The sequence below is a fragment of the Gorillibacterium sp. sgz306347 genome, from assembly GCF_059735245.1.
On record NZ_JCAPET010000033.1, the window covers coordinates 1 to 51,037 of the forward strand.

Consider the following 51,037-nt stretch of genomic DNA (forward strand, 5'->3'; position numbering starts at 1 on the left):
AGCAATTATGGAGGGCTGTCCTTGTTTACGTTCATCTTAGCTAGAATCACTCATGGGCTTGCACCCATCGCCGAACGCGTTCGGGACGATGGTAATCCCAAACATGCAGGTTCGACCGGTTCAAAAAACGGCTGTCAGCAGGCGAGAGGCATGCTGACAGCCGTTTTGCAATCCTTTTATGAAAAACTGAATCGGATATTTACTCTTCCCAGACCTTAACTTCTTCCATCACGTCGTTCGGGCGGATGGTGTCGACATGCTCCATGCCGCTCACGACTTTGCCGAACACCGTATGCACGCCGTTCAGGTGCGGCTGCGGCTCGTACACGATAAAGAACTGGCAGCTGCCTGTGTCCTTGCCTGCGTGCGCCATGGACAGAACGCCGCGCTCGTGCTTGGTCACGTTGGTGGCCGTTTCGCATTTGATGGTGTAGCCGGCGCCGCCGGTGCCGTTGCCGCGCGGGCAACCGCCCTGGGCGACAAAGCCGGGGATGACGCGGTGGAAGGTCAAGCCGTTGTAAAAGCCCTCGTTGGCCAGTTTCTCGAAGTTGGCCACCGTGTTCGGAGCTTCTTCCGGCAGGAACTCGATGAGGATTTCCCCGCCTTTGGCGAGTTTAATGCTGCCTTTTTTCATGCGTTGTTTCCTCCAAATGGATATAGTCGGCAAACGGAACCGCTTTGCATGGAGACGGTCCGCTTGTCCGTTCCCCGCTCATTGTACTATACCGGCGGCGCTTCCACAATCGGGCCCGCCGCCGGAAGGGACTGCAAAATGGCGGATGCCGGGACGGCGGAAGCAGGCGAGTGCCTCTCTGCATCCCGGCGACGGCAGGACAAACGGATTACCGCTGTCCTGCCTTTTTCTTTTCCAGCCGTTCCGGGATCACATCCTGGCCGGTCAGGTCTTCGTACGTTTCCCGGCGGACCACAAGCTCCGCTTCCCCGTCCTTCACAAAAACGACGGCCGGGCGGCGGTACCGGTTGTAGTTGCTGGCCATGGTGTAGTTGTAGGCGCCCGTGCAGGACACCGCGAGCAGGTCGCCCGCCTTGGCCTGCGGCAGCCGGATATCCCAAATCAGGATATCGCTTTCGCAGCATTTGCCGGCGATGGAAACCAGTTCGTCCTCCGCTTCGTTCGCCCGGTTGGCCAGAAGCGCTTCGTAGCGGGCCTGGTACAAGGCAGGACGCGGGTTTTCGTAGAGGCCGCCGTCCACAGAAACGTATTTGCGGACGCCGGGAATATCCTTCGTCGAGCCGACGGTGTAAAGCGTCGTGCCGGCGTCTCCGACGATGCTGCGGCCCGGTTCGATCCAAACCTCAGGCACCGGATAGCCGTTCTCCGTAAAAACGGACAGGATATCCTTGGTGATGCTCTGGACGTAATCGGCCGGCCCAAGCGGTTTGTCCTCTTCCGTGTAGCGGACGCCGAAGCCGCCGCCCAGATTCAGCACGCGGAATTCAAGCCCCGTCTCTTTGCGGACGGCCAGCGCGAAGTCCATCAGCTTCTGGACGGCCAATCCAAACCCTTCGACCTCGAAAATCTGCGAGCCGATGTGGGAATGAATGCCGAGCACGCGAAGCGTCCGGAAACCGGCCGCCGTGCGGACCGCTTCCATCGCCGCTCCGCTCTCCAGGTCGAAGCCGAATTTGGAATCCACCGTGCCCGTCGTCATATAATCATGCGTATGCGCCTCAACGCCGGGCGAAATCCGCAGCAAAATGTCAACAATCTTGCTCTTCTCCGCCGCCACTTCGTTCAGCAGCTCCAGCTCGTGGAAGTTATCGGCCACTATGCAGCCGATGCCGGCGTCAAGCGCCATTTCAAGCTCCTGGCGGGTTTTGTTGTTGCCGTGAAAATGAATGCGCTCCACCGGGAAACCGGCCTTGAGCGCGGTATAAAGCTCTCCGTCGGAAGCGACGTCAAGCGATAAGCCTTCTTCCTCGATAAGTCGGCACATGGCCAAATTGAGAAACGCTTTGCTGGCGAACGCCACTTGATGGCGGAGCCCCGAAGAGCGGAAAGCTTCCACAAATTCGCGGCAGCGCCTGCGGATCAGCTCTTCGTCCATGACGTAGAGCGGAGTGCCAAACCGGGCGGCCAGGTCGCTCGCGTCGACGCCGCCGATCTGCAGGTGGCCGCGGCTGTCGATACGGCTGGTTCCATGCAAGTACATGATGCGCTTCTCTCCTAAAAAATTTGTATCTTTAACTTAACACAACCCCGGGGGGGTTGACAATCCAACCTTTCCGGCTTCGGACAACCAAGAAAAGGGTGAGGGCAAAGAACCGTCAGCTCCGCTTGACGAGCGAGTGGCTTTCCTGCTCATTGAGGTCTTTGATCGTGTGCACCTGCTCGTTTAATGAAAGCATCTGCCTGTCCAGACGGTCGATCAGCGTCGCCGCCTCCTTCAGCTGCTCCGTAATTGACGCGGGAATGCCTTCCTGGAATTTATAGTAGATTTTGTGTTCCAGGCTCGCCCAGAAATCCATTGCGCTCGTCCGGATCTGGATTTCGACCGGCACTTCCTCCACCCGGTCGCTCAGGAAGACGGGGATGATCAGCTTCATATGCACGCTACGGTAGCCGTTCGGTTTCGGATGCTGGATGTAATCCTTGACCGCCAATACTTTGATATCGCTTTGCTTGCTGAGCAGATCCGCAATCCGGTAAATGTCCGTCGTAAACGAACAAATGATGCGGATGCCGGCGATGTCATGGATATGGTCGCGGGCGTTCTGGACGGTGACATCCAGGTTTTTGCGCCTCAGCTTGGCGATGATGCTCTCGGGGTTCTTGATGCGCGATTTCATATGCTCAATCGGATTGTAGTGATGGATAAATTGAAACTCCTCGTTTAGGATTTCCAGCTTGGTATTCACTTCATCCAGCGCAAACTTATAGACCAGCATGACGTTTTTCCATTCGTTCAGCACTTGGCCATTCACTTTTTCAGGGTTCAGGTTGATTAAGTCCATTTCATGATCTCTCCCGGCTGCAATGCGGCCCAACCGCCGGCCCGCATCGGAATAAACAACAGATAACCATGTATAGTACGGCCGTTCCCCTTGTTTCGTTTCAAAAAAGAAGCCGGAATCGGACAATTGTCCGATTCCGGCCACCTTTCCGCAGGAGGCGCTCATTTCGGAAGAAACGGCGTCCCGGCGGCTATTGGGCGATCTGATCCCGTATCGACTGCAGGATTTTCTTCTCCAGCCGGGAAACCTGCACCTGCGAAATGCCGAGTCTGCCGGCCACCTCCGACTGGGTTTGGTCGCGGAAGTACCGCAGATAGACAATCAGGCGTTCCCGCTCGCCGAGCGATTCGATCGCTTCGCCCAGGGCGATTTTGTCAAACCATTTTTCCTGGCTGTCGTCCGCGATCTGGTCCATCAGCGTAATGGGATCGCCGTCGTTTTCAAATACCGTCTCGTGAATCGACGAAGGCGGCTTGTTCGCTTCCTGCGCGAAGACAACCTCCTCGGCGGTAATCCCGAGCTCCTCCGCCACTTCGCCGACGGTCGGCAGACGGCCGAGCCGCTTGGACAGCTCGTCCTTGGTCTTCCGTACCTTATTGGCAAGCTCCTTCAGCGAGCGGCTGACCTTAAGGGTTCCATCGTCTCTCAAGAAGCGCTGGATCTCTCCGATGATCATCGGAACCGCATAGGTCGAAAATTTCACGTCAAACGACAAATCAAACTTGTCCACGGATTTCAGCAAGCCGATGCAGCCGATCTGGAACAAATCCTCGGCTTCGTAGCCGCGGTTCAGAAAGCGCTGCACCACCGACCAGACGAGCCGGATATTGCAATTGACCAGCGTGTCGCGGGCAATGGTATCGCCTGATTGACTCAAAGCGATCAGGCGTTTGACTTCGCTGTCGTCGAGGTAGTTTTGGGAGGCGTGCTTCAAATCCCCGTTCATACGACCGACTCCTAATTATACAGCGCTTTTTTCGATTCGATTCGCTTTGCCATCCGCACCCGGGTACCACGGCCCACCTCGGTTTCGACCTCTACCCGGTCCATAAAGTTCTCCATGATGGTAAATCCCATGCCGGAGCGCTCCAGCTCGGGCTTGGACGTAAACAGCGGCTGCCGGGCCTGCTCCGGATCCGGGATGCCGGTTCCTTGATCCTCGACGGTCAATAGCAGCGTATCGTCTTCGATCCGGGCGGTAATGGTCACCATATGATTCGGATCGCCTTCATAGCCGTGAATGATGGCGTTCGTGACCGCTTCCGAAACCACCGTTTTGATATCCGTCAATTCGTTCATATCCGGATCGAGCTGGGACGCGAAGGCGGCGACCGCCACCCGCGCGAACGCTTCGTTCTCGGACCGGCTGGAAAAGGACAGCTTCATTTCGTTGGCTCCGCTCATGATACAACCTCCAGACTGGACACGGCCTGGCGTTCCGTATCCCGGATCGCCACGATTTTGTGCATGCCGGACATCTCCAGCAGGCGGTTGACGGACGGATCCACGTCGCAAACGATCATCCGGCCGCCCTTTTCCGTAATGTGCTTGTACCGGCCAAGGATGACCCCCAGACCGGAGCTGTCCATAAAGGTCAAATCCTTCAGGGACAGGATCACGTTCACGCCAAGCTCTCTTTGAAGCTCCTCTTCCATTTTCCGTTTGACGGTCTCCGATGAGTGGTGATCCAGTTCGCCGGCCAGACGGACAATGAGGGTTTTCCGGCCGTTTCGCTCGATTTCGATGCGCAGACTCAAATGCAGTCACTCCTTCCTTCCAATGACCATTGAATTCTACGCCCCCCGGGCAACTCCTGCACCGCCGACAAAACTAGAAGGGAAGCCGCAAAAGTAGAAGCGGCGCGTCATTTTCCGACAGGCCGTTGTGCGATTATCCGACCGAAACCAGCTTCTCGAAGGTGCGCTTGAACAGGGTCCACCAGCCTGCCTTGGCAATGGTTTCGGGACTGGCGATTTCCATCTCGCTCACCTTTCGGTTGTTGCGGTAAATTTCCAGCGTCCCAACCTTTTGACCAGCCTCGACCGGAGCTTTCACCTTTTTGTCCAGCTTTAGCTCATATCGGATTTCCCCTTTGGCCTCGCCCTTTTTCAAAAGCAGGCTGTAAGGCCGGGCCGCCTGAAGCGGCAGCTCCTTGATGCGGCCCTTGTCAATCCTCAGCGTGCCGATCGGGTCGCCCTTTTTCAAGATCGGGAAGCTGGCGTATTGCGAAAAGGCGTAATCGAACAGCCGGGACACTTCGGCATTGCGCGTTTTGGTGTCCGGCTCGCCCAGAACGACGGCGACCACCCGCATGCCGTTCTTTTTGGCCGTGGCGGACAGACAGAAGCGGGCCTCCGAGGTAAACCCGGTTTTCAGCCCGTCCGCGCCGGGATAGAACCGCACCAGCTTGTTGGTGTTGACAAGCCAGAACGGCTTTTCCGAATCCTTGCGCAGGTAATCCTGATAAACCCCGGTATATTTCGTGATGGTCTCGTGCTTCAGAAGCTCCCGGGACATGATCGCGATGTCATACGCCGTGGAGTAATGATTTTCGGCGGGAAGCCCGTTGCAGTTGGCAAAATGGGTATTGGCCATGCCGAGCTCGCGCGCTTTTGCGTTCATCTGCTCGACGAATGCCTCCTCCGAGCCGGCCAGCTTTTCGGCCATCGCCACGGATGCATCGTTACCCGACGCCATCGCGATGCCTTTGAGCATATCGCTGACGCTCATTTCCTCGCCGGGCTCCAGAAAAATTTGCGAGCCTCCCATGGAGGCGGCATACTCGCTGGTGCGGACTTTTTCCTGGAGAGAGATTTTCCCCTGCTCCAGCGCTTCCATAATCAGCAGCATCGTCATGATTTTGGTGATGCTTGCCGGCGGCAGCTTTTCATCCTTGTTCTTTTGATAGAGCACGGTACCGGTGTCGCTGTCCAGCACCACCGCGGACTTTGAACCGGGCGCGTAATCGGCCGAAGGCGCCGTTTTTTCGTCGGCATACGCAGCGGAAGCGGAAAGCCCGAAGATCAGACTGAAGCAGAGCAGCAGGGCGATTCTTTTTTTCATCAGCACTCGCAACCTCCCATAGTGGCAATAACCGGCAATCTTCTCTCCATTGTGCCCCTTCCGGCTGTTTTTATTCCTTTCTGAAACGCGGAGCCCGGTTTTTTCGTAAGAGGGGATATCGGTTGTTTTACATCCAAAGGGAGGAATTGAAATGAGTGCAGAAGCGCCGGTAAAAGGAAGAAAGCACCCGGCCCCGAAAATCGTCGGCTGGACGCTGCTGGCTTTGGTGGTGGCGGTTGTTTTGTTCAACTGCTTTACGGTCGTGGAATACGGCCATGTGGGCGTACGCAAGACGCTGGGGAAAATGAGTGAGGAAGTGCTGCCGGAAGGGCTGCAGTTTAAGATACCGTTCGTGCAGACGATCATCCCGGTCAACGTGCAGGTTCAGAAATCCGAAGCGGACGCGGCGGCCTCTTCGCGCGACATGCAGGTGACCAGAACCCACATCGTCGTGAACTACAAAGTGGACCCTACAGGCGCCTACAAGCTGATGAACAACGTCGGTCCTTCGTATGCGAACGTCGTCATTTCGCCGGCGATCCAGGAGGTGCTGAAAGCCGTCACAGCCCAATTCAGCGCCGAGGAGCTGATCACCAAGCGGACCACGGTCGCCCAGGAGGTCAAGGACGGCCTGGCCGAACGGCTCGGCCATTACAACCTGCTGATCACGGACATCAGCATCGTCAACTTTGAATTCGACGACGCGTTTAACGCCTCGATCGAAGCCAAGCAGATCGCTTCGCAGCGGGCGATGCAGGCCGAGAACGACCTGAAGCGGATCGAGATCGAAGCCAAGCAGACCATCACCCAAGCGCAGGCGGAGGCCGAATCCCTCCGGCTGAAAAAGCAGGAGGTCACGCCCGAGCTCGTGCAGCTGAAGCAAATTGAAGTGCAGGAAAAAGCGCTGGAAAAATGGGACGGCCGCCTGCCGAGCGTAACCGGCGGAGCTACGCCGTTCATCGACCTCGGCGGCTTGACGAACAATGCTTCGTCCTCGGCTCCGGCCGCTTCGCAAGCGCCCGCCGCGTCTTCGCCGCCTGCGGCGACGAATTAAGCGGCATCTGCTCGAATTTGCAATATTGTAAAGGCCAGCCCGGACGGGCTGGCCTTTTCTTTACGGGCAGCTAGATGGCTGCTTTTTGGTTAACGGCAGTCTTTTCTCCATGTACCCTACAAGCGGTGCCAAAGGGTCCCCCACGCGGATGCCCAGTTCCCGGCCAATCTTGCGGGCGGCATCGACCATGGAAAGCTGGGCGACGGAGATTGTCTGATTCCCGCGCATGGCCGTCTTCGTCAATGTCCCGATAGAATCGGATACCGCCTGCCGATAGTCTTCCTTTTTCCCTTGCATAATCAGCGGAAAAGCATGTTCAATCACTTCCGCCTGAATTTGCGGCGCCGCCCCATGCTGACGAGCAAAGCGATCGAGCCGGTTCATGGTGTCTTCAACTGTATCCGGATTGGTGAAAAGCAGCAGCTGTGGCTGCTCCTGGGCGCATAAAGAAGCAAAGAAAGGTTCGTCGATTTTAATCACCGGAAGGGATGGCGCCGGGTGATCTTCGCGGAGCAGCGCAATATAACGGGTGCACGTTAGCAGAATGGCATCCACCCCGCTCGCGGCAATCCATTCCACCTGCTCTCTGACTTTCTGTAGCGCGTGTTCCGGACGGAACTGTTCATCCGATGCCACTCTCATGACCAAGGCGGGGTCTACAAAATGAACCCATTCGGCCTCATATTCCGAAAATGCTTCCTCAATATACGCAATGTTTGAGTAGTGGGCATGCAAGCAGCCGATTCGTGTTGGCATTATTCTCCCGCCTTTCGAAAGGAATGAAGTCCAGAATTTAACTTCTTTTTGTGGATGGGTCAACATTCGGGACGATAAGGAAACATGCTATCAATTGTCCCACCACCCTTGCTTCTACCTATAATAAGGTTCTTCGGGCGGTTTGCAACGGCAAAATGCAAGGCCACCCCTTCCGGGATGGCCATGTTTTTAGGGATTGCGACGAAGAGTGCCGGCTGTCAAAGCTTTTACGCCGGCGCACCTTACTGCTGGGGCTTCATATTGTTGTAAATGTTCGCTGCGTTTACTTTCCCCGTGCTTATATCCTCCGTCGTGTAGCCGGAGACGATGTTGCCCACTTCAAATTCTTTTTGCAGCAGCTCTTCCGACGGCTCGCCGGCCGTTGGGCCTTTGATGCCCATTTCGGTTTCCGGCGTTACGGTAACCCACAAATCGCCAACCTTGAAGCTTTTGCCGTCCTCGCTTACTTCCGTGATGACACCGTCAATATTGACGGCCATCTTCCCGGTAATCGGAGGAGCATCCGACACAATAGCGGAAGGCTGCGGCTGCTGCTGCGACGTCTTCGTTGGGGCCTCCTGATTCATTACATTCATTGCAAAAAGGCCAATCGACAATATCGCGCAAGCTGCAAGACCAACTGCCCATCCGGCTGCTTTTCTTTTTTTCGTCGTCTCCATTTGGACTCGCTCCTTTTGATGAATCGAATTTAGCTTATGAAGCGTTGCTTCTTTGAAATTCTCGCTTGTTTTCACCCGCGACATAGCGGATTTATAAACCGATTTCCTCATTCTCCGGGCCTCCCATCTTCTCTTTCAAGAGCAAGCGTCCCCGTGCAAGCCATGTTCCTACCGTTGCAGGCTTGGACTGCAAAATCTCCGCAATCTCCTGAATCGAATAGCCTTCATAGTAGTGGAGATGAATCGGAATGCGATACTTCTTGTCCAGGGCCAATACAGCCTGTAAAACCTCATTTTCTTCCTTCGGGAGGTAACTGAGGTCTTCCGGGACGGGGTTCCTGCTTTTAAACCAGCCGGCCTTCAGCATGTTTTTGCTTTTGTTGATCGTTGTTCGTATCAGCCACGCTTTTTCGTGTTCGTTGTTTTCAAATACGGGGCGCTTTTGCAAATAGGCGAGAAACACGTCCTGCGCCACTTCTTCCGCGTCCGCTACATTTTTCAAATAGGTGAAAGCAATTTTGATCAGGCTTTGCGAATAGAGATCCAGGGCCCGCCGTACAGATTCATTGAGCTCATATGAATTGTACAATCCAGCACCTCCTTCGCTATTAATACAAACCGGCACGCCGTTATTTTTCATGAAGGCCAAAATTTTTTGCATCATTAAAAAGAGTACCCCGTCGGGGCCGGCTTGGCTACAAAACAAAAAAGGCCTTCATCCCGCTTGTTCGGGATGAAGGCCTTCACGGTTTTATTCGCATACGGTTATGCCTGCCGAATGCTCCCCCAAGCGTTCAGGCCGCTGTTGCCGGTGCGTAGGGTTTGGAAAAGGACCGCCCTGGCGGTTTGACGCGCCCCGGCGGTCCCTGGATGTATCGATTAGCGTCCCATTTGGTGAATCGGATGACCCAGCGCGCCTTCGGCGGCTTCCATCACGATTTCGCCCAGCGTCGGGTGCGCGTGAATCGTCAGCGCGATGTCCTCCAGCGTTGCGCCCATTTCAAGCGCCAGGCCCATTTCCGCGATCAGGTTGGAGGCTTCAACCCCGACCACTTGCGCGCCCAGAACAACGCCGGTGTCTTTGTTGGCGATGACCTTCACGAAGCCTTCGCCTGCGTTCAGGGAAAGTGCACGTCCGTTGGCGGCAAACGGGAATTTGCCGACGGCGACATTGATGCCCTGCTCCTTGGCTTCGGTTTCGCTCAGTCCCACGCTGGCGATCTCCGGATCGGAGAAGACGACCAGCGGCATCGCACGGTAGTCGACTTCGCTCGGCAGACCGCCGATTGCTTCGGCCGCTACTTTGCCTTCATAGGAAGCTTTGTGCGCCAGCGCCGGTCCGGCGACGATGTCGCCGATCGCGTAAATGTGCGGCAGGTTCGTGCGGCCCTGCTTGTCGACCTTGATCAGGCCGCGCTCGCCCATTTCCACGCCGATCAGCTCCAGTCCGAAGTCTTCGTTGTCCGTGTTCGGACGGCGTCCGACCGTAACGAAGACGTAGTCGGCGGTTACTTTCTTCTCTTCGCCGTTTACGGTGAACGTAACGGTAACGTCCTTGTCCGTCACTTCGGATTTTTGCGCCATCGCGCCGGTGAAGATTTCCCCGCCGGCTTTAGTCAGCTTGCGGGCCACGAGCTGCGAGAATTCCTTCTCAAAGCCGGGCAGAATCGTATCCGTGCCTTCCAGTACGGTCACTTTCGTGCCGAATTTGGAGTACGCCTGGCCAAGCTCGATGCCGATGTAGCCGCCGCCGATGACGACGATGCTTTTCGGAATTTCCTTCAGAGCCAGCGCGCCCGTGGAGGAAACGATCCGTTCGCCGAACGGGAAGGTTTTCAGCTCGATCGGACGGGAGCCGGTGGCGATGATGCAGTCCTTGAAGCGGTAGCGCTGCTGTCCGTTGTCGTTGAAAACGCGGACTTCGTTTTCGTTGATGAACATCGCTTCGCCGTTATAGACCTGAACCTTATTGCCTTTCAGGAGGGAGCTGACGCCGCCGGTCAATTTTTTGACGACGGAAGCTTTCCATTCCTGCACTTTGCTCCAGTCGACTTTTACGTCGCCGGCGGTGATGCCGATGTCGGAGCCGTGCTGGATGGTTTCGTACTGGTGGCCGGCCGAGATCAGCGCCTTCGACGGAATGCAGCCGACGTTCAGACAAACGCCGCCGATGTCCGCCTTTTCCACGACAAGCACGCTTTTGCCGAGCTGGGCGGCGCGAATCGCCGCCACATACCCGCCAGGACCGGAACCAATCACCACTACGTCAATATCTACAGAAGCGTCACCTACTACCATGTCGCTTACACCTCCATCAGGAACAGATCAGGATCGGAAAGCAGGGTCTTGATGTAATTCAGGAAGTTCTGGGCCGTCGCGCCGTCGATCAGACGGTGGTCGAAGCTCAGGGACAATGCCATCACCGGAGCGGCGACGACTTCGCCGTTCTTGACGACCGGTTTTTCCGAAATTCGGCCCGTTCCAAGAATGGCCACTTCCGGGAAGTTGATGATCGGCGTAAAGAACATGCCGCCGGCGGAGCCGATGTTCGTAATCGAAATCGTGCTGCCCTTCATTTCGTTCGGGGCGAGCTTGCCGTCGCGGCCGCGCGTCGCCAGGTCCTTGATCGACTCGGCGATCTTGAACACGTTCTTGCGGTCGGCGTTGTGGATAACCGGTACGATCAAGCCGTTCGGCGTATCCGTAGCGATCCCGATGTTGAAATATTTTTTGTAGACGATTTCGCCCGCTTCCTCATCAAGCATGGAGTTCATGACCGGGAATTCGCGGCAGGCCGCAACCAGCGCCTTGACGATAAACGGCAGGTACGTCACCTTGATGCCTTTCTTCTCGGCCGCAGGCTTCATGCGGGTGCGGAATTCAACCAGCTTGGTAACGTCGACTTCGTCCATAAGCGTAACGTGCGGAGCCGTGTAAGCCGATTTGACCATCGCGTTGGAGATGGCTTTGCGGATGCCTTTGAACGGCACGCGCTCTTCGTCCAGCTCGGCTGCGGGAGCCGCTGCGGGCGCTTTGGCCGCAGGAGCCGCTATGGCGGCAGCCGGAGCGGCTGCAGGGGTGCTGGCTGCAGGAGCCGCTTGCGCAGCGGCAGGAGCTGCGGGAGCCGCGGTTTTGCCGGCGGCGAAGTTGAGCACGTCTTCCTTGGTGACGTGTCCGTTCTTGCCCGTTGCCGGTACGGCGCCGATTTGCACGCCTTTCTCGCGGGCCAGCTTGCGCACGCTCGGAGTGGCGAGAACCTCGGATGCGTCCTTGACCGTGCCGGCGGCTGCAGCTGCCGGATTGCCGCTCTTGTCCATCGGAGTATCCAGGTTCGCCTGCTTCACGTTCTCTACAACCGCTTGGCCGATGTTGCCCTTCACGTTCTCTTCGCTGGTCGGGTTTTGCGTGTCGCCTTGATCCGGCAGGTCGCCTTCCGCCGCGATGATGGCAACGGTCTCGCCGACATGGCAAACCTGTCCGTCCTTCACGAGCACTTCCAGCACCGTGCCGTTTACCGGGCAGGGCACTTCAACGACCGCTTTGTCGTTTTGCACTTCCATGATGATGTCTTCGTCGGTTACCTTGTCGCCGGCTTTGATATGCAGTTTGACAATTTCGCCTTCGTGCAGGCCTTCGCCGAGCTCGGGGAATTTGTACTCAAAACGGTTTGCGCCGCCAGCCGCAGGAGCAGCGGCGGGAGCCGGGGCAGCCGCAGGAGCAGGAGCTGCTGCCGGTGCCGGTGCCGGTTCGGCTTCGGCCTGCTCGGGCAGATCGCCCTCGGCTTCGATCACGGCGACGGTTTCGCCCACGTGGCAAACCTGTCCGTCCTTCACGAGCACTTCCAGCACCGTGCCGTTTACCGGGCAGGGCACTTCAACGACCGCTTTGTCGTTTTGGACTTCCATAATAATGTCTTCATCGGTAACTTTGTCGCCGACCTTGATGTGAAGCGAGACGATTTCGCCTTCATGGAGACCTTCGCCAAGCTCGGGAAATTTGTATTCAAATCTGGCCACTTGCGTTTCCTCCTCGGGTTAGAAGTTGGCAGCAAAAGGACAGGGGGGCGAGAATGCGGGCTTCCGGCGGCAAAGCTGTCGCTTCCCCGGCCGAAACCAGCTTTCTCATCCCCTTGTGCCTTTTTCTCAATAATCCAGAACTTTATTGAGCCCTTCGACGATCCGGGCGGGCGTCGGCAGCCAGGCGTCTTCGATCTGGGCAAACGGATATACCGTGTCCGGAGCGGCTACGCGCAGAACGGGCGCTTCCAGGTGCAGGATCGCTTTTTCGTTGATTTGCGTAATCAGCTCAGGCGCTGCACCGGCCATACGCTGGGCTTCCTGAACGACGATCGCGCGGTTTGTTTTCTTGATCGATTCTACAACCGTCTCGATGTCGAGCGGGCTGAGCGTGCGCAGGTCGATGACCTCGACTTCCACGCCGCGCGATTTCTGAATTTCTTCGGCCGCCTGCAGCGAACGGTGAACCATTTGGCCGTAGGTCAGAATCGTCGCGTGCTTCCCTTCGCGGACAATGTTCGCTTTGCCGATCGGCACCGTATATTCGCCTTCCGGTACTTCCGCGCGGAACGCGTGGTACAGGTTCAGGTGCTCCATGAAGAAGACCGGATCGTTGTCGCGGATCGCCGAGATCATGAGGCCTTTGGCGTCGTACGGATTGGAAGGAACCACCACTTTGATCCCCGGCGTTTGAATCGCCAGGCCTTCGAGCGAGTCGGTGTGCAGCTCGGCCGCTTTGACACCGCCGCCGAAAGGCGTACGGAACACGATCGGCGCGTTGTAGCGTCCGCCCGAGCGGAAGCGCAGACGGGCCGCCTGAACCAGCATCTGGTCGAGCGCTTCAAAAATAAAGCCGACGAATTGGATTTCCGCAACCGGGCGGAAGCCTTGTACGGCAAGACCGAAGGCGAGGCCTCCGATGGCGGACTCGGCAAGCGGCGTATCGAAGACGCGCTCTTCGCCGAATTCCTTCTGGAGCCCTTCCGTCGCCCGGAAAACGCCCCCGACGTGACCGACGTCCTCACCGAAGAGGAGCACGTTCTCGTCGCGTTTCAATTCGACGCGCAAGGCGTCGCGGATTGCTTCTTTCAAGTTCATCTGTGCCATAACAACCCATATCCTCCTTCAGATCCCTATGTTAGGCGAAGTCCGCTTTTTGCTCTTCCAGCTGCGGGGTCGGCTTCTCGAACATGCTGTCGATCAGGCCGCCAATCGTCATCTTTTCCGTTGCTTCCGCTTTCTTGATGTGCTCGGCGACGGCCGCTTTTGCTTCATCCTTCACGCGGGCCGTGTCTTCCTCGGTCCAAAGCTTCTTGGAGTCGAGGTACTTGCCGAAGCGGATGATCGGATCCTTCAGACCCCATTCGCCTTCTTCCTCTTTCGTCCGGTATTTCGTCGTGTCGTCCGAAAGGGAGTGCGGCTTGAAGCGGTAAGTCAGAATTTCGATCAGCGTCGGACCCTCTCCGTTGCGTCCGCGTTCAGCCGCGTCCTTGACAGCCTTGTACACCGCCAGAACGTCCATGCCGTCGACCTGTACGCCGCGGATGCCCGCGGCCAGCGCTTTGTGCGCGACCGACTGGGCGGCCGTCTGCTTGGAGAACGGAGTGGTGATCGCGTAGCCGTTGTTTTGGACCACGAAGATCGCCGGAAGCTTGAACACGCCCGCAAAGTTAAGCGCTTCATAGAAGTCGCCTTCGGAGGAACCGCCGTCGCCCGTGTACGTGATCGCGACGTTTTTCTTGCCGCGTTTCTTGAAGCCCATCGCGATGCCCGCTGCGTGAAGCACTTGGGCGCCGATGATAATTTGCGGCATCAAAACGTTGACGCCTTCCGGAATCTGGCCACCGTGCTGATGACCGCGGGAATATAGGAACGCCTGATAAAGCGGCAAACCGTGCCAGACAAGCTGCGGCATGTCCCGGTAGCCGGGGCAGATAAAGTCTTCTTTGTCGAGCGCGAATTCGCTGCCGACCATGGAGGCTTCCTGGCCGGAAACCGGCGCGTAAAAGCCGAGACGGCCTTGACGGCCCAGGTTGATGGCCCGTTCGTCCCATGTACGCGTGAACACCATCCGGCGCATAATTTCTTTCAGTTGATCGTCGGAAAGCTCCGGCATTTCCTGCTTATTGATAACCTTGCCTTCGGGGGAAATGATGGTTAGAGCCTTAACCTCTCCCGATGTTACTTCATAGTCTTTGCTCATGAATTCCCGCACCTCGCTTGGAAATTTTCTTAAGCTTCTGTTATACCGATATTATAATACTGTTTCAACAAGATTTCCACTAAAAAAGTTAAATTCATCACACTAGATTTAAATTCTGTATTGATACAAGGTTTTAAAATATATAATACAGATGCAACACTTTTCCTCATTATTACCCGATCGCGAATTTGCTGAACCCTCGAAACGGCTGTTATAATTGAAGAATTGTTGAACAACGGAGGCGACTGGCATGGAGCGAAACGACTACAATAAACGAACGATTGTCAAACGGCGGATCTTGTCTTCGCATCTCGGCAAGGAACGGGGACTGTGGGTTTACCTTCCGCCCGGCTACAACGAGCTGTCGACTTACCCGGTCGTTTACTGCCAGGACGGACTGGAATTCCTGAACTTCGGCCGGATTGCCACCCATACCAATTATCTTGTCCTGGAAGAAGACCTTGCTCCCCCGGTGATCGTTGGAATCGAGGTCGATCTGCCCGAGCGCAACCGGGAGTATTCCGCCGAAGGCGAACGCTACCCGGCGTATGCGCGTTTTGTGACGGAAGAGGTGCTTCCGGTCATTGAGCGGGAATTCCCCGTACTGGCGGACCCGGAAAACCGGATTCTGGCCGGCGACTCGCTTGGCGGTACGGTTTCCCTGCATTTGGCACTGGACTATCCGGACTTGTTCCGCAAAGTCCTTTCCCTGTCCGGAGCTTTTCTGGAGCCGACGCTCCGGCGGCTCGAAACCGAACCGGACTTGTCCCGGCTTGATCTTTATCAGCTGATCGGACTGCAGGAAAACGCTGTCAAAACCGCCTGGGGCGAGCTGGATTTTCTCGAGCTCAACCGGCGCGCGCACCGGCTCTTCCAGCAAAAAGGCGCATCCGTCCGCTACAAAGAGGCGGACGGAAAACACATCTGGGGCTTCTGGCAGAACGAGCTGCAGGAAGCGCTGAAGCATTTCCTCCTTCGCTGAGGCGAAGGAGCGCGGCCAGCCCTCCCGCATGAGGCCGCTTATCCGGCGCGGACCGTATCGGTCCGCGTTTTTCTATGTATCGATTGTACTCATCATGACTTGCGCCATGTGTAACTGCGGCGCCAACCGGTCCGGGACTGTATTACTCGCCCGATTGTGATTCTTTTCACCTGTCGTATCGGTTACGCAAGCTTGCTATCATCGCCTGTATCGCTTGCCGAGGGAGCATCCCTTCGTCAATAACCGCGAGCTCGGCCTTGCTCCGCAGGAAAGAGAGGGTTCCGTTCAGGAAGCCTTCCGCGCCGCCCGGCACTCCCAGCTCAAGCAGGCTGGCCGTCGATTCGGCTTCGACCACCGGATGGCTGTCGGACGGCTTTTCATGATCCGCCTTCGCGTCCGCTGCTGCGGCGGCATCGTCCAGACCGGCCGCACGTTCGTAAAACCCGCGGACAAACCGCGCCCGTTCCCGGCCGCTTCCTTCCGCTACGATAAACCCCTGCACTACATAAGCCTTCGTCTGCCGGCGCTGCGCGATTCCGCAAAACTTGCGTCCGCCGATGCTGAGGTCGTAATCTCCCGGACAATACGCTCCCGAAATCTCGCCGGCGTCGACAAGACCTCCGTTTGGCCCCAAAGCGCCCCGCACCAACTCCACCATATAGTGAAAATCGCGGCGAAACTCCAGCGAGCGCGACGGGTTGGGCAAAATCACCGAGACGTTGACTACACCGGGATCCAGCGGGACCGCCGCTCCTCCCGAATTGCGGACAATGACATCATACCCTTCGGCACGAAGATCATTCATCGCTTCCTCCGCGTGCGGCAGCCTGCGGTCGCGCATGCCCAGAATCAACGCCTTGGGGTGTCTCCACAGATGAACCACCGGCGTACGGCCTTCGCCCACCTCCCGGCACAGCACCTCATCCACCGCAAACGGTTCCATCACGTCGCCCCCGGCGTACGCGGCGGCCCGGTCCAGCAGTTCCATCTTATTCGGCCATTCCGTCCTGTCCATGTTCCAAGCCTCCAGTTTCCGTTACCGGGACGCCGATTGCCCGTCCCCCGTATATTTTACCTTTTCTAAAAAAGGAATGCCAATCGTGCGCTGTCTTCTCGAGTAATGTTGGCTGCACGATGTGTTTGGCAAACGGCACGGCACAAAAAACGCATCGAAGGCGGAAAGTCCCGCATTTCGATGCGTTTTTTCAGGTCTGTATGCCGGCGGGACGTTCTAGGCTCTGCAAGCTTGCACGCGCTCCCCTCCCGCCGGCCGTCTCATCCGGCGCCGGCTCAGGCTAGCCGTGCCGCTGGCGCAGCGGCTACGCCAGGCGCTCCACGCCGTCCTTCGTGACGACGGCGTACACAAGCGGCGGCCGCTCCACCGGCTCCGCGCTGAGGCGGAATGCCGCACGGATGCGCGCCGCGGCCGCATCAGCGTCGCCGGCCGCAGCGAGGTGCAGCTCGGCGAGCGTCTCGCCGGCCTGCACACGGTCGCCGACCTCGCGGCGCAGCACGAGGCCGACGGACAGGTCGATGCGCGACTCCTGGGTCGCCCGGCCCGCGCCGACGGTCATCGCTGCCAGGCCGATTTCCTCGGCCTCGATCGCGGCGACGTATCCGGCGGCTTCGGCGGCGACCGGCACGACCAGCGCCGCCGCCGGAAGCAGCTCCGGCCGGTCGGCCACTGCCGGATCGCCGCCCTGCGCCGCGATCATCTCGCGGAACTTGGCGAGGGCGCTGCCGTCCGCAAGCTTCGCCTCCAGCACGCGCCGTGCTTCCGCGAGATCCCCCGCCTTCCGGCCGAGCACCAGCATGTGCGCGCCGAGCGTCAGCGTCACCTCCATCAGCCGGGTGGAGCCGCGGCCGTGGAGCGCGTCCAGGGCTTCGCGCACTTCAAGCGCGTTGCCCACGGATGCGCCAAGCGGCTGCTCCATGCCGGTGATGACCGCAACGGTCTCGCGTCCGACCTCCGTCCCGATTGCCACCATCGCTTCGGCCAGCGCCAGCGAATCGTCGAGCGTCTTCATGAACGCGCCCCCGCCGGTCTTTACGTCCAGCACAATGGCGTCCGCACCCGCGGCAATTTTCTTGCTCATGACCGAGCTCGCGATGAGCGGAATGGAATTAACCGTCGCCGTCACGTCGCGAAGCGCGTAAAGCTTCTTGTCCGCCGGCGCAATGTTGCCGGATTGTCCGATAACGGCCGCGCCGACCCGGTTCACCTGCGCGATAAAATCCTCCCGCGCAAGCTCCGTCCGCAGCCCCGGGATGGCCTCCAGCTTGTCGATCGTGCCGCCGGTGTGCCCGAGCCCCCGGCCGGACATTTTGGCTACCGGCACTCCGGCGCTAGCCAGCAGGGGAGCCAGGATCAGCGTCGTGGTATCCCCGACGCCGCCGGTGGAATGCTTGTCCACCTTGACGCCGGGAATGCCGGAAAGATCGGCCTGCTCGCCCGAGCGGGCCATTTCCAGCGTCAGCGCTGCGGTTTCCGCCGCCGTCATGCCGCGGAAAAACACCGCCATCGCCCAGGCCGACATCTGATAGTCGGGAATCGTCCCATTCGTAAAACCCCGCACCACATGGGCGATTTCCTCTGCGGACAGCTCATGGCCGTCCCGTTTCTTCTGGATCAAATCGACTGTTCGCATCGTTCCCCGCCCTCTTTTCGCTTAAAGTTCTACTTCGCGCAGGAACGCGCGGACCAGCGACTGGAATTTCGGCTTCGCTTTCGCGGCGGTCGCCATGACCTGCTCATGCGTAAGGGGCTCCAGCTCTTCTCCGACCGCCATGTCCGTGATGCAGGTAATGCCCAATACCCGCATGCGGGAGTGGCTGGCCGCGATAACCTCCGATACGGTAGACATGCCGATGGCATCCCCGCCGATCCGGGCCAGCATAATCAGCTCCGCGGGCGTCATAAAGGACGGGCCCGCAATGCCGCAATAGACGCCTTCGCGCAGCGTCAGTCCTTCTCCGTCCTCGCCGCGTACGTCGGCCGACAGCTTATGGGCCAGCTCCCGGAAGCTGCGGGTATAAGCCTCGGACATGTCCGGAAAGCGAACGCCGAGCTCGGGATGGTTCGGGCCGATCAGCGGATTGGTGCCGGTGAGGTTCAAATGATCGGTAATGAGCATCAGGTCGCCCGGGCGGAAATTGCGGTTGAGCGCCCCCGCCGCGTTGGTGATCACCAGGGTTTCGATGCCAAGCCTTTTCATAACGTAGATCGGGAATACGACGCGGCGCATTTCGTAGCCTTCATAGAAATGGAAACGGCCCTGCATCACCAGCACTTCTTTGCCTTCCAGCGTACCGGCGACAAACCGACCGGCATGGCCGGGAACCGTCGATTCCGGAAAATGGGGAACCTCCCCGTATGCAATGGCCACCGCGTTTTCCACCTGGTCGGCAAGATCGCCGAGCCCCGAGCCCAGCACAAGGCCGACCCGAGGCTTGCGGCCCCCGAAACGCTTTTCGAGCGCGGCGGCGGCTTCTTCGATTTCCTGCAAATACGTTCTTTCCGACATTCCGTACGCCTCCTACAATTTCGGGATAATGGCCAGAATGAGGCCAAGGAACTGGTCTTTGACTTTGTCCGCCGCCGCCATGACTTCCTCGTGGGCGAGCGGCTGGTCAAGAATTCCCGCGGCCATGTTCGAAATACAGGAGAAGCCAAGCACCTCGATGCCGGCGTGGCGCGCCGCGATGACTTCGGGCACCGTGGACATGCCCACGGCGTCGGCGCCGAGCACGCGCAGCATGCGGATCTCGGCCGGCGTCTCATACGACGGGCCCAGCATGGCGGCGTATACGCCCTTGCGCAGCCGGACGCCCTGCTCGGCCGCAGCCTCCTCGGCGATGCCTTGCAGCCTGCGGCTGTAAGCTTCCGACATATCGGGGAACCGCACGCCCATCTCGTCCACATTCGGCCCGATGAGCGGATTCAGGAACATGAAGTTCAGGTGGTCCCGGATGACCATCAGGTCGCCCACTTCAAATTCTTCGTTTACGCCGCCGGCGGCATTCGTAACGAGCAGCGTTTTGACGCCGAGCTTTTTCATGACGCGGATCGGGAACGACACCTTGGTGGCCCCGTAGCCTTCGTAGGTATGGAAGCGGCCTTTCATCATCACGACCGGCTTGCCCTTCACGGTGCCGAGAATCAGCTCGCCCGCATGGCCCTCCACCGTGGAAACGGGGAAATGCGGAATGTCCCCGTACGGAATAACCGTCGGGTTTTCGATCAATTCGGCCAGAATGCCGAGCCCGGACCCCAGAATGAGGCCGATTTCCGGCTTCACCGGGGAACGGGAAACGATATAGTCGGCCGCTTTGGCCATTTGCTCCATCAATTCTTTCGTTTGCATGCTCAGGCTCACCCTTTCTTGATTTCATCCAAAAAGCTGACGCCGTGCTCCGGCAGGCCGACCCCGAAATTGGCGGCAATTGTCGCCCCGAGGTCGGAGAACGTCTCCCGTACGCCGACCGATTTCGCTTCGCCCGAAGCGAAGGACGGGCTCCAAAGCAGCACCGGAACGTATTCCCGCGTATGGTCGGTTCCCGCGTGAACGGGATCGTTGCCATGGTCCGCCGTCAGGATCAGCAGGTCGTCCGGCCCAAGCTTCGCCTGGATATCCGGGAGCGAACGGTCGAAGTCCATCAGCGCCTGCCCGTATCCGAGCGGATCACGGCGGTGGCCGTACAGCGAGTCGAAGTCCACGAGGTTGGTGAACACAAGCCCGGTAAAGTCTTTGCCGAGCGCGTCAATCGTTTTTTGCACGCCGTCTTCGTTGCTTTTGGTCGGCAAAGCTTCGGTCACGCCTTCGCCGGTATAGATGTCGTTGATCTTTCCGACGGCGATCACGTCAAGCCCCGCTTCCTGCAGCCGGTTCATGACGGTCGGAGCGGGCGGCTTGACCGCGTAGTCGTGGCGGTTCGGCGTACGCTTGAACGCGCCGGGTGTTCCGACATAAGGACGGGCGATAACCCGGCCGACCGAATATTCCTGCCTCAAGGTCAGCTCGCGGGCGATTTTGCAGGCGTTGTACAGCTCTTCCAGCGGAATGATCTCCTCATGCGCCGCAATCTGAAACACGCTGTCGGCCGACGTGTAGACGATCCAGGCGCCGGTTTTCATCTGCTCTTCCCCGAGCTCGTCCAGAATTTCCGTGCCGGACGCCGGCTTGTTGCCGATCACCTTGCGGCCGGTCGCCTTTTCGAATTCGGCCAAAAGCGAAGTCGGAAAGCCGTCCGGGTAGGTGTTGAACGGCACGTCGATCTTCAGCCCCATGATCTCCCAATGCCCGGTCATCGTGTCCTTGCCGACGGAGGCTTCGCCCATTTTGCCATAATAGGCTTGCGGCGTTTCAGCCGGTGCGACCTTCGGCAGCGGAGCGATGTTGCCCAGGCCGAGCTTTTGCAGATTCGGCAGCGCGAAGCCCTCCACCTTTTCCGCAATGTGGCCCAGCGTATGAGCACCCTGGTCCTGGAACCGCGCGGCGTCGGGAAGCTCCCCGATGCCTACGCTGTCGAGCACGATCAAACAAACTCTGCGAAATTTCATCGATTTCCTCTCCTTCAATAATGAGTCGTGCCGCGCGCAAAAGCTTCAAGAGCCGCAAAAAGCCCCTTGCGGGAGCTTTTCGCCGGCCGAAGCCGTTAAACCCAAAACCGTTACACGGGATTTCCCGTTTCCTTGGCCCTCGGATGGGTCCGGTCGTACACTTCCTTCATGTTGCTTTTCATCATGTGCGTATAAATCTGCGTCGTGGAGATGTCGGCGTGCCCCAGCATTTCCTGCACCGAGCGCAAATCCGCCCCGTTGTCCAGAAGATGCGTCGCAAACGAGTGGCGCAGCGTGTGCGGCGTAATCTCCTTTTCGATGCAGGCTTCCCGGGCGTACTTCTTGATGATTTTCCAGAAGCCCTGGCGGGTCAGCCGCGTGCCGAGATGATTGATGAAAAGGGCGTTTTCCCGTTCCCCCTGCTTTAACAGCGTCTGCCTCGTCCCGTTTAAATATTCCTCCAGCCAACGGGCGGCTGTTTTCCCCAGCGGTATGACCCGCTCCCGTGTCGTGCGCGCGGCGCAGTGAATGAACCCGAGGGAGGGATTGACGTCTTCCAGGTCGAGAGAAATCAGCTCCGTCACCCGGATGCCGGTGGCGTAAAGCATCTCCAGCATGACTTTATCCCGAATACCGGCGGGCGAATCGGTTTCCGGCGATTCCAGAAGCTTGGCCGCCTCGGAGACGGTCAGCACCTGCGGCAGCCGTTTGTCCAGCTTCGGCGCATCCAGGTGAAGCGTCGGGTTGACCGTCACCTGGTTTTCCCGCTGCAAATATTGATAAAAGGAACGGATGGACACAATGCTGCGGGATACCGTGGAGGAGGCGCGTCCCTTGTTTTTCATTTCGATCAGATACTTTTGAATATGTATTTTCTCGGAATCCGGAAGAGCCTCAACGCCGCTTTCGCGCAAATAATCCAGATACTGCGCGACATCGCGCTCGTAAGATTCCAGCGTGTTGCTCGCGAGCCCCTTTTCCGAAGACAGGTATTGAATGAAAGCCTGAAGCCAATGTTCCATACGGTCGCTGCCCCTTGTCCCATGCATGTCTGATTTTCGCACCCGCCCGGCCGTCATTCGCATGCGGACGGACAGGCATTCGTACAATGTCTTCCACACGGGCGTTCAATTTCCTGCCTCATCCCCGGGATTCGTACGGATTTGGCTGAAAAACTTTTTCATTCCCCGAGCCAATAATACAGCCTCAAACGCTCGGAGGGCCGCATTCGCTCGCCGCCGTCCCCGTGGCCGCCAAAGACGTGCAGGCCGCCGGAATGCCGCTCCGGGATACGGTCCGGCTCCATCCGCGCTTTTGCCCAGGCCAGCCCCTGATGCAGGCAAACCGTCAAAACGGCAAACAAAACCGCCCCTTGCAACATCCGTTTCAGCTTGCGCCATGAAATCACCATGCCCATCCCTCCGCGCTTTCATTAATCACGGATAAGATATGCCTGGCCGAAACCGAATATGAAACCCATAGAATTAATAACACCCTCCTTCCGCAACCGGTTGGCCGCTTCAGAGGGTGCCGCTGTTCGTTTGTACGGGGGTTTTTGCGAGGTTCTTGTCATTGCAATCCCGGCAGATGCCTTGAAAGTCCAGCCGGTGGTCGACGACCCGGAAGCCGTACTGCTCTTCCAGTCTTCGTTCCAGCGGGTCCAGCCAATCCTCCAGCACCTCGCTCACCGATCCGCATTGAATGCAGATCAAATGATGGTGATGATGGCGCGTACGGTCGTTGCGCAAGTCATAGCGGGCGACGCCGTCTCCAAAGTTCATCTTCTCCAGCACATGCAGCTCGCTCAAGAGTTCCAGGGTCCGGTAGACGGTTGCCAGTCCAATCTCGGGCGCTTTGTCCTTCACAAGCATAAAAACGTCCTCGGCGCTCAGATGGTCCTGTTCGTTCTCCAGAAGAACCCGGACGGTCGCTTCGCGCTGAGGAGTCAATTTGTAGCCCTGAGATTGAAGCTGGTGTTTGATTTTCTCGATGCGGGTTTCTTCCATAGTCCCCCTCCTTGCCCACTGCTATTTCATATTATAGGAGGAGAATCCCGGCAAAGTCAAACGGTTTCCGCCAGTCCCGCCAGGACGTCCGCCAGGGCGGGCGTCACATGCCGCATAAGCCCGGGCGACCAGAAAGCCTCCAGCAGGGACGCCGCGGCAGCCAGCAGAACAAGCGCCAAAGCGAAAAGACAATACCGCCCGAGCGGCCGGTAAAGCGATCCCGAATGGCCCAGAAACCGGTTTTTCACCAGATAAAGCGAAAAGGTCAGCGCCGATACACTGCCCGCCAGCGTAACCGGAATGAGGATGAGATTTTGCGGCAAAACGGCGGCCAGCGAAAACAGAGCGCCTTCCCAGGCATACCGGGAAATAAGATAGCCGACCGTAAACCCGACCAGCGTGCCTTTAAAAAAGGTCAGCAAAAGCACGACCGGAAGTCCGATGACGGACATGCCGAGAAGCCAGATCAGCAGCACCCATTTGACGTTCGTTCCGAAGAGCGGCCAAAAGGAAGCCTCGCCCGCCGCCGTTCGGCCGAGCTCCACCCGTTCAAAGAAGTTCCCCAGATGGCGGCTGATCTCTTCGCTCATGTCGACGGTCAGGGCGCTCACCAGAATAGAGCCGAAAATGACCCCGATCAGAAAAATGGCGGCCACGAAAATATAGAACGACAAATGTTTTTGCAGGTGCGACTGAACGGCTTCCTTCGGCTTCGGCATGCTCGCTCTCCCCATCTTTCGCATGTTGGACTGCTACCAGTCTATGCGGGGACAGGAGGGAACATGTCCCTTTGGGTGCAGCTCGCGATCCTGCGTCAGCCTTTGGATACGCGTCCGTACCGGCCGCCGCCTCCGGCGTCAAGCGGCAGGGCGCCTTCGCGGGCGAGAACAATTTTGCGGGCGACTTCTTCGCCGGCCACCTCCGCCAGCTCCTCGACGCCTACGCGGTGCAAAATGTTCATCTCCGTGCCGAAGCGGTCCAGCAGCTTCTCCAGCAGCTTTTTGCCAAGGCCCGGGATAAACTCCAGCGGCACCTGATAACGGTAAGGCGGCCGGCGGATGCCCGGATCGGGCCCGGTGCGGTTCGCGATCTCTTCGATCCGGTCCAGCACCCCGCGCACAATTTTGGTGCTGCCGCAATACAGGCAGCGCGTCGCGGAAGCATGCGCCTCGTCGACGACCGAATCGCAATTCGCGCAGTAGGTGCGGTGATACTTGCCGAGGCGGGGGTTCAGCCCGTAATTGTCGAGAATCGTCCGCCCGCCTTGACCCGACAGGGCCTTGACCAGCTCGGCGTAGCTCGGCTCCTCCAGCTTCATCCGGTTGTATTCGCGTCCGATCTTCCCGAGCGAATGGGCGTCGGAATTGGTCACAAACGGAAGCCCGTCAAGCTCGAGAAGCCGCCCGGCCATCTGCGTATCGGCGCTCAGTCCCAGCTCCACGGCAGCGACCTTGTCCGCGTCCAGCAGATTCTCCATCCGGTTGGTGCAGCTGCCGTAAAGACTTTTGTGCGGCGTAAAGATATGCGCCGGGATGACAATGCCGCCCCGGTCGACAACCTCTCTCTGCAGCTCCCGCGCCTCCACGTAAATCCGCTGCGTGCTGAGCGTCACGTTTTTCATCCGGGGACGCAGCCATTCAGTGAACGACTCCATGTCCGCAAGCGCCGGCAAATAGACAAGCAGATGCGCCGGCGCCATGCCGGGGTCGCGGACCTCGATTTCGCTGCCGAGCAGGACGACCGTGTCCCGGTAGCGGATTCCGCCGCCCCGCAGCTCCTCCATTTCGCCTTTGTCGAGCAGATGCCGAATGTCTTCCTGGACGGCCGGGGACGCGCAGTCGATAATGCCGACGGCGCCGATGCCTTTGCGCTCCGACGCCTCTCGGGCAATGTTGTAAAAGGTCAGGTCGCGGGCGCCGCTCATTTTGACGGGTGTCCCGTTTTCGGTTCGTCCGATGTGGATGTGCAGGTCGACAAAGAAGTCCTTCAAGTTACGCTTCGCCTCCGGAACGCCGAAGCTCCCAGGCCTGCACGGCGATGAGCGTTTTGGCGTCGGCGATGCGGCCGTCGGCGATCATCTGCCGGGCCTCCTCCGGAGCAAGCGCCAGAACCTCCAAAAACTCATCCTCGTCCGGGCTCGCATCGCCGGCGGTCAGCCCTTTGGCTTCGTAAAGGTGCAGCAGCTCGTCGCAGAAGCCGGGTGCGGAATAGAATGACGCCAGCTTGCTCCATTCGGCCGCCTCGTAGCCCGTCTCTTCCTTGAGCTCCCGCTTGGCCGCCTCCAGCGGGTCCTCGCCTTTTTCCAGCTTCCCCGCCGGGATTTCCACCAGGTTGCGGCTCATCGCTTTGCGGTACTGCTCCACGGCAAGCAGCTTGCCGTCCACTACGGCAAGCACGCAAACCGCGCCGGGATGCCGCACGATTTCCCGTTTCCCTTCTCCCCCGTCGGGCAGGCGGACGGTTTCGACATCGACGTCTATAATTTTGCCCCGGAATACTTGCTGGACGGATAAAGTCTCCTCCGCAAACCGTTCGGCGTTTGGTTCCTTGGCATTGTTCATCTGTTTGGCCCCTTTCGCGTCTATCGCGCATACGCTGTTCAACTCGCTCATATGATTCTATCACACCCCGGCCCCGTGTTCGATACGGCCCGAGGAATCCTGTGTCCGAGGAGCGTTAAAATGAAAGTTTATGTGAATGCGGAAGGCTTCCGCATGGTCGGCAAAGCCCGGGAGATCAAGGGGAAGCTGAACGAGCTGGTCAAAGAAACGGATAACGGCTCCGCACCGCTCGTATCCCTTCTGGTGCGAAAGCCGGACAAGCCGAAACGGAAAAAGACGGGCGGAGCACAGGATGTATAAGACGGATCAGTTAGAATATGTATACCCGAATAAACGGCGGCTGTGGTACAATGAGTTGATTTTATATCGCTCGAGGTGATCCGCCGTGAAACCGTTCGTTACCGCTTTGTTGACCGGCCTCGGCATGTTGGCCGGTATTTTTTTGTTCAGCCATCTGGGCTATTCGCTGGAAGACACGGTTTCCAAAGATCAGATCAAGATTATCGCCGAAGCCGGCGTGCTGCACGCCATTCCGGAGCAGTACCCGGAAACCTCCGTCAAGCAGGACGGCAATTCCGTCAATCCGGGCATTCTCCAGGTTCCGTACGGCAAAGTGGAGGAGTACACGCAGCTCCTGTCCGCCGACCGCGCGATTCAGGGCTTTTTGCCCGTGCAGGGACCGCCTTCCTTTTCCTTGTCCCGTTACTTGGACGCGATGGGCCAAACGCTTTCCGATTATTATCATGGGACAATCGGCTCTCTTTATTCCATGTCGCAAGGCGAGACGCCGCTTTCCGATTCGCTCAAAAGCATGGTCGGCCGGACGAGCCTCTACCTGTTTCCGGCCATCGCCGCCGCCATTCTCGCCGGTCTTGCCTTCGCCCTGCTCGCCTCGTTTCGGCCCTGGGCGGGAAAAGCGCTGGACGGCATTCACTCGGTTCTCATGGCGCTTCCCGATTTTATGGTGGTGGTGCTGCTTCAAATGCTGTGCATCTATCTTGCAAACCTTCTGGACCGTCCGGTCTACCTCATTGTGGAATATTCGGGCGAAGTGCCCTTTGTCATTCCTTTTGTGACGATCGCCATCATTCCCTGTGCGCTTATATACGGCACGCTTCGGGTGGCGATCCGCCGGGAATGGGCGGACGATTACGTGGTAACCGCCCGCGCCAAGGGCTTGTCCCGTTCCCGGATCATTATTCGCCATGTGCTGCGCAATATTATGGAAGATTTGTTCGCCGTGCTGCCGAAGGCCGTATCTCTTGCTGTTGGCGGAATGGTTGTGGCCGAGGTGCTCTGCCAAATCTTCGCGCTCGGCGGGATTACCCGGAATCCAAGCTATTTTATCGGAAACCCGACGGCGCTGGTAACGCTTAGCCTGACCATCGGCCTTCTGATGGTTGGCCTTCATCTGTTTTTTGCCGTCCTACGCCGTTTGCTTGGCCTCGGACATGCAAAAACGGAGGTGCAGGCATGAGCGGAACCCGCTGGCAGCCCAAAAAATACGTCCCCATGAGTGCTCAAACGGTCCAGAATGTACGGCCCGCACTGCCCCCGATGCCGGAAGAGCCCCTCGACTTCGGTTCAGCCGCGGGGAAGGCCACGGCAGACGGACAGGCATCAGCCTCTTCCTTGGCACGAAACACAAGAGCCTCCCGGTTTGGCCGCTTTTTCCCCGCCCTGACGGAAACGCCGGTTTCCTTTCGGATTGCCGCCGTCTTGCTTCTGCTGCTTGCTTTGACGGCGGTGTTCGGCACTTACCTGATGCCGCATCGGATCGGGTCCGCGCAGGAGTTCGTCTTTCAGGAAAAGGTGGTAAACGGTGAAACGGTCTATCTGACACCGCCGCTCAAGTCCAGCGCCGCGCATTGGTTCGGGACCGATCACCGGGGAATCGACGTAACCAGCCTGCTGCTGAACGGCATGAAATATACGCTGGGCTTTGCCGTGGCCGTCGTGCTGAGCCGGTTTGCCTTGGCCGTTCCCCTCGGCCTTGCGGGAGGCACCATCCGGCCGGTGGGCCGCTTTGTTTCGGTCCTGCAGCTGATCACCGCTTCGGTGCCGGCGTTGGTGCTGCTTTTCCCGGCGCTCGCTATCTTTTATAACCTGCTCGGAATGGATTTTCTCATTGCCGGCGACGAATGGAAGAGGCGGATGTTCTCGTGGCTGATGTTCGGCTGTCTTGTGCTGGTGGGCTTTGCGCCCACCGCCCGGCAGTTCTCCGAACGCACACGTTATTTTTCCGGCAAGGAATTCGTTTCCTCCGCGCATATGCTGGGCGCTTCCCGCTGGCGCATCGCCTGGCGGCACATTCTGCCGAACCTGCGCGGCGAGCTGTTATACGCGGCGCTTTCCGATCTGGTGCAGGTGCTCTTCCTGCTCGGGCAGCTTGCCGTGCTCGGCATTTTCCTGGGCGGGGGCAGCATTGTCGATCTGGAGGACGGCATGCCGAAGGTACGGACAAGCCCGAACGGCGAATGGTGCTCCATGATCGCGTACAGCTCGCGTTTCATTCAGTTCCACCCGCAAATTTTGCTCGGAACGGCGCTTTTCTTCACGCTCTCGATTTTGATCCTGAAATTTTTCCTGTCCGAGCTGCAGAAGCTTCGCAGCCCGCAAAGAGGACAATAACCGTCGGGTCCCGCCGGAGGCGGCCCGAGGAAAGGACAAGCCATGACCCGCAAAACTCAACTTTGGGAAATCAACCTGCTGCGCGCGTTCGCCATTTTGGCCGTCGTTACGATCCACGCGACGGGACTGCCCATCAACCGGGCGGAAAAGGAATCGTCGATGTACGCGGTTTATCTGTTCCTGAATACCATCTCCGCCTTCGCGGTTCCGCTGTTCCTGTTTATCAGCGGCCTTGTTCTGTTCTATTCTTACCTGGACAAGCCCTGCACGTGGAAAAACGTAGGCGGCTTTTACCGTAAACGGATGGGCAGCGTACTGCTCCCCTATCTGCTGATTTCGGTGTTTTATTTTTGGCTGAACAATCACCAGGTTCCCGAATACATGAACCTCGAACGGTTCGGCTACCAGCTTCTGACCGGCCGCGCCCATACGCATCTGTATTATATGTTTGTGATCATCCAGCTTTACGTCCTGTTCCCGCTGTTCTGGGCGCTTGGCCGGAAAATCGGCGGCTACCTGGCTCTGCTGGCTTTCGCGCTTCAAATCGGTTATTTCTACTTCAACCGCGAGGTCATCGTTGACCTGGACTGGCTGCCCAACATTTTTCATCGGGCCGGCAGCATGTCGATCACTTACTTCGGGTTCTTCGCCCTTGGGGGCATCATCGGCATGCAGTATCCGCGCTGGAAAAAGTGGCTGCGTCCCGCTCCGGGCGAGCCGAGGCACGCCGGAGTCTGGACGGCGCTGTTCGCTTTGTGGGTGTTCATCGGCGTCTTCTACGCCGTGCTGATCTATCGCGGCAACCTGAGCGGAACTCCCGCGCATACGGTCATTTTGTACTACTTGTGGCTGGCGTACCTGCTTACTTCCGCAGTATGTCTGCTGCGGCTGTCCGGGTTTCTGCTGGAAAAGCTGCCGCTTGCGCCTCTCCGGCTGCTGCTGAATCTCGGGGGCTGCTCCTTCGGAGTATACCTGCTGCATCCGTTCTTCATGTGGCTGTTCCGGGAAGTCTGGGACATGCCGAACGATTTCATCGGCTTTAACGGGTACAGCGTCGCGTATTTCGCTTCCGCTCTTCTCATCTCCTGGGCGCTGACGGCTGCATTGGCCCGGTTTGTAAAATGGTCCTGGGTGCTGATCGGCGCTCCGCCGAAACCGTATCCCGGACGCAAGGGCGCGAATCCGCCGGCTTCCCGTTCGGCTTCGATGTAACCAAACCGCTTTGCGATCTTTTCTCTTCATCCGTCACTAGCAAAGAACCCGACCGCAGCCGGACGCCGCGATCGGGTTCTTTTTGTTCCGCTGAAAACAGCGCCTTACTTGACCAGCGCCTCCTGGGTGATGGCAATTACGGCTTCCGCCAGCTTCGCCAGGTTTACCGCCCGGATCCGTTCCTTTGTCGTGTGAATGTGCTCGTAGCCGACCGACAGGTTGACCGTTGGCACGCCGTGGCCGTTAAAGACGTTGGCGTCGCTGCCGCCGCCCGTCTGGAACGTCTTCGGCTCCGCCACGCCGGCCTTGCGGAGCGCGCGCTTCGTCAGCTCCAGGATAGGAGCGTCGTCCTCGAAAAAGAACGAAGGATACAAATGGACGGGGCGGAAATCAACCGTTGCGCCCATTTCCGCCGCCGCCTGCTCGCTCGCTTCCCGCATCGAGGCGATCTGCTTCTCCAGCTTCTCCTTGAACAGGCTGCGCGCTTCCGCTTCCAGCTCCGCCACTTCGCAAACGATGTTCGTTTTCGTCTCCGCTCCGCCGGAGAAACGCCCGATATTCGCTGTCGTGTCCTTGTCGATCCGGCCCAGGCGCATCTTCGAGACGGCGCGGCTCGCGACGGTGATCGCGCTGATGCCGTCCTCGGGGTTGACCCCGGCGTGCGCCGTTTTGCCCCGGAAGGTGATGTACATCCGTACCTGTGACGGAGCGGCGATGGCGATGCCGCCAAACTCTCCGCTCGAATCAAGCGCAAAGCCGTAGTCGGCGTCCAGCTGCTTCGGGTTCATCGCCCGCGAGCCGACCAGGCCGGATTCCTCGCCGACCGTAAGGATCAGCTGAATTTGCGGGTGCTCCAGGTTTTCTTCCCGCAGGACGCGCATCGCCTCAAACAGAGCGGCAACGCCCGCTTTGTCGTCGGCTCCGAGAATGGTGGTGCCGTCGCTCGTTATGTACCCGTCTTCCCCGAGCTGCGGCTTGATCCCGTTGCCGGGCGTCACCGTGTCCATGTGGCAGGTAAAAAGCAGCTTCGGCGCAGAAGCGCCGCCTGCGGTCGCCGGAATCGTGCAGATCAGATTGCCGGCCCCGTGCCCGGTAACCTTGGCCGTATCGTCCTCCAGCACCTGCAGGCCGAAAGCCGCCAGCTTTTGCTTCAGGAGATCGGCAATGACCCGCTCGTGCTTGGTTTCGCTGTCCACCCGGATCAATTCGAGAAATTCGTTTACCACGCGTTCCTGCTGTACCATCTTTTATTCCTCCGATTCGCCGTGCCGCGGCGTGACATCTTTTTTGATAACCTTTACAATAAGAAAAAAGCATTCCTTCTCATCTTACTCGTTTCCACAAGCCATGAAAAGGGGAGTCGCGCTCTTGAAAAGAAAGTTCTGGTTTCGCTTCGTCGTGTGGCTGATGCTCGGCGCCATGCTGCTTTCGACCGTTCTGCTCGCGTTCGAGTCTATGCTGTACTAAACGTGCTGCGCCCATGCGTCCCGGACATCGGTACGGGACGGACTTATACCGGCGGGCGAACCTGCCTGAACAAACAAACCTTCGCAGGCCCGGCGGCCTCGCGAAGGTTTGTTGGTTTTGGGGGACTTAATACAGCGAAGTGTCCGGCCCGTAGCTTTCCAGGTTTTCCTTGACCCGCTGCAGGAAGCGTCCGCAAATGACGCCGTCCAGAATGCGGTGGTCGAGCGACAGGCACATGTTGGCCATGGAACGGACCGCGATCATGTCGTTGATGACGACCGGCTTTTTGACGATGGATTCAAACGTCAAAATCGCCGCCTGCGGGTAGTTGATGATCGGATACGACAGGATGGAACCGAAGGAACCGGTGTTGTTGACGGTAAAGGTTCCACCCTGCAGATCGTCCAGGCTGAGCTTGCCGGAGCGCGCCCGTTTGGTCAGATTGTCGATCTCCTGGGCCAGACCGGCGATGTTTTTCTGGTCGGCCCGTTTGATGACCGGCGTAATGACCATGTCTTCGGTGCCGACGGCCAGGGAGATGTTAATGTCCCGTTTGACGATGATTTTGTCCACCGCCCAAACCGAGTTCAGGATCGGATAATCCTTGATCGCATTGACGACAGCTTTCAGCACAAACGCGAGGTAGGTCAGGTTGACTCCTTCGCGGCGCATGAATTCGTCCTTGAGCTTGCTGCGCAGCAGCACCAGATTGGTTACATCGACCTCCACCATCGTCCACGCGTGCGGAATTTCCGAGATGCTCTGCCGCATCCGGGTCGCGATGGTGGCGCGGACCGGCGTGACGTCAAGCAGCGTTTCACCGCGGCCGTTGCCGGCGGCCGGGATGTCCGCCAGCGGCGTAGCCGGCTCGGCCGTCAGGTGCAGACCCGTGGAGCGCACGGGCACGTGCAGCGCCTGGGCCGGAACTGCCGGCGGAGCGGCGGCTGCAGCGGGAGCGGGCGCTTGCGCAGCCGGCAGGGCCGCAGGAGCCGGCGCCGGAGCGGCCGCAGCGGCTTGCGGCGCAGGCTGCGCCGGGACCGCCGCCGGGCCGCGCTCGGCGTAGGCGAGCACGTCCTTGCGCGTGACGCGGCCGCCGAGGCCCGTGCCGGGCACGTCCGCAAGCGCGATGCCGCGCTCGGCGGCCAGCTTCAGCACGGCCGGCGAATAGCGGCCGCTCATCGGGCCGCCGGCCGCTGCGGCCGCTTGCGCGCCTGCCCCGGCGATTCCGGCTTGCGGCGCCGCCGCAGCGGGAACGGCGGCCGCAGCCGCGCGGCCGTCCGCCGTTGCCGGCGCGGCGCTCTCCGCTCCCTGCTCGGCGATATAGCAGATCGGATCGCCCACGTTCGCCGTCTCCCCTTCCGGGACGACGATTTCCGTCAGCGTGCCTTCAAAAGGAGACGGCATCTCCACGTTCACCTTTTCGGTAATCAGCTCGCACAGCACCTCGTACTGGGCCACGTAGTCGCCGGGGGCTTTCAGCCACTTGCCGACGGTCGCGGATACAAGGCTTTCCGCCAAATGCGGAACGGGAACCGGCGTCCCCTGTCTGTTCATTTCGCTCATTGCATACCCTCGTTTCTTCCCCATTCTCTTTCTCTATTGCAGCGGACCTCTACCTTCCGTCCGCCGGGTTTTCGTCAGATCTGCGCCAGCTTGCGCATGGCGTCGGCGATTTTATCCGGGTTCAACAGGAACGCTTTTTCGTGGACCGGGTTCATGCTGACGGCGGGCACGTCCGGGCCGCACAGCCGCATGACCGGAGCATCCAGGTCGTAAAACAGCTCTTCCGTAATGATGGCGGACACCTCCGCCCCAACGCCGCCGGTTTTGTTGTCTTCGTGGACAATCAGCACTTTGCCTGTTTTCGCGGCCGCCTCCAGGATGGCGTCCTTGTCGAGCGGGGCGAGCGAACGCAGGTCAAGCAGATGCACGCTTACGCCTTCGGCCGCCAATGCTTCGGCCGCCTTCAGGCAATGATTGACCGCCATGCCGTAGGAGATGACCGTAATGTCTTCCCCCTCGCGCGCAACCCGGGCTTTGCCGATCGGCACGATATAGTCGTCCTCGGGCACCTCGCCGGTGACGGCCAGGTAGCATTTTTTGTGCTCAAAGAACAGGACCGGGTCCTCGTCGCGGATGGCCGCCTTCAGCAGCCCTTTGGCGTCGTAAGGGTTCGAAGGGGCGACCATCTTGAGCCCCGGCGTGCCGAAAAAGACCGACTCCGTGCACTGCGAATGATAAAGCGCGCTGCCGCCGGTAGCGCCATAAGGAGCGCGGATCACGACCGGGCAGTGCCAGTCGTTGTTGGAGCGGTAGCGGATTTTCGCCGCTTCGCTGATGATCTGATTGGTGGCGGGCAGAATGAAATCGGCAAACTGCATCTCCGCCACCGGCCGCATGCCGTACATTGCAGCGCCGATAGCAACACCCGCAATGGCCGATTCGGCCAGCGGCGTATCCATGCAGCGCTCTTCGCCAAACTGGTCGCGGAACCCTTTGGTGGCGTTAAAAACGCCTCCTTTGCCCACGTCCTCGCCCAGAACAAACACATTGTCGTCCCGCAGCATCTCTTCCTGCATCGCGGTGCGAATCGCTTCCAAATAGGTAATGACCGCCATCTTTATTCTCCCTCCGCCGTTTCCGCGTAGACGTGCCGGTACAAATCCTCCGCCGGCGCGTAAGGCGCTTCCTCGGCGTACCGGATCGCCGCCCGGACTTCTTTTTCCGTTTCGGCCAGCAGCTCTTTGTCCTGCTCCTCGCTCCACAGCCCGCAGCCGATCAGATAATCGCGATAGCGCGGAACGCCGTCCTGCCGGCGGTGCTCCTCGATTTCTTCCTTGCTGCGGTACAGCAGGTCGTTGTCCGACGTGGAGTGCGGAGAAAGGCGGTACATCATCGCTTCAATCAGGGTCGGGCCTTCGCCGCGCACCGCCCGTTCGCGGGCTTCTTTGACGACGCGGTAGACTTCCAAAGGATCGTTGCCGTCCACCCGGACGCCCGGGAAGCCGTACCCTTTCGCCCGTTCATACACATTGCCGGCGACCTGGCGGTGAACCGGAATGGAAATGGCGTACTGGTTGTTCTCGCACAGGAAAATAACGGGGAGCTTATGCACACCCGCAAAGTTGCACCCTTCGTGGAAATCTCCCTGGTTGCTGGAGCCTTCTCCAAAGGTGACGTAGGAAACGAAATCCTGCTTCTTCATCTTGGCCGCCAAGGCGAAGCCGACGGCGTGAGGCACCTGGGTCGTGACGGGACTGGACCCGGTTACAATGTGGTGCTCCCGGTGGCTGAAATGGCCGACCATCTGCCGCCCCCCGCTCGTCGGGTCTTCCGCCTTGTTCATAACGGACAGCATCAGTTCGTTTAAAGTCATGCCCACCGACAAAACAAACCCGTAATCCCGGTAATAGGGCAAAAAATAATCCTTGTGGTGCTCCAGTGCAAAAGCGGCCGCCACCTGACAGGCCTCCTGCCCGATTCCCGAAACGAAAAACGCGACTTTGCCGGTGCGCTGAAGCATGAGAACGATTTCGTCAAATTTTCTTGTTTTCACCATCGTCGCATACATGCGGATTGCCTGTTCATCGGATAAACCCAATCCTCTGTGCTTTGCCAATTGGCCGATCGACAACGGAGTCAGCCTCCTTGAGGGCCTTATCAGGCTGTTATACGCCTGCGGCGCTTCCCGATTTTTTTAATACCTGGTCCTAATACTTGACCATAGATATACTATACCACAACTCGCCTCCAGGATGAAAACAAAATCCCTTTTCTCCGCCTCCGGGCAAAAAAAACGCCGCGCCCTGCCGGACCGGCGGAAAATCGTCTCTTTTACTTTTTTTCGCCGGAAGCCGGCTTCTACAAATTCAAAGCCCGGCCGTCTACCGCCAGCATGGCTTCGGCAAGCGCCTCCGACAGAGTCGGGTGCGGGTGCACGGCGCTTCCCGTTTCCCAAGCGGTCGCGTTGAGGAACCGGGCCAGGGAAGCTTCTCCGATCAGCTCGGTCACGTGCGGACCGATCATATGGACGCCCAGCAAGTCCTCGCTGTCCCGGTCCGCGACAACTTTGACGAAGCCTCCCGTTTCGCCCTGTACCATCGCTTTGCCCAAGGCGCTGAAGGGGAACCGGCCGACCTTCACGTTTTTGCCTTGTTCCTTCGCCTGCTTTTCGGTAAGGCCCAGGCCTGCTGCCTGGAAACGGGTATACACGCACCGGGGAATGGCCAGCGCATCGAACGGGTGAGGCGCCAGGCCGGCGATCCGTTCCACGGCGGTAATGCCCTGATGGGCGGCGGCGTGGGCAAGCTGCATCCGCCCGTTCACGTCGCCGACCGCGTAAATATGCCCTTCCGCCGTTTGCAGGAAGCCGTCCGTTTTGACAAACCCTTTGTCCACCACAATGTCGGTATTCTCCAGTCCGATGCCTTCCGTGTTCCCGGCGCGGCCGACGGCGACAATCACGATATCGGCGCTATACGCTTCGGTTTTCTCTCCCGCCTCCGCCGTAAGCCGAACGTCTTCATCCCCGGCTTGTACGGTTTCCGGCAGCACCTTTGCGTTCGTGACGACCCGGATGCCCGCTTTGCGAAAATGCCGCTCCATCTCCCGGGAGATGTCTTCGTCTTCCTGCGGCAGAAGACGGTTGGCGTATTCGATCACCGTAACGTCTGCGCCAAAGTCGTTCAGCATGGATGCGAACTCGCAGCCGATCACGCCGCCTCCCACGATCAAGACCGACTTGGGAACCTCGCCAAGCTCCAGCGCGTCATCGCTCAGCAGAATCCTTTTTCCGTCCGGCTGCAGACCCGGAAGGGTGCGGGGGCGGGAGCCCGTCGCCAGAATCAGGTGACCCGGTATGATCGTTTCCGACTCCCCGCTTTCCGCTTCAAACGCGATGCTTCCCGCGCGCGGCGAAAAAATGGAGGGCCCGATCAGCCGGCCCGTACCGCTGTATACGTCAATTTTGTTTTTCTTCATCAAATACTGGACGCCTTTGTGAAGCTTCTCCACAATGCCCGCCTTTCGGCTTTGCGCCTTGGCCAGGTCAAACCGAAGCTCCGCCGCCGTGATGCCGAACGCTTCCCCGTCCCGAGCATCCGCATACAGCTCTGCGCTTCGCAGCAGAGCCTTCGTGGGGATGCAGCCCCGATGCAGACAGGTGCCTCCCAGTTTCCCGCGTTCCACCAAAGCGACGCTCATGCCGAGCTGCGCCGCCCGGATCGCCGCTGTATAGCCTCCTACGCCTCCGCCCAACACGGCGATGTCATAGGTTTTGGACATGACGATTCCCCCTCGACCGATTCTACACGTTTGCGGAGAAATTTTAGCACAGTTTCCCGGACCGCACCACCGCGAACGCAAAAACGGCCCTCGCGATCATCCGATTCGCCGGCGGGCCGTTCTGGTCATTTCCTGTTATTTGCATCGTCCGGCCGGTTTCAATCCGCTTGTGCCTGGTTAAGAAAAACCAATGCAGAAAAATCGGACGGCTTGTGTAATCCATACGTAAGTATATCAGATGGAAGCAAATGAATTAGAATACCCGGCGGGCGGCAAAATAGCGGTTGCCCCAGTAGCCGGTGGTCAGCGAATCCACCCGTACCCCATCCGAAGTGGTTGAGGAAATAAACTTCCCGTTGCCCAGCGAAATCCCGACATGCGTAGCCGGCGCTTTCCCGCTGTTGGAGAAGAAAACCAGGTCTCCGGCCTGCGGTTGAAACACTTTGCTTCCGCTTGCCGACAGCATGCTGTTGGCGGTACGGGGAAGCTTGACCTTCTGCTGGTTAAAGATGTACTGAACAAACCCGGAGCAGTCAAATCCATTAGGCGTGGTGCCGCCGTAACGATAGGGCGTGCCCATGTATTTTTTTGCGTTCGTTATAACCGTTTCGGTATCGTCCGGCTTGATATAGGCCGGCTTGTGGTCTTTCCCGTCCGTGTTGACGATGGCGAGATCGTTTTTACTGTCCCATTTGACGGAGCTGTCAAACGATTCCGATATAAAACGGACCGGGACGTAGGTTCTTCCCTTGGAGACTTGCGCATTGGTATCGAGCTTGACGGTTTTGCCGTTGACGACGGCTTTATTTTCGCCGGTTTTCAGAACGATTTTCCGGTCTTTGTTGGCAATCGTAATTTGCACTTGCTTTCCCTTGGGCACCGAGCTGATGCTGTAGCCCATTTTTTGCGAGACTACCGTAACCGGCACCTGGACCCGGCTGCTTTTGTCCACGTACGGCTGTGCGTCCGGAAAACGCACCAGCGTGTCATTTACCTGTACTTTCACGTTAGCTGCGGCTTCGGAATGCGAAGCCCAAAGAAGACCGGAGGCAAAAACGACAGAAGACATGAGGGCTGCTTTGCAAAAACGGTTCAAAGGGCAAACTTCCTCCTATAGCCTTCGGGGTTAGTTGACGGGTTCGGGAAGAGGTTTTCCCTGGTTCGCTTTGACGTCCGGCGAACGTTCACCCCAAATTAGGTCCCCCGTACCGGTTGGAACGACCAGATTCGGCAAAATTTAATCCTTGTCTAAGGTATCATGCGAAAAACACATAATCAATAGTAAATTGGTGGATGATTTTGCATAATAGGAGCAACCTCCTATAGCGCAAGGGTTTTCGCTGTACCATTTTTTTAACAACAGGAAGTGCAGGGTATAAAAAAAACCGCTGGCGATCAAAGCGCCAACGGCCAAATTAAGGAGAAAAAATGGTTATGAAGGCAACCGGTCGTCTCATCCGGTTGCAATATCAGTATAGCACATCGTATATCAATCGAATACATAGGATTACTGGAAATAATCTGGTACGACCCACCGCTGCTGCCTGTTCCTGCTTTGGTGATTGCCGGCTTAAAGGCGTGGTTCGAGACTCCGTGAATCCCGGGATGAATGCCCTTCCCGCCGCATATGTTATAGGGGAGGGATGTCCGATGGACAAGAACAGTCCGCTGTACGAACGGGAAATCGTGCGCCACAACGCCCGCATGGATGTGGAGAAGGAGCGCGAGGACGAGGAAAAGGAAAAAAAGAAACGCAAAGACCGCCGCAAAGCGGCGGTCACGGCGGTTCTGTATTTGGCGCTGTTATATGTGCTTTATTTGGCGGCGAGCCAGTTCGCGGGATTTCGGTTGGGGTAAGAGCATTACTTCATTTCAATGGCCCGTTGCCTCAAGTCTTTTGCCGCAGCTTGCAGTTCATCATTGAGCCGAAGATCCTCCGCCATCAAATTATTGAGTTCGACTATACCTAACGAACTGCCCTCCAGCGAATATTCGATATTGCTGACAATTGATATTTTGTTATTGGCCAAGAAACGGGTTTTGTTATCCAGCTTATCTTTGAAAGTTTTTAAGGCCTCCAAGAGCGAGCTGTGCTGTTTCTCATTTTTCTCCGAGGGCCTAACCCCTTCCAGGCGTATGATGGTGGAGTTGACTTGAGAGCTTAATTTTTCAGGGTAGTTTTTTGCTTCTTCGACTTTTTCCATGCTATTCATCAGGATAATGGGCTGGGCCATGGTTAACACATTCTCGATGTCAGCGGTAAAGTTTTGGATAATACTCCCTTTTGCCGTAGCTATAACCTCCCGGTAGGCTTTAAAATCCGAAAGGGCTCCGATCACCGGCGAGGTCAAAGGCGCAACATCCGGTGCCGCTTGCGTCAACTCGTTTAAGGTTTGGATGCCGGCATCCCATTCATCTATGGTTGGATAACTGTCGACGAGGAACAGCGGGTTCTTCTTTAGCCCCTCCAGGTAGAGATTAAATTCTTCTGAATCCTTCTCCTTCAGTTCCGTCACTTTTTCCTGGAACAAAGGATAATTTTTTTGCGTCAATGCCTCGTTTGCTTCTTTCCGGACCTTTTCCGGATCGAAAGAAGAACAGGCGGAGGCGAGCAAAACAAAAATGAAAAAGACGGATAGAATGGCCTTATAGTTTTTCAATCACAACACCCTTATCGTAAGATTACACCCATGAATTAGAGATCATTAATTTCGCTGCTTTTTTTGCCGAAAGGTTTTAATTCCTTGTAATGACCGCTATAATCGACATAATCACCATCGGAAAAATAGATTAAAGAAGAGTCGGTAAACCATGAGAAAGAATGGTCACCTTCATAAGGGTTTGCCCCATACGCTTCCACAAGGTCTGCTTTTATCTTCTCTGAAACGTCCTTGTCCGAATCTTTAAAGTGGTATTCTCCCTCCACCAGCAGAAAGTCCGTGAAAGCAAGACTTGCAGGAAGAGCTTCAAATTTCTCTTCTAATTTTTTGTACGATTCGTTTACCTTCTCTTCCAATTCCTTTTTTCTTTCTTCATTCGTTTCAGCCATAAATTCTGCTTCCAGCTTTATAAAAGCTTGGTCTTCCGCAGCAAACTGGTATTTATATTCCTCTTTTTCCAGTGTTCTCCTGAAAGTAAAAACAACATCGGCCGGCAAGCCGGACACCATGATATTTTCATAGGTCAGCAATAAATCTTCCCCTTCTTCTTCACGTACGGGGATCTTATTTCCTTTCTCCGCCTCTGCCTCCACCACTTGATCGACTGTACTTCCCCAAGCCAAGTCCCGAAAATCCGCCTTCTTCTCTTTGGAGCATCCTGCTCCTCCTGCAAGCAACGCTGCACCGAGTAACATAATCAACGCTTTTTTCAAATAAGTCCCTCTTTCTCTCTAAAAAGTGGCCTACCATTTTTTTCATTTCTTTGTACATTGTACGGGTTTCTATTATGAAACGCATTGTATTTTATTCCAAGATTCTGAACTTTTTAAGGAATTTAGGAGTGTTTCTATGCCACAACTGACGTACGAAAAAGAATGTAATCACCCTGCGAGCTTAAATGTGGATTAGGCCGTATCTGCCCTCCTTGAGCTAATAGCGTCCGGAAATGTATAGATCGTTTTCCACTTTTATGTTACTTAACGATGAAATTTAGTATGAAAGTCGTAGCGGCCGCTCTAACGACGCTATTAGTCTTCCCGCTAGTATTCACTCCAATCGCAGACTATACATACGCCAAAGGTACCACAACTGCCAAACCCACACCTAAGCCGTCACCAAAATCTTCACCGCCAAAACACGATTTCACGACGGCGAAAGGGATAGAGAAGCACCTTAACTCTACATATATAAGTGGGTCGGGGATTACTACGACCAATTCTAAAATAATTGAGCATTAACCACATTTTTTATAAACCCCTTGCAAAGAATAGCGCCCCCCCGACGAACGAATCCGTTAGGGTGGCGCTATTTACATTTCGTGTTATTAATCGGGGCAGCGATGAGATACCCCACGTGCCCGCACTTCTGCTTCAAGTTTACCGGAACGATCGTTGCGTAAAATTCATCCGAACAGGCGCTATGTCAGCGCTCATTCACCGTCAAAAAACGTGATACCTACGAAGTTTACGAAACCTTATGCTCAATCCTCAGCTTATCCGCCACCATTGCGATGAACTCACTGTTAGTCGGCTTCGCCTTGGAGATGTTGATGGTGTAGCCGAACAGGTGCGAAATGCTGTCGATGTTGCCGCGCGTCCAGGCGACTTCTGAATGATGATTTACCGATGACTTTATCGGGTTTCAATCGGAGAATTTATGGGCAAAATAGCCCTAAGAAAATGATAAGATTTGGTCAATATTATAATATCGGGTGTTTACGCGAAATTTATCTTTAGGAGTGTCATAACAGTTCGGGAAGCTTTGTTAGCCCGCGAAAATTCCTTGATAGCAATTTTTTGCGAAGAGTGGTTTTTCTTTATCCAAATCGACGAATCGATGGATGTGTAGTCATTTGACAATGTCTCTCCATACAGAACGGAAAAAGCGTTTGATTTTGAATCGATTTGTTGACCGGGATATCTGAGAGTAACCTTCCCGATAAGATTGCCAGACATTTTAGAATGGGTTATTACCCCATCTTTTGAATATATGAAGGCATAATTCCCCGAAGTATATTCCAATATCCGAAATACAGCAGCAAGCTTAGAAACCAAGAAGTGGTCGCTTATCCCTTTTATCGTTTGGAAATCAAATGGTGCTGAAAGACAAAGTGGTTTAACCATCTGCTCCGGCAGTAAAAATTCTTGGGCAAACTGATTCGCTTCGACTTCTATTGGGTTTGTAGTAAAATCCAGCATGTTGATTCGAGAACATTGGAATTGCTCACCCTTATGATTTAGACAAAAATGCCCAAGTTCATGTGCTTTGGTAAAGTTAATACGCCCCACATTCTTTATGTCAGTATTCACAAGAATGAGCGTTTTTCCTCCAGCTCGAATTAAACTCCCCATAAAGTTCGGATTATTATACTCCATCTCGTCATAAATGATTTTATAGTGCTCAAATATTTGATTTAGCATTAATGCAGGTGCCTCTGTAACAATAAATTTTTGAAGCACCTGCCGCGCACTGTTTATAGGTATCATTTGTTAGTTTTGCTGAGTAATTCAGTTACTCGATTTGAAATCTTAGTTTTGGTTTCAGGATCAATACCTCCATCTGCACGAGCCGCGATTTCCCAGTCACTTCCTTCACCGAGGCTTTGAGTGGGAAAATTAATAACCGTTTCTGATTTGTTAAATGCTTCATGCAATACTGCTTGCATCAATCGCTCACTATCTTCTTTTGATTGTTCAATGAATCGTTCTAACTTACTACAGAGTTCCATGAGTTGGTCGACTTTTTCAACAATACGATTTTGTTCATTTAAGGGAGGGATCGCTATTATTCTCTTCTCCATTTGAGCTTTGGTCAAGTGTAATATAGCAATACCTTTTCCCTGTGACTTTATATTCTCTGTATCCCATTGAAGCATATAATATAAAAATTTTTTATTAACAAATTTATTCAATTCGATTTTCCATATGTGGTAATGATATATAACTTTTGGACCTTTCCAGATTCTTGGTCCAAATGATGCCGACCAGGCATAAATTAAGTCGCCATCTTCACAATATTTATCTTCATCCAGTTCTAAATCAGAGTAGTACCAATTTGAATTTGTAAAAAGGTTTCCAACTCTTAATACAGTGGTTTTACCCGATTCTAGTAGTTCCTCCCGCTTATATGCCCTACCGTTAATTATTCTAGCTATTTCCCCTAATCTTACCCATTCCCATCCCTTAGGAAGTTCATAAGGATTCTCATCCATTCTAATAGGTGCTAATGGTTTCTCTTTCTTGTTTTTTTTATCTTGGGGAAATGACTCTTTATATGCTTTGATTTTATCCAACAATATGTTTGCTGGTTCATCATTCGCGTCTTGCGATATAAGTTTTCCCTGTACGGCTTCTTGCAGGATTGAGTTTTTTAATTTCTGAAAATCATTGATTACCCTGTCTCTATGGGCTGAAACATTCAGTAACTGATCATTATATCTATCAATTATATCAATAAGCTTCATTTGTTCTTCAAGAGCGGGAAGTGGAATTTCTATTTCCAAAAACATATTAGGTTTTATTCTATTCTGACCACTGGTACCACTTGAATATTTATCACATTGGGTCCAGAAAAACTTCATTTGAGTAATTATCTGAAACCAGCGAGGGGATAACTTCTCTTTGACTATTGTGAAAATAGGAAACTCAGAAGAGACATAACAATCATTAAGCTCCTTAGGTATTACGCACACACTTCCATGACGAGCCCAAATTTTGTTGATTACCACATCATCAGTTTTAATCTGATTGAATTTTTTGTACTTAGTGTCGTCTCCTCTAACCGCTTCTCTTTCATACGCTCCTTTTCCCCACCATTTTACACCAATTTGTCGATATTCTACTCCAGATTTAGGTTGTACTTCGCGTGATATTGGGGACAAAACTTCTTTCATCTTTACCATCGGATGAGAGAATTTCATAGCTTATCACCAACCGATAGTTCTTTTTTCAACATCTCAAGAAGTGATATGATTTTATTTTCTGTTTGTAACAAATCCCTAATTATTTCGTTAGTAGAACGATTGTCAACATTTTGTTCTGAAATAGGATTCTTAATGTCTAGATTGTAGTTCCGTTTTTTTACTTCATCAAAACTGACCTTCCAAGCAAACTCATTTTCTACACGATCATTCCACCATTTTTTCTCCAATTGAAATTCTTCAATACGAATCGGTTTGGTTTTAGTATAGTTCTTAACCCCCTGTGGAAGAGAATGCTCGAAGTACCAAATTTCTTCTGTCGGTTTGCCTTTCTCGAAGAACAACAAGTTCGTATTAATTCCCGTATATGGTGCAAAAACTCCGTTTGGCAACCGAACAATAGTATGTAGATTAAACTCTTCGAGTAACTTTTCTTTTATTGCTGTTTTTACACCTTCCCCAAATAAGAAGCCATCCGGCAGAACAATTCCTGCCCTACCACCATCTTTGAGAAGATACATCAACAATACCATGAACAAATCAGCTGTTTCTTTTGTACGAAACTTTTCTGGGAAATTGATCTCAACGCCATCTTCTTCAATCCCCCCAAACGGCGGATTCGTTACGATAACATCAACTTGATCGATGGGGCGGTATTCACGAACATTCTTTGTGAGTGAATTATCATGCCTAATTTTAGGTGCATCTATATCATGTAGAATCAAATTAGTTACCGCAAGCATATGTGGCAGTGGTTTCTTTTCTATCCCCATAATGGTTTCTTGCAAAAACTGATAATCCTCTACACTTCTGATTTGCTTTGTTTTCTTAAAGTGTTCTATTGTGCTAGTTAGATACCCACCCGTTCCGCAAGCGAAATCGAGAACCTTCTCACCCAGCTTAGGATTAACCATGTCGACAACAAACTGTGTGACAGGACGAGGAGTGTAGTACTCACCAGCATTACCAGCGTTTTGCAGGTCCTTCAATATATTCTCGTAAATGTCATTAAACATATGGCGATCTTGTTGTGTTGTAAAATCAATCTCATTTAGCTTGTTAATTACCTGACGCATCAGAGTGCCGGATTTCATGTAGTTATAAGAGTCCTCAAATACCGCTTTTACGATAAAAGCCTTAGGATCACTATATTCATTTAGTTCCATTTCTTTGAGTTCTTTGAATAGCTTATTGTTGACGAAATCAAGCAATTCATCGCCTGTCATCCCCTCATCATTAGCTGCCCAGTCTCTCCAGCGTAATCCTTCTAGAATTATTGGACGATACTCATCGCGCATCAATTCCCATTCTTCTTCCTTTGCATCGAAAACTTTCAAGAAGACCATCCACACCAATTGAGAAATACGCTGGGCATCTCCATCAACACCTGCGTCTTTTCGCATTGTATCTTGTACCGATTTGATAATCGCTGAAATAGACATCAATAGTTCCCCCTAAGACTGCCTCTAAGCTGAATAGATTACCTTGCCTAATTCCTTTATAGCTGTCATATATCCCTGTTTACCGCCAAACCGTTTAACAATTTCAATTGGTGAACCAAAGGACTGAAATTCAGGGATTTTTAATACTTCGATACTTTCTAAATTCTCGATTCCGGTGTCCGCATACTTTTCCAGCAATGCTTCTAACACTACCCTTGCTTGATCACTATACTTACCAAAATAATTACGCTTCTTTACTTGTTCAGCTCTCTCACGGCGGGTGAGAGGGGGTTGATCGAAAGCTACATGACAAATAAGATCAAAGGGGTCTAGGTCCTTTCCCACTTCATCTTGTAGTTCATCAATCAATATTCCTTGTGCTTCAAGTTCTTTTATCACTGCTTCTTTCTTATCCGCAGCATTCCACTTTTGAAGAAAGTCATTTAGAGATTTGAACTCATTTTTGACATTCTTTTTCGTATAATCAATCAATGATTCGGTGATCAATTTTCCATCTTTATCGTAATAGTAAACACGATGATTTAGTACCTTCACTTCGACATTGTGCACATAATATTTTGCTGGGGGGTCATTTATTATCCCTCCTCCACCAGGTGGAGGATTAGGGGGATTGTCGTTTCCACCATTACGGCCATCATCATCGTCATCATCACCATCTCCGCCACTTGGAGGAATACCATCCCCCCCTGTATCAATGACAACAACAGGGTCTCCATCAAAATCCGGGTCAGCAAAAAGCTTTGTTACATTACGGAAATCAATAATCGTAAAGTATAACTTGCCAAAATCCTCTCGTATCCTTGTTCCGCGACCAATAATCTGCTTGAACTCAATCATGCTGTTGATATTGGAATCAAGTACAATGAACTGGCATGTTTTTGCGTCAACTCCGGTAGTCATGAGTTTACTTGTCGTAACAAGTACTGGATATGGTTCATTAGGGTCGATAAAGTTATCTAATTCTGCCTTACCTTCCTCATTGTCTCCCGTAATACGCATTACATATTTAGAGTTCTTGGCGACCATATCAGCATTTTCGTTTACAAGCGCCTGACGCATGCGTTCGGCATGATAAATATCAACACAGAAAAAAATCGTTTTCGCCATACGCGATTGGTTTGATTTCAGGTAATCTGAAACCATTTTCGCAACTGTCCGAGTACGCTTCTCCAATATTAGATTTTTGTCATAGTCTTTAATGTTATATTCTCGATCTTGAATTTCATATCCATATTTATCTCGCTGACCTTTTGTCGGACGAAAACCTTCAACATCCTTGTCAAGTAACACTCGAATAACTTTATATGGGGCTAAGAAACCATCTTCAATACCTTGTTTTAACGAGTAGGTATAGATTGGTTCCCCAAAATAGCTAATGTTTGATGTATCTTTTGTTTCTTTAGGTGTAGCTGTCAAACCTACATGAGTTGCAGAGGAAAAATACTCAAGGATTTCTCTCCATGCAGAATCTTCTTTAGCACTTCCGCGGTGACACTCATCAATAATGATGAGATCAAAAAAATCTTTTGAAAACTCTTTATAAGCATTTTGAAAATCCTCTGAGCCAGATATTCCTTGATAAAGGGCGAGATAAATTTCGTGAGCTTTATCGACCTTCCTATTTTTGATCTTCGTCATTTTATCGCCAAATGGAGCGAAATCATTTGTCATGGTCTGATCAACGAGAATGTTTCTATCGGCAAGGAACAAAATACGCTTTTTAGTTTTTGACTTCCATAAACGATAAATGATTTGAAAAGCAGTATAAGTTTTTCCAGTACCGGTAGCCATAACAAGAAGGATTCTGTCTTGACCTTTAGCGATGGCTTCAACTGCTCGGTTAATTGCAATTCGTTGATAATAACGAGGACTTTTGGATTCCTGCGTAAAGTAATAGTCTTCAACAATCGTTTCCTCAGTTTTGGTGTCGATACTTTTAGCGACTTTATATCGATGCCAAAGCTCTTCAGGAGAAGGGAATTGTGACAAAGCAAGCTCCCGTTCAACCGCTCCCGTAGTGACTGTCCGATCATGTTCAATAAACCCATCACCATTCGATGAATAGACAAAGGGGATATCCAAAATATCTCCATAATTAATCGCTTGTTGCATCCCAGCTCCAATGGAATGCTTATTATCTTTTGCTTCAATAATGGCAATTGGCATGTTCGCTTTATAGTAAAGGATAAAATCGGCACGCTTTTTCTCGCCGCGTGTAACAACTTTCTTGCGTACAATTATTCGTCCGTCAGTGAAAGTTACTTCTTCGCGTATCTGCTTTTGTAAATCCCAACCTGACTGAACTAATGACGGAGTTATGTATTTGGAACAGATGTCGCGCTCTGAGAGGTCTTTTTTATTCAAGTGATTCCCTCCTAGATGAGGCTAAATAGTCCTTTATACTAATTCAACTTCAAGATCACATATCCTTTTTTCGACAAGCCTAAGATATTAAATGCTGTTAATAATATTCTAGCATGAAATTTTGGCTATACGATGTCAGCGAGCATATGTTTGGCAAAAAAAATTGAGAAACCTATCCTTCATCATCGAATTATTACAAAATGCCCTCGTATGTAGGAAAGTGCCCTTAACACCCGATACAATTAACTAATAAAGGCTCGTTTGATAGTCCGTATGGGATATTTCGCTCAACTTGTTTTAACCTTATGCTTCTGTAACTCCAAATGCAACAACAGATTCATCTGTAATCCATTGGTCAATGTGAATGGAATGATAGATATTGATCAAAAAAGTATATGTTTGAATACCTTCTTCCTCGGAGTTTATGAGTCCCTAAACTTCATCCATTGGCTTATTTTCACGCTGGATTCAAGCATAAGCCTCTTCATGGCTTTATCATCGAATGCTACTGCTTCGGCATGTATGCTCTCTAGGTGGGTATTTCTAAAACAATAATGTGTAATCACATTTGCTTCCTTGCGGAAAAACGAATCAAAGTTAAGTTCAGGTTTTGGCGAGAACCCCATAGATTAAGCGTATCAACAATATCAGCGATAAACGAATCAGAATTGTCAGTACATAGCTCCTCTATGGTCTCGATGATCTCACTCTTCCTCATAGATGGCTTTCCCTCCCGATTATATTTTGTTAATCGCAGCCCTTAGGTCATCTTTTGACGGCTCAACATACCTTTGCGTGGTTTGAATCGAATCATGTCCAGCTAGTCTAGCAACATCATGAATAGACACCCCTCTGTCTACTAGTGTTTTGCAGAAGGTATGCCTGAGTGAATGGCAAGAAGGTTGCCCTTCCAATTTGTCACCATTATGACCTCGTTCAAGCAGCCCACAAAGCTCTAAATAGCGATCAATCAGAAAAGCAATACCTCGTGTCGTTAACTGGCCTGAACGCTCTGAAACGAACAAATACGGGCTCTCCTGATGGGCTTGTTTGTGACTTGTTTGCCTGAATGTCAGCCAATACCTTATGGCTTTCTTCAAATCTGGATGGAGCGGGATAATCCTCCACTTGCCGCCCTTTCCGTCAAGAACAGCGATTTGATTCTGTCTCAAATCTACATCGTTAATTTTGAGATCAGATACTTCCTCAACTCGAAGACCTGCACGAAGCATTGTCAATATGACCGCTTTGTCTCTTGCCTGTTTGGATTCATTCCGTTCCGTTTCAAGGACATTTAAAAGTCTGTTTTGTTCCAGAACCGTTAACCACTTCGGTGCGATGCTCTGTTGTACTCTTTTCATTTTGATTTTCTGCGCCGGACTGTTGCTTAATAGATGTGTCTCAAAAGCCCATTGAAAGAAGGTCTTTAACGCAGCAATTGTTCGATTCACACTTGAAGGCTTTTGTTCAAGGTTGTTCATCAAATAGGAGCGATAATCCATCAAGTGAACCGGTGTTACCTTCTCTAATGCAACAGTGTCCTCTGTCTGCTCCAACCACCGGACAAAGTTTTTTAGCGTGGTTAAGTAAGACCTGATCGTTTGTTCAGCCTTGTCCTCTTCCTTCAACCATTTTTCAAAAGCAGAAATATACACTTCCATCAAACACACCCCTCATTCAAGTGTTATCAGATGAATTTATATCAATACAATAATGTGTTATCGGACGAATTGTCAAGATTTTTCGAACAAATTCTTCCGATAATATCATTTATGAGATGAATTTTGACAGAAAGAAGATGGGGGATGTGTTTACTAATTTATCGCTAAATAAGTCAAAAATAATAGGGGGAGGGTACTCTTGTAACAAAATTCACGAGTTTGGGGTCGTGAACCGGAGCTATAACGGCTTCTTTTGGTGTCAATACCGTTGTTTTCTTCTACCATCAGTTGCGATTTCCAACGCTTACGACAAAAAACGGAGGCCACAAGACCTCCGATTACTATACGATACTTTACTGAGAACTTTTAGCGCAAAGTTGTTTCGCTTGAATCTAAATTGCTTTTCCAACTCTATGCCTCATTTGATCAACAATACTTTGTAGTCCCGATAAATTCCCCTTGCCCAAAGTTGAATAATAATCAATGTGCTTTTGTACAGCATCTAATGCTTTAATAAAAGACGCCTCACCGAAATCATGCCTAATACTTTCAAGTAGAAATTTGTTTGTATCATTGTTAAAAGCTCTTTTATATCCCTCACCGTTCATCATAGCCAGGAATATAGTAATGAAGGCTTGTGCAGAGCCTTCATTCATACCACTGGCTCGGTTAATTTCAATTTTACCCTCGGTTCTAGTTAACCTTCCAGCATATACTTTTTTCGCTATTTCGTAAGCAACCCTACTCATTTCTAATGTGATTTTCATGTATAATCACTTCGCTTTCAACTCTAAATTATTACCCAGTATCCGCGATCTACCTATGAGCTGTTTTCCATCCCATTATACGCCTTGAATTACACAAGCTTGTCTGCATAAAAAAGGTATCTTATGTGTCGGGTACAAAAACCTGATGCTCAAAATTTTTCTTTTAGATAAACCTCTGTCTTATCCAATACTGCTCCACCACCGTTTTCCATGATGAAGTTTTGAGCAGAACTACTTGCTGATCACTGACATCGTTCATTATTAACATAACTTAACCTATGACACTACACTTCATGCTCTGGAAATATTCAATGCAAACTTCCCACTGAAAAGCTCCCTAGTTTCTAATAAGTGGGAAAACCCCTCCATATTCCCTATGCACGGCGTGAATGCTTTATCTGCATCTGTGTCATGGTTAAGTATTACAATCCTGTACTCCTTCTGATGCTGGAAGGACTTATCTTTATAGAAGAACAAAGATGGATTGCCCTTGTTGTAATCCTCAAGCCTTTTCTGAGAATTAACACTAAAGTCTTCATAACTGACTTTATCAGCAATGAAACGAATGTTTTGTTCGGAGAACGATCTTTTAACTTGCTCTAAAAATTCATTTGGGCTGATGATAAGAGCATATTCACCAAAGTCTTTAATGATTTTTTCCTTATTAAGGCCTTCAAAATCAAGGCAGCAATCAACGCTTTCCTCATACTCTGTTATAATTTTTAATGAATCATGGCTTATATGTGTTAAGCACAGCATCGGTTTACTCACGATTGCATCATCAGCGTAACCAAGTCTTCCTGCTTCACCTTCAAGTACCAGTTCGTCGGTATCCTGTTTATAAAATCGCAATCGAACATTGCTGACAACGGCACTTGCTTCATATTTGTCCCCTATGCCTTGTTCTCCATCTTTCTTTTCCCTTTCGATAAAATACTTGCCACTGTTCATCCACAATGTACCCTTTTGCAAAGAAACCAGATTATTTTTGTTGTTGCTGAATTTTATTAGCATAAAAACTCTATCCTTATCCAATACGGCTACCATAGAATACCTCCAGTAACTTTCATTTATACTAATCCAAACAGCATCTTGAAATCATTCAATCAATTATTGTTTTCTCTTTCCCATTTCATCTTGGGGACAGCTGCCTCTAAAACCGAAACAAGCCAATATGCTTCTATGTCGTTGAATATCCACTCTGTTAGTGGTGTCTTAATATTTTGATCTGAGGTTGCAGCAGACATTTTATAGGATTGGATTATTTGTTCGGCGGCTGACTGAACATGTGGCATTCTTATAAGCGTCTTGATACAAAGATATTCCTTTAGTCGATTCAATTCTGGTATCGCTTGTTCAACGGTTAGAGTTATCTCTTCCCAGTCTATGTCCAAACCAGTAATACGAAGGATATCCCCATCCCTTTTTGCCACCCATTGTTCCCCAAGATCGTTTTCAAAGTACCAAACATTGTTGGCGTGTTGTCCAACCGCCCAGCTCGGTTGATTTTCACCATGCAGCCCAATCATTATATCTCTTGTCAAAGCAATCATCTCCGTAGTGTTTGTCCAATCTTATTATATCAAGATTTACATAGTCGTTAATGTATGAAATTTAATCACATAACATCTTATTGCAGCCAGTATAAAAAGTGGACACCCTCTAGTAGATAGATCCTAAAATAACGTTTTTACAGTCATCCTTCTATTCCATACGTCCAGCGAAAAGGAACAGGGTTCTCGTTAACCTCCTG

Annotated in this window: 50 protein-coding genes, 1 pseudogene and 1 riboswitch; of the genes and pseudogenes, 9 read left to right on the plus strand and 42 right to left on the minus strand. The window is 53.7% G+C overall.

Annotated elements, in window-relative coordinates; translation table 11 throughout:
• Positions 1 to 219: hypothetical protein (locus tag AC6I6H_RS16485; protein ID WP_497955068.1), on the plus strand; the 219-nt coding region annotated here is incomplete at its 5' end.
• Here the strand turns inward: AC6I6H_RS16485 and AC6I6H_RS16490 are convergent.
• From AC6I6H_RS16490 to AC6I6H_RS16520, 7 genes are all read right to left on the minus strand, one after another.
• Entirely contained in the window at positions 200 to 634 is a 435-nt protein-coding gene (locus AC6I6H_RS16490; RefSeq protein ID WP_497955069.1) for a peptidylprolyl isomerase, read from the minus strand. The genes AC6I6H_RS16485 and AC6I6H_RS16490 overlap by 20 nt on opposite strands.
• A gap of 208 nt (positions 635 to 842) precedes the next feature.
• Positions 843 to 2,174, minus strand: coding sequence for a diaminopimelate decarboxylase (lysA, locus tag AC6I6H_RS16495; RefSeq protein ID WP_497955070.1), 1,332 nt, complete (start codon positions 2,172 to 2,174; stop codon positions 843 to 845).
• Positions 2,175 to 2,289: 115 nt separating this feature from the next.
• The gene (locus tag AC6I6H_RS16500; protein ID WP_497955071.1) at positions 2,290 to 2,976 is read right to left on the minus strand and encodes a GTP pyrophosphokinase; all 687 of its coding nucleotides are present in this window, start codon (positions 2,974 to 2,976) and stop codon (positions 2,290 to 2,292) included.
• Between the two features lie 190 nt (positions 2,977 to 3,166).
• Complete coding sequence (gene sigF / locus AC6I6H_RS16505; RefSeq protein ID WP_497955072.1) at positions 3,167 to 3,922, minus strand: RNA polymerase sporulation sigma factor SigF; 756 nt, start codon at positions 3,920 to 3,922, stop codon at positions 3,167 to 3,169.
• An 11-nt stretch (positions 3,923 to 3,933) separates the two neighbouring features.
• Positions 3,934 to 4,380 carry an anti-sigma F factor gene (gene spoIIAB, locus AC6I6H_RS16510; RefSeq protein ID WP_497955073.1) on the minus strand — a complete coding sequence of 149 codons (447 nt, stop codon included), beginning with the start codon at positions 4,378 to 4,380 and terminating at the stop codon, positions 3,934 to 3,936.
• Positions 4,377 to 4,733, minus strand: a complete 357-nt coding sequence (gene spoIIAA / locus AC6I6H_RS16515) for an anti-sigma F factor antagonist (protein ID WP_497955074.1) — start codon at positions 4,731 to 4,733, stop codon at positions 4,377 to 4,379. The genes spoIIAB and spoIIAA overlap by 4 nt, the downstream gene beginning before the upstream one ends.
• Positions 4,734 to 4,866: 133 nt before the next feature.
• Positions 4,867 to 6,042: a D-alanyl-D-alanine carboxypeptidase family protein gene (locus AC6I6H_RS16520; RefSeq protein ID WP_497955117.1), complete on the minus strand. Its 1,176-nt coding sequence runs from the start codon at positions 6,040 to 6,042 to the stop codon at positions 4,867 to 4,869.
• A gap of 148 nt (positions 6,043 to 6,190) precedes the next feature.
• Between AC6I6H_RS16520 and AC6I6H_RS16525 the strand changes: the two genes are divergently transcribed.
• Positions 6,191 to 7,093 (plus strand): prohibitin family protein, encoded by a 903-nt coding sequence (locus AC6I6H_RS16525; protein WP_497955075.1) that lies wholly within the window; start codon positions 6,191 to 6,193, stop codon positions 7,091 to 7,093.
• 60 nt (positions 7,094 to 7,153) lie between these two features.
• Here the strand turns inward: AC6I6H_RS16525 and AC6I6H_RS16530 are convergent, their stop codons facing one another.
• The 7 genes from AC6I6H_RS16530 to pdhA form a co-directional block, all read right to left on the minus strand.
• Positions 7,154 to 7,849 (minus strand): aspartate/glutamate racemase family protein, encoded by a 696-nt coding sequence (locus AC6I6H_RS16530; RefSeq protein ID WP_497955076.1) that lies wholly within the window; start codon positions 7,847 to 7,849, stop codon positions 7,154 to 7,156.
• Positions 7,850 to 8,091: 242 nt separating this feature from the next.
• The gene (locus tag AC6I6H_RS16535; RefSeq protein WP_497955077.1) at positions 8,092 to 8,529 is read right to left on the minus strand and encodes a hypothetical protein; all 438 of its coding nucleotides are present in this window, start codon (positions 8,527 to 8,529) and stop codon (positions 8,092 to 8,094) included.
• Positions 8,530 to 8,620: 91 nt separating this feature from the next.
• A complete protein-coding gene (locus AC6I6H_RS16540; protein ID WP_497955078.1) occupies positions 8,621 to 9,193 on the minus strand; it encodes an RNA polymerase sigma factor in 573 nt (190 codons plus the stop codon).
• 215 nt (positions 9,194 to 9,408) lie between these two features.
• Positions 9,409 to 10,827: a dihydrolipoyl dehydrogenase gene (gene lpdA / locus AC6I6H_RS16545; RefSeq protein WP_497955079.1), complete on the minus strand. Its 1,419-nt coding sequence runs from the start codon at positions 10,825 to 10,827 to the stop codon at positions 9,409 to 9,411.
• A gap of 5 nt (positions 10,828 to 10,832) precedes the next feature.
• A complete protein-coding gene (locus tag AC6I6H_RS16550; RefSeq protein ID WP_497955080.1) occupies positions 10,833 to 12,545 on the minus strand; it encodes a 2-oxo acid dehydrogenase subunit E2 in 1,713 nt (570 codons plus the stop codon).
• 126 nt (positions 12,546 to 12,671) lie between these two features.
• Positions 12,672 to 13,652 (minus strand): alpha-ketoacid dehydrogenase subunit beta, encoded by a 981-nt coding sequence (locus tag AC6I6H_RS16555; protein ID WP_497955081.1) that lies wholly within the window; start codon positions 13,650 to 13,652, stop codon positions 12,672 to 12,674.
• Between the two features lie 31 nt (positions 13,653 to 13,683).
• The gene (gene pdhA, locus AC6I6H_RS16560; protein ID WP_497955082.1) at positions 13,684 to 14,748 is read right to left on the minus strand and encodes a pyruvate dehydrogenase (acetyl-transferring) E1 component subunit alpha; all 1,065 of its coding nucleotides are present in this window, start codon (positions 14,746 to 14,748) and stop codon (positions 13,684 to 13,686) included.
• 250 nt (positions 14,749 to 14,998) lie between these two features.
• On the opposite strand from pdhA, the gene AC6I6H_RS16565 reads away from it, so the two are divergent.
• Positions 14,999 to 15,730, plus strand: a complete 732-nt coding sequence (locus tag AC6I6H_RS16565) for an alpha/beta hydrolase (RefSeq protein WP_497955083.1) — start codon at positions 14,999 to 15,001, stop codon at positions 15,728 to 15,730.
• Positions 15,731 to 15,896: 166 nt separating this feature from the next.
• On the opposite strand, the gene AC6I6H_RS16570 is transcribed toward AC6I6H_RS16565, so the two are convergent.
• The 11 genes from AC6I6H_RS16570 to AC6I6H_RS16620 all read right to left on the minus strand — a co-directional run bounded on the left by AC6I6H_RS16570 (position 15,897) and on the right by AC6I6H_RS16620 (position 25,857).
• Entirely contained in the window at positions 15,897 to 16,745 is an 849-nt protein-coding gene (locus AC6I6H_RS16570; protein ID WP_497955084.1) for a lipoate--protein ligase family protein, read from the minus strand.
• A 304-nt stretch (positions 16,746 to 17,049) separates the two neighbouring features.
• The gene (locus AC6I6H_RS16575) at positions 17,050 to 18,378 is read right to left on the minus strand and encodes a pyrimidine-nucleoside phosphorylase (RefSeq protein WP_497955085.1); all 1,329 of its coding nucleotides are present in this window, start codon (positions 18,376 to 18,378) and stop codon (positions 17,050 to 17,052) included.
• Between the two features lie 21 nt (positions 18,379 to 18,399).
• The gene (locus tag AC6I6H_RS16580) at positions 18,400 to 19,254 is read right to left on the minus strand and encodes a purine-nucleoside phosphorylase (protein ID WP_497955086.1); all 855 of its coding nucleotides are present in this window, start codon (positions 19,252 to 19,254) and stop codon (positions 18,400 to 18,402) included.
• Between the two features lie 12 nt (positions 19,255 to 19,266).
• Complete coding sequence (locus AC6I6H_RS16585) at positions 19,267 to 20,076, minus strand: purine-nucleoside phosphorylase (protein WP_497955119.1); 810 nt, start codon at positions 20,074 to 20,076, stop codon at positions 19,267 to 19,269.
• 26 nt (positions 20,077 to 20,102) lie between these two features.
• Positions 20,103 to 21,290, minus strand: a complete 1,188-nt coding sequence (gene deoB / locus AC6I6H_RS16590) for a phosphopentomutase (protein WP_497955087.1) — start codon at positions 21,288 to 21,290, stop codon at positions 20,103 to 20,105.
• Positions 21,291 to 21,400: 110 nt separating this feature from the next.
• Positions 21,401 to 22,312: a site-specific tyrosine recombinase XerD gene (xerD, locus tag AC6I6H_RS16595; protein WP_497955088.1), complete on the minus strand. Its 912-nt coding sequence runs from the start codon at positions 22,310 to 22,312 to the stop codon at positions 21,401 to 21,403.
• A gap of 158 nt (positions 22,313 to 22,470) precedes the next feature.
• On the minus strand, positions 22,471 to 22,701 hold the full coding sequence (locus tag AC6I6H_RS16600) for a hypothetical protein (protein ID WP_497955089.1): 231 nt from the start codon (positions 22,699 to 22,701) through the stop codon (positions 22,471 to 22,473).
• Between the two features lie 109 nt (positions 22,702 to 22,810).
• The gene (gene fur / locus AC6I6H_RS16605; protein WP_497955090.1) at positions 22,811 to 23,296 is read right to left on the minus strand and encodes a ferric iron uptake transcriptional regulator; all 486 of its coding nucleotides are present in this window, start codon (positions 23,294 to 23,296) and stop codon (positions 22,811 to 22,813) included.
• 56 nt (positions 23,297 to 23,352) lie between these two features.
• Positions 23,353 to 24,015, minus strand: a complete 663-nt coding sequence (spoIIM, locus tag AC6I6H_RS16610; RefSeq protein WP_497955091.1) for a stage II sporulation protein M — start codon at positions 24,013 to 24,015, stop codon at positions 23,353 to 23,355.
• Between the two features lie 95 nt (positions 24,016 to 24,110).
• Positions 24,111 to 25,286, minus strand: coding sequence for an endonuclease Q family protein (locus AC6I6H_RS16615; protein WP_497955092.1), 1,176 nt, complete (start codon positions 25,284 to 25,286; stop codon positions 24,111 to 24,113).
• Between the two features lies 1 nt (position 25,287).
• Entirely contained in the window at positions 25,288 to 25,857 is a 570-nt protein-coding gene (locus tag AC6I6H_RS16620; protein ID WP_497955093.1) for an NUDIX domain-containing protein, read from the minus strand.
• Positions 25,858 to 25,977: 120 nt separating this feature from the next.
• On the opposite strand from AC6I6H_RS16620, the gene mciZ reads away from it, so the two are divergent.
• The 4 genes from mciZ (at position 25,978) to AC6I6H_RS16640 (ending at position 29,700) form a co-directional block, all read left to right on the plus strand.
• The gene (mciZ, locus tag AC6I6H_RS16625; protein WP_497955094.1) at positions 25,978 to 26,157 is read left to right on the plus strand and encodes a Z-ring formation inhibitor MciZ; all 180 of its coding nucleotides are present in this window, start codon (positions 25,978 to 25,980) and stop codon (positions 26,155 to 26,157) included.
• Between the two features lie 85 nt (positions 26,158 to 26,242).
• On the plus strand, positions 26,243 to 27,334 hold the full coding sequence (locus AC6I6H_RS16630) for an ABC transporter permease subunit (RefSeq protein ID WP_497955095.1): 1,092 nt from the start codon (positions 26,243 to 26,245) through the stop codon (positions 27,332 to 27,334).
• Positions 27,331 to 28,488, plus strand: a complete 1,158-nt coding sequence (locus AC6I6H_RS16635; RefSeq protein WP_497955096.1) for an ABC transporter permease — start codon at positions 27,331 to 27,333, stop codon at positions 28,486 to 28,488. Before AC6I6H_RS16630 ends, AC6I6H_RS16635 begins: the two co-directional genes overlap by 4 nt.
• A gap of 42 nt (positions 28,489 to 28,530) precedes the next feature.
• Positions 28,531 to 29,700 carry an acyltransferase gene (locus AC6I6H_RS16640; protein WP_497955097.1) on the plus strand — a complete coding sequence of 390 codons (1,170 nt, stop codon included), beginning with the start codon at positions 28,531 to 28,533 and terminating at the stop codon, positions 29,698 to 29,700.
• Positions 29,701 to 29,804: 104 nt separating this feature from the next.
• Here the strand turns inward: AC6I6H_RS16640 and AC6I6H_RS16645 are convergent, their stop codons facing one another.
• Positions 29,805 to 30,944, minus strand: a complete 1,140-nt coding sequence (locus tag AC6I6H_RS16645) for a M20/M25/M40 family metallo-hydrolase (protein WP_497955098.1) — start codon at positions 30,942 to 30,944, stop codon at positions 29,805 to 29,807.
• Between the two features lie 124 nt (positions 30,945 to 31,068).
• Between AC6I6H_RS16645 and prli42 the strand changes: the two genes are divergently transcribed.
• A complete protein-coding gene (gene prli42 / locus AC6I6H_RS16650; RefSeq protein ID WP_497955099.1) occupies positions 31,069 to 31,167 on the plus strand; it encodes a stressosome-associated protein Prli42 in 99 nt (32 codons plus the stop codon).
• A gap of 126 nt (positions 31,168 to 31,293) precedes the next feature.
• On the opposite strand, the gene AC6I6H_RS16655 is transcribed toward prli42, so the two are convergent.
• The 5 genes from AC6I6H_RS16655 to AC6I6H_RS16675 form a co-directional block, all read right to left on the minus strand.
• Positions 31,294 to 32,730, minus strand: a complete 1,437-nt coding sequence (locus AC6I6H_RS16655) for a dihydrolipoamide acetyltransferase family protein (RefSeq protein ID WP_497955100.1) — start codon at positions 32,728 to 32,730, stop codon at positions 31,294 to 31,296.
• A gap of 74 nt (positions 32,731 to 32,804) precedes the next feature.
• A complete protein-coding gene (locus tag AC6I6H_RS16660; RefSeq protein ID WP_497955101.1) occupies positions 32,805 to 33,785 on the minus strand; it encodes an alpha-ketoacid dehydrogenase subunit beta in 981 nt (326 codons plus the stop codon).
• Positions 33,786 to 33,787: 2 nt separating this feature from the next.
• A complete protein-coding gene (locus AC6I6H_RS16665; protein ID WP_497955102.1) occupies positions 33,788 to 34,801 on the minus strand; it encodes a thiamine pyrophosphate-dependent dehydrogenase E1 component subunit alpha in 1,014 nt (337 codons plus the stop codon).
• A 227-nt stretch (positions 34,802 to 35,028) separates the two neighbouring features.
• Positions 35,029 to 36,450 carry a dihydrolipoyl dehydrogenase gene (gene lpdA / locus AC6I6H_RS16670; protein WP_497955103.1) on the minus strand — a complete coding sequence of 474 codons (1,422 nt, stop codon included), beginning with the start codon at positions 36,448 to 36,450 and terminating at the stop codon, positions 35,029 to 35,031.
• Positions 36,451 to 36,703: 253 nt separating this feature from the next.
• Complete coding sequence (locus AC6I6H_RS16675) at positions 36,704 to 37,546, minus strand: C40 family peptidase (protein ID WP_497955104.1); 843 nt, start codon at positions 37,544 to 37,546, stop codon at positions 36,704 to 36,706.
• A 4-nt stretch (positions 37,547 to 37,550) separates the two neighbouring features.
• Positions 37,551 to 37,693, minus strand: a riboswitch (cyclic di-AMP (ydaO/yuaA leader).
• A 407-nt stretch (positions 37,694 to 38,100) separates the two neighbouring features.
• Here AC6I6H_RS16675 and AC6I6H_RS16680 point away from each other — a divergent pair.
• Entirely contained in the window at positions 38,101 to 38,307 is a 207-nt protein-coding gene (locus AC6I6H_RS16680) for a hypothetical protein (protein WP_497955105.1), read from the plus strand.
• Positions 38,308 to 38,312: 5 nt separating this feature from the next.
• Here AC6I6H_RS16680 and AC6I6H_RS16685 read toward each other — a convergent pair whose 3' ends face one another.
• From AC6I6H_RS16685 to AC6I6H_RS16735, 11 genes and pseudogenes are all read right to left on the minus strand, one after another.
• Positions 38,313 to 39,110, minus strand: a complete 798-nt coding sequence (locus tag AC6I6H_RS16685) for a hypothetical protein (RefSeq protein WP_497955106.1) — start codon at positions 39,108 to 39,110, stop codon at positions 38,313 to 38,315.
• 35 nt (positions 39,111 to 39,145) lie between these two features.
• Positions 39,146 to 39,823 (minus strand): hypothetical protein, encoded by a 678-nt coding sequence (locus tag AC6I6H_RS16690; RefSeq protein WP_497955107.1) that lies wholly within the window; start codon positions 39,821 to 39,823, stop codon positions 39,146 to 39,148.
• Positions 39,824 to 40,574: 751 nt separating this feature from the next.
• Positions 40,575 to 40,727, minus strand: a pseudogene (locus AC6I6H_RS16695) (sporulation initiation factor Spo0A C-terminal domain-containing protein); the annotation flags it as partial.
• 98 nt (positions 40,728 to 40,825) lie between these two features.
• The gene (locus AC6I6H_RS16700) at positions 40,826 to 41,596 is read right to left on the minus strand and encodes an ImmA/IrrE family metallo-endopeptidase (protein WP_497955108.1); all 771 of its coding nucleotides are present in this window, start codon (positions 41,594 to 41,596) and stop codon (positions 40,826 to 40,828) included.
• A complete protein-coding gene (locus AC6I6H_RS16705; RefSeq protein WP_497955109.1) occupies positions 41,593 to 43,002 on the minus strand; it encodes a restriction endonuclease subunit S in 1,410 nt (469 codons plus the stop codon). Before AC6I6H_RS16705 ends, AC6I6H_RS16700 begins: the two co-directional genes overlap by 4 nt.
• Positions 43,003 to 43,025: 23 nt before the next feature.
• The gene (locus tag AC6I6H_RS16710) at positions 43,026 to 44,471 is read right to left on the minus strand and encodes a class I SAM-dependent DNA methyltransferase (protein ID WP_497955110.1); all 1,446 of its coding nucleotides are present in this window, start codon (positions 44,469 to 44,471) and stop codon (positions 43,026 to 43,028) included.
• A gap of 24 nt (positions 44,472 to 44,495) precedes the next feature.
• A complete protein-coding gene (gene hsdR, locus AC6I6H_RS16715) occupies positions 44,496 to 46,856 on the minus strand; it encodes an EcoAI/FtnUII family type I restriction enzme subunit R (protein WP_497955111.1) in 2,361 nt (786 codons plus the stop codon).
• 737 nt (positions 46,857 to 47,593) lie between these two features.
• Complete coding sequence (locus AC6I6H_RS16720; RefSeq protein WP_497955113.1) at positions 47,594 to 48,517, minus strand: tyrosine-type recombinase/integrase; 924 nt, start codon at positions 48,515 to 48,517, stop codon at positions 47,594 to 47,596.
• A gap of 392 nt (positions 48,518 to 48,909) precedes the next feature.
• On the minus strand, positions 48,910 to 49,284 hold the full coding sequence (locus tag AC6I6H_RS16725) for a hypothetical protein (protein ID WP_497955114.1): 375 nt from the start codon (positions 49,282 to 49,284) through the stop codon (positions 48,910 to 48,912).
• 291 nt (positions 49,285 to 49,575) lie between these two features.
• On the minus strand, positions 49,576 to 50,331 hold the full coding sequence (locus tag AC6I6H_RS16730) for a hypothetical protein (protein WP_497955115.1): 756 nt from the start codon (positions 50,329 to 50,331) through the stop codon (positions 49,576 to 49,578).
• Positions 50,332 to 50,390: 59 nt separating this feature from the next.
• Positions 50,391 to 50,828, minus strand: a complete 438-nt coding sequence (locus tag AC6I6H_RS16735; RefSeq protein WP_497955116.1) for a hypothetical protein — start codon at positions 50,826 to 50,828, stop codon at positions 50,391 to 50,393.
• Between the last annotated feature and the right edge of the window lie 209 nt (positions 50,829 to 51,037).

Bases quoted from the DNA above. Each gene is read 5' to 3' on its own strand.
- AC6I6H_RS16600 (WP_497955089.1), bottom strand. From the start codon at position 22,701: ATGGTGATTTCATGGCGCAAGCTGAAACGGATGTTGCAAGGGGCGGTT.
- AC6I6H_RS16490 (WP_497955069.1), bottom strand. From the start codon at position 634: ATGAAAAAAGGCAGCATTAAACTCGCCAAAGGCGGGGAAATCCTCATC.
- AC6I6H_RS16585 (WP_497955119.1), bottom strand. From the start codon at position 20,076: ATGGAGCAAATGGCCAAAGCGGCCGACTATATCGTTTCCCGTTCCCCG.
- xerD (WP_497955088.1), bottom strand. From the start codon at position 22,312: ATGGAACATTGGCTTCAGGCTTTCATTCAATACCTGTCTTCGGAAAAG.
- lysA (WP_497955070.1), bottom strand. From the start codon at position 2,174: ATGTACTTGCATGGAACCAGCCGTATCGACAGCCGCGGCCACCTGCAG.
- AC6I6H_RS16725 (WP_497955114.1), bottom strand. From the start codon at position 49,284: ATGAAAATCACATTAGAAATGAGTAGGGTTGCTTACGAAATAGCGAAA.
- spoIIM (WP_497955091.1), bottom strand. From the start codon at position 24,015: ATGCCGAAGCCGAAGGAAGCCGTTCAGTCGCACCTGCAAAAACATTTG.
- AC6I6H_RS16710 (WP_497955110.1), bottom strand. From the start codon at position 44,471: ATGTCTATTTCAGCGATTATCAAATCGGTACAAGATACAATGCGAAAA.
- pdhA (WP_497955082.1), bottom strand. From the start codon at position 14,748: ATGAGCAAAGACTATGAAGTAACATCGGGAGAGGTTAAGGCTCTAACC.
- AC6I6H_RS16530 (WP_497955076.1), bottom strand. From the start codon at position 7,849: ATGCCAACACGAATCGGCTGCTTGCATGCCCACTACTCAAACATTGCG.
- AC6I6H_RS16620 (WP_497955093.1), bottom strand. From the start codon at position 25,857: ATGAACAATGCCAAGGAACCAAACGCCGAACGGTTTGCGGAGGAGACT.
- AC6I6H_RS16500 (WP_497955071.1), bottom strand. From the start codon at position 2,976: ATGGACTTAATCAACCTGAACCCTGAAAAAGTGAATGGCCAAGTGCTG.
- sigF (WP_497955072.1), bottom strand. From the start codon at position 3,922: ATGAACGGGGATTTGAAGCACGCCTCCCAAAACTACCTCGACGACAGC.
- AC6I6H_RS16565 (WP_497955083.1), top strand. From the start codon at position 14,999: ATGGAGCGAAACGACTACAATAAACGAACGATTGTCAAACGGCGGATC.
- AC6I6H_RS16700 (WP_497955108.1), bottom strand. From the start codon at position 41,596: ATGATACCTATAAACAGTGCGCGGCAGGTGCTTCAAAAATTTATTGTT.
- AC6I6H_RS16570 (WP_497955084.1), bottom strand. From the start codon at position 16,745: ATGGACAGGACGGAATGGCCGAATAAGATGGAACTGCTGGACCGGGCC.
- AC6I6H_RS16720 (WP_497955113.1), bottom strand. From the start codon at position 48,517: ATGGAAGTGTATATTTCTGCTTTTGAAAAATGGTTGAAGGAAGAGGAC.
- AC6I6H_RS16640 (WP_497955097.1), top strand. From the start codon at position 28,531: ATGACCCGCAAAACTCAACTTTGGGAAATCAACCTGCTGCGCGCGTTC.
- AC6I6H_RS16705 (WP_497955109.1), bottom strand. From the start codon at position 43,002: ATGAAAGAAGTTTTGTCCCCAATATCACGCGAAGTACAACCTAAATCT.
- spoIIAB (WP_497955073.1), bottom strand. From the start codon at position 4,380: ATGAGCGGAGCCAACGAAATGAAGCTGTCCTTTTCCAGCCGGTCCGAG.
- AC6I6H_RS16575 (WP_497955085.1), bottom strand. From the start codon at position 18,378: ATGCGAACAGTCGATTTGATCCAGAAGAAACGGGACGGCCATGAGCTG.
- AC6I6H_RS16635 (WP_497955096.1), top strand. From the start codon at position 27,331: ATGAGCGGAACCCGCTGGCAGCCCAAAAAATACGTCCCCATGAGTGCT.
- AC6I6H_RS16580 (WP_497955086.1), bottom strand. From the start codon at position 19,254: ATGTCGGAAAGAACGTATTTGCAGGAAATCGAAGAAGCCGCCGCCGCG.
- AC6I6H_RS16525 (WP_497955075.1), top strand. From the start codon at position 6,191: ATGAGTGCAGAAGCGCCGGTAAAAGGAAGAAAGCACCCGGCCCCGAAA.
- lpdA (WP_497955079.1), bottom strand. From the start codon at position 10,827: ATGGTAGTAGGTGACGCTTCTGTAGATATTGACGTAGTGGTGATTGGT.
- deoB (WP_497955087.1), bottom strand. From the start codon at position 21,290: ATGAAATTTCGCAGAGTTTGTTTGATCGTGCTCGACAGCGTAGGCATC.
- AC6I6H_RS16730 (WP_497955115.1), bottom strand. From the start codon at position 50,331: ATGGTAGCCGTATTGGATAAGGATAGAGTTTTTATGCTAATAAAATTC.
- AC6I6H_RS16680 (WP_497955105.1), top strand. From the start codon at position 38,101: ATGGACAAGAACAGTCCGCTGTACGAACGGGAAATCGTGCGCCACAAC.
- AC6I6H_RS16555 (WP_497955081.1), bottom strand. From the start codon at position 13,652: ATGGCACAGATGAACTTGAAAGAAGCAATCCGCGACGCCTTGCGCGTC.
- AC6I6H_RS16645 (WP_497955098.1), bottom strand. From the start codon at position 30,944: ATGGTACAGCAGGAACGCGTGGTAAACGAATTTCTCGAATTGATCCGG.
- AC6I6H_RS16540 (WP_497955078.1), bottom strand. From the start codon at position 9,193: ATGATGCAAAAAATTTTGGCCTTCATGAAAAATAACGGCGTGCCGGTT.
- AC6I6H_RS16655 (WP_497955100.1), bottom strand. From the start codon at position 32,730: ATGAGCGAAATGAACAGACAGGGGACGCCGGTTCCCGTTCCGCATTTG.
- lpdA (WP_497955103.1), bottom strand. From the start codon at position 36,450: ATGTCCAAAACCTATGACATCGCCGTGTTGGGCGGAGGCGTAGGAGGC.
- mciZ (WP_497955094.1), top strand. From the start codon at position 25,978: ATGAAAGTTTATGTGAATGCGGAAGGCTTCCGCATGGTCGGCAAAGCC.
- fur (WP_497955090.1), bottom strand. From the start codon at position 23,296: ATGGAAGAAACCCGCATCGAGAAAATCAAACACCAGCTTCAATCTCAG.
- AC6I6H_RS16660 (WP_497955101.1), bottom strand. From the start codon at position 33,785: ATGGCGGTCATTACCTATTTGGAAGCGATTCGCACCGCGATGCAGGAA.
- AC6I6H_RS16535 (WP_497955077.1), bottom strand. From the start codon at position 8,529: ATGGAGACGACGAAAAAAAGAAAAGCAGCCGGATGGGCAGTTGGTCTT.